Origin of the sequence: Zooshikella harenae, assembly GCF_018837975.1 — a bacterium.
GTDB classification, from domain to species: Bacteria; Pseudomonadota; Gammaproteobacteria; order Pseudomonadales; family Zooshikellaceae; genus Zooshikella; species Zooshikella harenae.
The window spans coordinates 57,672-114,750 of record NZ_JAGSOY010000004.1 but is presented as its reverse complement, the minus strand read 5'-3'; the positions used below and the strand labels follow the sequence as shown (position 1 = coordinate 114,750).

Here is a 57,079-nt window from a genome sequence, read left to right as displayed (position 1 = left end):
GTCTTGCCACTTTTATTCCTTGTTCTTCTAGAAGCTTGGCTATTTTACTATCAGATAAAGGTTTTCGCGCATTCTCTACTGCGATCAATTTTTTTATGATGGCTCGGATTGCTGTTGATGAGCATTCTCCACCCGATGAGGTACTGACATGACTGGAGAAAAAATACTTCAGTTCAAATATACCACGAGGGGTGTGCATATATTTTTGAGTTGTTACTCTTGATATTGTTGACTCATGCATGCCAACTGCCTCTGCAATATCATGAAGTACCAAAGGCTTCATGGCTTCTTCACCATATTCTAAAAAGCCTTTTTGGTGCTCCACAATACAGCTAGCAACTCGCATTAATGTTTCATTACGGCTTTGCAAACTTTTTATAAACCAGCGTGCTTCCTGGAGATGATTTTTAATATAGGTATTATCGGAACTGCTGTCTGCACGCTTGACTAAGGATGCATAGCTTGCATTGATGCGAAGACGGGGGGTGGCATCGGAATTAAGTTCTACACTCCAGCGATCATTTCTTTTTTGAACAATGACATCTGGAACGATATATTCAGAGTTCTCATCTTGAATAACAGAGCCAGGCCGTGGATTTAAGCTTTGTATCAACAGAATGGCTTGTTTCAACTGCTCTTCTTTCAACTTTGCTTTTCGCATAAGTTGATTGTAGTCGTGATTGCCTAATAAATGGAGATACTTTTGGGTGATTAGCTTCGCTTCTTCCAAGAAAGGCGTATTTGCACTGAGTTGTGTCAATTGAGTGAAAAGGCACTCTTTTAAATCCCGAGCGGCAACACCAACAGGGTCAAATTGTTTTAGTAAGCGGTGAACGGCAACGACTTCATCAAGCTCAATTTCGAGTTCAGGGTCAAAGCTTTCCTGAATATCTTCCAGAGTACAGGTTAAATAGCCGCTTTCATCAACAGCATCAATAATTGCAATTGCAATCAGGCGGTCATTATCGCTGAGTGGGGTAAGGTTAAGCTGCCAGTGCAAGTGTGTCTGTATTGTTTCTGCAGTGCTGTTTCTAGCTGTATAGTCAAATTCTTCATCTGAGTTAGAAGATGAACTTCCAGTAGTTGGAAGTATTGGCTCATACACATCATCCCAGGCGGTATCAACCGATAGTTCTGAAGGGATTTGCTCTGCCCACTGGTCTTCATAAACTGATTCACTACTATCACTGTCTTGCTCTTGAGATGGGGAGTTGGTGGCTTCAATGCTACTACCATCGCCATTGGAGCTAGGGGATGTTTCTTCTGTGATGTCAACTTGTTGTTCGTCAGTAGACTCAGCTGTCTCGCCACTTACGCTTGTGTCTGAGGCATCTTCAATAAGTTCAAGTAATGGGTTTGAGTCTAAGGCTTGCTGAATTTCTTGTTGCAAGTCAAGAGTAGACAACTGAAGTAGTTTAATGGCCTGCTGCAGCTGAGGCGTCATTGTCAGCTGTTGACCCATTTTTAAAACTAGGGATGGCTTCATAGTTAGTTGGTTTACCTACACTGCAACAAAGCAAATGCTGAAATTTATCTATTAATTTTCCACTAACAGTACCTGTCGTTGTGGTGAACTAATGCTGCCACACTAATTGTTCAGTAAATAGTGAATGAGAATAATGAGTGGCCGCATCTCATACACTAACACATTATATGCGCGACCAGGCTACTTGTCTTAGATTTTGAATTGGTGTCCAAGATAAACATCCTTGACTTTTTGGTTGGCCATTACATCACTCGCTGAACCTTGAGCGATTATTTGTCCTTCACTTACTATGTAGGCTAACTCACAAATATCAAGTGTTTCTCGCACATTGTGATCTGTAATTAGTACCCCAATGCCTCTTTCTTTTAAATGAGATACTATCATTTTTATATCATTTACAGAGATGGGGTCAACCCCAGCAAAAGGTTCATCTAATAGGATGAAAGAGGGTTCTGTTGCCAGTGCACGAGCAATTTCAACACGTCTACGTTCCCCTCCAGATAAGCTCATACCCATACTATCTTTGAGGTGGGTTACATTAAATTCTTCAAGCAACTGGTTAAGTTTTTCTTCTCGCTGTTGTCGATTTAAATCCTTACGGGTTTCTAAAATTCCCATAATATTTTCGCTGACAGATAGTTTTCGAAAAATAGACGCTTCCTGTGGTAAGTAACCAATTCCTGCACGTGCTCTACCATGCATTGGTAGGTGCGTAATATCCTGTTCATCTATTTGTACTTGGCCATGATCAGATCTTACCAAGCCAACGATCATATAAAACGTAGTTGTTTTCCCTGCACCATTGGGACCAAGCAAACCAACGATTTGACCACTTTCGATATGAAGTGAGACTTCTTTGACAACTTGACGGCCTTTATAGCTTTTTGCCAGATTTTGGGCTTGTAGGACAGGCATAGAGTTACTTCGTCTTAGTGGGTTGCAGGATCATCTCAACACGTTGCTTGCCGCCAGCTTTTGATGAGTCGCCTTTAGCATTCACAGTTTGGGTTTTCATGTTATAGTCAATGCGCTTGCCTGTGAACTTGTTGCCTTCCTGAAACAATTTGGCATTAACAATAATTTCAACTCTTTCTTGAGGAATCATATAGTTGATTTTTTTCCCATAGGCGCGAATTAACTCTTTGTTTGGTTCAGGTTTTTCTTCATAGTGTGCAGGGCTACCCAGGGCAATCACTTTGTTGATATTTCCCTGCTTGTCAGTGTAAATCGTGACTTTGTGACCAGTAATTTTTATGGTGCCTTGGGTGATGACAACATTTCCCGTCAGTATGCGTATGCCATCTTTTTCGGCATTAGCACTATCAGATTTTGCGTGGATTGGCTTTTCTCTGTCAGCAGGCAAAGCCCAGGCACTTTGCTGGCCCAGTAGGTTAACAAGTAATAGTCCTATTGTTAAAAGGTTAATCCTGTACTTCATATGTTCCCCTAACATTGGATAGCAACTCCACACGCTCCTCATCTAAATAAGTATTCATGCCGACCGCGTTGACAACTGAGTTGACAGTTTTAATGGTTACTGGACGTTTGGTTTTCGCCTGATTTTGTTCAGCATAAACAGTAAGAAATTCTGTTGTTATAATCATGCCAGGATTTCCCGTAGTTTTCTGTTCTCTAACTACGACATTATCCCAGAGTTCCATCACATCTCCACCAGGAAGTATTCTGCCCTGACGTGATGTTGTATGCCAATCGCTACTTTGTTTCCGTGTAATCAAAATATCAGGCTGATCAATCAACGAAATATCATTGTGAGGAAAGTGGCTTATTTTCTCAGAAACAACAATGTAGTCTCGCTCACCTTGAGCTGTATACTGGGTGATTACGGGTGACTCCATGAAAAAGTCTGGAGAAATAGCAGTATCTTCCTTTTTATCACTTGTTGGTGCAGTTAAGTTAAATGCATCAGGCTGATTCAGAAAAGTAAATAAGCCATACCCCAGTATCAACAGTAATATCAGCGTAGTAATACGTTTAAAGCCCATATTGAACTAAGCTCATTCTATAGAAGTTAAAGACAGTAATGTCACGTTAACAACATAAGTAAGGAGCTAGTTGGGCATCAAGGGTACCTTGGCTTGCCATAATAAACTCGCATACTTCTCTGGCAGCACCTAGTCCACCATTCTGTTGGGTGACGCCAGCAGCATATTGCTTCACCATTGGACTTGCATTAGCAACAGCCAAGCCTAAGCCAACATGGCGGATAGCAGGGAGGTCAGGTAAGTCATCCCCTAAATAAGCTACTTGTTCAGGCGTAAGATCAAGCTGCTCAAGAATATCTTTTAGAACGACAAGCTTATCTTCACGACCCTGATAAACAATCTCTACACCAAGCGCAGTCATACGTTGGCTGACAACCTTGGATTTACGACCAGTGATAATAGCGATTTTGACCCCAGTTTGCTGCAAAAGTTTGAAGCCCAGGCCATCCAGCGTGTTAAATGTCTTAAATTCTTGGCCGTCTTCTGTAAAGTAAAGGCGGCCATCAGTCAGTACACCATCAACATCGCATACCAGTAAACGAACAGCCGCGGCTTTTGTGGTTAAATGCTGTAAACTCATACGACACCTGCACGTAAAAGATCATGCATATTAAGGGCACCTATGGCCTTATGGTTATCATCAACCACAATTAAACCATTGATTTTGTTTTTTTCCATAATATTAAGTGCTTGAGCTGCCAGCATATCCGCTTTAGCAACTTTGCACTTCAATGTCATGACGCTGTCAATGGTGGCTTGTTGAATATCAATACTCTGATCAAGCGCTCTACGTAAATCGCCATCAGTAAAGACGCCTTGAAGCAGGCCTTCAGCGTCTACAATGGCGGTCATACCCAATCCTTGCTGGGTCATTTCCAGTAGGGCATCTCTAAGCCGAGTACCTAAGCGAACTGCGGGTAAGCGATCTTTCTGATGCATAATATCTGCAACTTTTAGCAGTAGTCGTCGGCCTAGGCTACCGCCAGGGTGGGAAAATGCAAAGTCTTCAGCAGTGAAGCCCTTTGCTTCGAGTAAAGCTATAGCTAAAGCATCACCCATTACCAATGCGACTGTCGTGCTTGCTGTCGGCGCTAAATCCAGTGGGCAGGCTTCTCTTTTGATGGCAACATCGAGGTTAACATCAGCCGCTTTTGCAAGCGTTGATTGGGGGTTTCCTGTCATGCTGATCAAAGAAGTACCCAGTCGCTTTAGAAGGGGGAGAAGTGTTACTACCTCAGCAGTGTTACCAGAATTAGAGAGAGCAATAACGACATCGCTGTCGGTAATCATACCCATATCGCCATGACTGGCTTCACCAGGATGTACAAAAAACGCAGGTGTGCCGGTACTGGCTAGTGTTGCGGCAATCTTATTACCAATATGCCCTGACTTGCCCATGCCTACGACAACCACTCGGCCTTTACAGTCAAGAATAAGCTCACATGCTGCAACAAAGTCAGCATTTACAGAGCCTGCTAGTTGTTGTAGCGCTTCAATTTCAATATCAAAGGTGCGTTTGCCTGACGCTATAAGCTGTTCTGCCTGGGTCATAATCTACCTACTATATAGAGTGAGTCAAAGACACATTACTGGGCTGCTTATTTAACATGGAACGTGGACTGAGTAAAAATCATCTGTATTAGCTGGCGCGAATTATGACAGACTAAAGACTGTGAGTTAAGTAAAGAACAATGCCATATCCCACATAACATGCAACTAGGCAGGAGCCATTAATACGGCTAAGTGAGGATTGTCGAATTTTACCCCAGAAAATCATACCAACCAGAAATCCTGTTAGTAACAACATAGCTAGATAATCACGCTGGAAAACAAGGCTGCTGAAATGGTCAGGGTTAATCAACGCGGGCATAGGTAGTACAGCCAGTAAGTTAAAAAGGTTTGAGCCAACCACATTACCAATCGCAATGTCGTGGTGATTTTTTCGAGCACTAGCAATTGAGGCTGCTAGTTCTGGGAGACTGGTTCCGATTGCAACCACCGTTAAGCCAATGATGAGTTCACTGACACCAAGCGATTGCGCGATTTCAGTGGCTCCCCACACCAAGATTCTGGAGCTAATAAGGAGAAGAACCAGCCCACAAATGAATAGCCATGTTGCTTTTTTTTGCGAGAAATCAGGAACTTCCTCTTCTTCCTCTGTAATCAGAGGGTCTGCACCTTTAGAAGAATTTTGCTGCCAACGATAAAATAGGTAAAGCGTTGCCACTAACCCGCACAGTAGAATTATCCCATCCAGTAGGGCCAAGCTAGAGTCAAAGAGACACACACCTGCTAGAAATGTCACTGCAAGTAAAAGGGGGACTTCTTTACGCAGTAAAGATGACTTTATGGGAAGGGGGGCTACTAGTGCAGTGATGCCTAAAACTAAACCAATGTTGGCAATGTTAGAGCCTAGTGCATTACCAGCGGCTAAACCTGAATGCCCATCCGAAGCAGCCATGATCGCCACCAGAATTTCTGGTGCGGAGGTGCCAAAAGCAACAATAGTTAAACCTATCATCATGGTTGACATGCCAAAATTTCGTGCAGTGGCGGCTGCGCCATCGACAAACATATCTGCACTCCATATGAGCACAGCAAAACCTACCAAAATGGCGATAAAAGCTAATAGCAGAGACATAAATTCAACTCGTTTATATTCTCGTATTGTTAGGGCGCTATTAAAGGAAGTCTGTAATTGAAATGCAAGTAAAGAAAAAGAATAAATAGTTTGTACTCAGTTATTGTGTTGTGAGATTTGTCATTAATTCGCAGTAATTATGTTTTCACAATTATTCGATGATGAAAATCATTACTCTAATGGGATATGTTATGCAGATCCGCGTTTTAGTAAGCAGGTGATAATAATTTGCGACTTGCTCCCCTCAGCCCCCCCTTCGTTAACTGATAAGCTTGATTGGGTTCTGTACGACAGGTGTTTGCTATTTTTATACCCTTTATGAATATTTTTGTGCTGTCTGACACTTATCATGTGTTGGCTATTTTTGAGAAAAAGTTTGTTGTTAATAAAGTTATATAGCCACGTTTTTAGTATATGTAGCGCTTAGATTTATTCATTGATGAACTTGTAAAACACTTATAAAAAAGTTTTTAACTATTAGCTTTGGTCTGTTGTGTTAGGGCAGCAGACCTTTGGAGCACCTAGCGTACGGCCACTACAAGTCGAAGTAATCCGTTGTTATGAACTAGGTCTATCGCGAGGGTTTAGCCGTGAAGCTTTTACCATTAAGTCGTGTCTTTGTCAGTAGTGCATTGTTAGCTGCAGTCAGTATGTCTGGTTGGGCTGATGATGGCTTTTGGATCACTATCGATAAAGAGACACGGGACAAAATCCGTACAGAAATGCCTTATCTTTTGGAGGATGTTGATCTGTCATCACTGACAGCCGATGAAGCATTTTCTACAAGTAATTCAACTGTCGCCAAGGTTTCAAAGAAGAAAATAGATGCATTAAGTCAGTTTATTCACCTGCGGATGAAACGCTGCGGGGGATTTATAGTGCATGATGACTTTGAGCAAGCACTAGCCTTGGTGAAGCAAAATGAAAACACGCCACTTAATGACTTTGTAGAACCTAATTACACGATTGATCAAGGGGAAGTCGTCACTGCGCTAATTCCTTCTGTTCAGGAAGCATCTTTAAAAGAAACCATTAATAGTTTAAGCCGTTTTAATAATCGTTACTATCAAAGTGATACTGGCGTAGAGGCTGCCAACTGGATTAAAAGTCAGTGGGAGCAGTTAGCAAATGGACATAAAAATGTTTCAGTTAAATTGGTGAAACATAGCCAGTGGCAACAACCTTCTGTGGTATTAACCTGGAAAGGAAGTGAATTACCGGATGAGGTTGTTGTTGTTGGGGGGCACCTGGACTCAATCAATCAGAGCAGTAGTGACAAAATACGGGCAAAAGCGCCAGGTGCAGATGATAATGCATCAGGTATAGCCTCACTTACTGAAGCAATGCGAGTACTCTTTGCAAGTGATTTTAATCCCAAACGCACTATAAAGTTTATGGGGTATGCGGCAGAAGAAGTTGGCTTACGAGGTTCAGGTGATATTGCAGCACAACACAAGCAGAGTAATACCAATGTTATTGGTGTGATGCAGTTGGATATGACACTCTTTAATGGTTCTCGTGCAGATGTTGTATTTATGCAAGACAACACATCGAATGAACTTACTCAGTTTACGGCAAAACTTGCTGAAACCTACTTTCCAGAAATTACTGTAGGTTACGGTAGTTGTGGTTATGCATGTTCAGATCATGCTTCCTGGTATCGTAATGGCTATCCTGCAGTAATGCCTTTTGAAGCACAGATGCGTGAATCAAACAATAATATTCATTCTACCAATGATACATTGGAAAGTGCGGGTGGTAATGGTTTGCATGCCATTAAATTCGCTAAGTTAGCAACGGCTTTTGCTGTAGAGTTAGCGAAAAGTGCGGGGGGTAGTCCAGATAACCCTGATCCAAATACTCCAGATGATGGTTCATATAAACTTCTGAAAAATGGCAAAGGTTTCTGTTTAGGTGTGAATAAGCAGGGTGGCAATAGGATCACCGCAAGCCAGTGTAATAATGCGGCTAACCAAAAATGGATGATGGATAGTGCAGGTCGTATACATCCAAAAGCTGATAAAAAGCAATGCTTGGCAATGCGCTCTTGGTTTACAGGCGCTAATATGGCCCAACTGAGTGAGTGTAAGACTACAGATGATACACAACGTTGGGAGCTGGTTGGCGGAAGGCTGCAAAATGCAGAGCACACTAAGTTTTACTTAACACATTTTGGTGAGAAGTATGGCGACTGGGTGGGAGTTTGGTATGACTTATCAAATGACTATCAGCAATGGCAGTGGAGCAACTAAAGCGTTATAAGAAATCCTACTCCTTCCTTAGCTCTCTACAGGGTTAAGGGAGGAAGGGATTTAAATCTGTTTTAACGAGATTTCAGGTCGTATAGTCTCCTATTTAGTGTTAAAACATTACGCAATGTAATATTTTTTTACGCAGAGTTGTTTTAAATATAGAAAAAATAACCATTCTGTTTGTATTGGTATTATACCTTCGCAACACCGAGTATTGTTTATGAAAATATGTTGATAGTGTTTAATTTTTGTTAAAAGTTATGTTGTTACTGGCTTGTAGTGTGGTAAAAAAGATATCCACTAATGTGACCTAAATATCAATACCGTTATCTTAAAAAATACGATGGTGCAAATTAGATTGATGCGCTAGATATTTAATAGGTTTGTGAGTACATTCATTTGTGATTTGGTGTATAAAAAGCTGCTTTTTGTTTCCCTCATAAATAGTGCTAAAATGCGCGCCCTAGTAACAAAATACTAATACTGTCAGCCGGCACTAAGTACTTTTACCTAATTGTGGATGCATTGTCTTTGCTGAAAAAAGGGATAGATGATAACCCTTCATTGACAGCTGAATAATGAATCATTGTATAAAATGTGCACTATTTTCAAATAAGACTTACGTATTCAAATAAAATGAGTGCGGTATTTATTTGACCCAGTCTGGCCCATAGTCAATGTTGTTCTGCGTTTAACAAAGGTTGATAAATTATGGCGTTTGCCTCTGATAATATTGTCGAAATTAACGGTTTAACGTTTAGACGTTCAGGTCGTGCTATTTATGACAATGTCACAATTCATATTCCCAGAGGAAAAGTGACAGCTATTATGGGGCCAAGTGGAACAGGGAAAACCACGTTATTACGCTTGATCGGGGCCCAGCTTAAGCCTGATGCTGGCGATATTATTGTGGATGGACATAGTATCCCTTCTTTAAGTCGTAGTGATTTATTTAAGGTCAGACGAAAAATGGGCATGTTGTTTCAAAGTGGTGCTCTTTTTACTGATCTAAGTGTTTATGAAAACGTTGCTTTTCCATTACGTGTACATACTCAGCTTCCAGAAGCAATGATTCGTGATGTTGTACTCATGAAGCTGCATGCAGTTGGCCTTCGAGGGGCAAGAGACTTAATGCCCAGCGAGCTTTCAGGTGGAATGTCTCGTCGGGTCGCATTGGCAAGAGCGATTGCTTTGGACCCAATGATGATTATGTATGATGAGCCTTTTGTTGGACAGGACCCTATTGCAATGGGGGTTTTGGTCCAGTTGATTCGCTTATTAAATGATGCCTTGAACTTAACCAGTATAGTGGTTTCCCATGATGTCCATGAGGCTGCCAGTATCGCTGATTATATTTACGTAGTAGGTGATGCCAGTGTGTTAGGGCATGGAGCACCTGATGAGCTAATGAATTCTACTGATGACAGAATAAAACAGTTTATGAAAGGGCTTCCTGATGGGCCTGTACCTTATCATTATCCGGCACAAGATTATCGCCAAGATTTGTTGATGGGAGAGGTGCTATGAAGCGGCAACGATTGGATTTAATGACCAGCTTCATTACCTTTCTTCGCCGTCTTGGGCAGTCCGGTATTATGCGGGTTGAGTCAATAGGTCGATCAGGTGTCTTTTTATTACTTGCCATCTTTGGTCGCTCAGGTTTTGGTTCACGCTATCAATTGTTGTTACAACAACTGTATTCAATAGGTGTTCTGTCACTGGTCATCATTTCAGTTTCAGGCCTTTTTATTGGTATGGTGCTGGGCCTTCAAGGATATAATATTCTTGTTACCTATGGTTCTGAAGAAGCTGTAGGTCAGATGGTGGCATTAACCTTATTGCGAGAGTTAGGCCCCGTTGTTACGGCGTTACTTTATGCGGGGCGTGCAGGGTCTGCACTTACAGCAGAAATTGGCTTGATGAAAGTAACGGAACAACTATCCAGCATGGAAATGATTGGTGTTGACCCATTAAAAAGAATTGTTGCGCCACGATTTTGGGCTGGTTTTATTTCAATGCCATTGCTTGCTGCAATTTTTAGTGTCATTGGCATTTATGGCGGGGCCATGGTCAGTGTTGACTGGCTTGGTATTTATGAAGGGTCTTTTTGGTCAAACATGCAACAGTCTGTTAATTTTGCAGATGATGTCTGTAATGGTGTGATTAAAAGCCTGGTCTTTGGTTTTGTCGTAACCTGGATCGCCGTTTTCCAAGGCTACGATACTATGCCCACATCAGAAGGCATTAGTCGAGCGACAACGAGAACCGTTGTTTATTCGTCATTAGCTGTACTGGGTTTAGACTTTATTTTAACGGCAGTGATGTTCGGAGAACTGTAATGGTGCGCATGAGAACCGTTGAGATCAGCGTGGGAGTTTTTATGCTGGCAGGCATATTTGCGCTGATCCTGTTGGCTTTGCGAGTAAGTGGATTGTCTATTCAGACAGCCCAGACTACTTATCACGTCCATGCTTTCTTTGATCACATTGGTGGTCTCAAAGTGCGTTCCAAGGTGGCTATTAGTGGTGTTAATGTAGGAAAAGTGGTTTCTATTTCCTATGATAAAACGGAAATGCGTGCCAAGGTTGTTATGGAAATTGACAGCCAAGTTAATAATATTCCAACAGATAGCACGGCAGCCATTTTGACCTCAGGCCTTTTGGGAGAGCAGTATATTGGTATTACATTAGGTGGTGAGGAAAAGACTTTGCAGGAAGGGGGAGAAATATGGAATACCCAACCAGCGCAAATTCTTGAAGATCTGATTGGGAAGTTTCTTCAACAATCAGTCAAAGAAGTTGAATAAAGATAAACAGGATTAGCTAGACGAAGGTATATCCATGAATTTGCGAAACTATTTAACAAAAGCAATTACTGTAGTATTTGCGCAATGCTTCCTCATTTCAAGTGCTTTAGCTGTAGCCGATAGCCCTGATCGGTTGGTTAAAGAGACCACTGAGAGAATGATTGCAGTTATTAAAAAAGAAAAACCAAATTACAAAAGTAACCCTCAACGTTTTTTTGGTGAGCTGGATAAAGTGCTTTCGCCAGTTGTTGCATTTGATAAAATTGCTCGTAGTGTTATGAGTGTTCGTCACATTAAAAAAACGACTCCTGCACAGTTACAACAGTTTGAAAAAGTATTTAAAACCAGCATGATTGAGTTTTATGGAAAAGCGTTGCTTAAATATGATAATCAGCGTATTGATGTAAAACCTATTCCTGCTGCTCATCTCAATAAGCCTCGTGTACCTGTGCATATGACCATCTATGCTGCAGATGGCACAACTTACCCCTTAACCTACACAATGTTTAAAAATGGGGCGGGTGAGTGGAAGTTACGTAATGTCGTAGTTAATGGCATCAATATTGGAAAAGTCTTCCAGTCTCAGTTTGACCAAGCGATGCGTGAAAACCAGCGTAATATTCAAAAAGTGATTGATGACTGGTCTTCTATCATGAAATCTGCAGAAGAAAAGACCCGAGCTAAAGGTGCTTAAGCTGTGACAGATGCGACAGTAGAAGTGACTCAACCAGGCTCTCTCAGAATTTCAGGCTGCCTTGAGGCAGCCAATGCTGTGGTAATTGAGCAGCAAGGGCGGGACTTAATGAGTAGTGACAATTCAGTTTCTGTCTGGCAGATTGATCTAGGTGGAATCACTGCGTGCAGTAGTGTAGGACTCTCAGTTTTACTTTGCTGGTTACGCTTTGCAAAAAAGTGTTCTTTCCAACTTAAGTTTGTAAACATGTCTGCTGATTTGTTTGATTTGGCCAGGGTAAGTGGCCTTGATAGCGTACTTCCCTTAGGAATTGAGTAAAAAGTCAGATTTGCTATGGTAATTAAAACGCAGTTAAGGTTTCGTTACTGCGTATTTTTTTATATGATACTCCCCCTTTTTTCAGCATTTTATGTTGAGGTAGCGATGGGACCAGAGCAAATAAAAGCATTATTAGAAGATAAGCTAACTGAGACTGAAGTTATTGTTGATGGTGAAGGCTGTAATTTTCAGCTAGTACTTGTCAGCGATGAATTCGCAGGCTTATCGCCCGTAAAAAAACAACAGATGGTTTATACGCACCTCAACCACCTTATCGCTGATGGCACTATCCATGCGGTTACGATGAAATTCTTCACGCCTGCTGAGTGGCAACAGTATCTCCAACAAAATGGATAGCAATAGAAAGTGATGATGCCCTTTGTGCTGTCACCTTTGTGCTGTCAGAGTTTATCTGGCTCAGTATTAAGTAAGAGCTTGAGGAATAATTAATGGATAAATTGATTATTACCGGTGGTAGTCGCCTGGATGGTGAAATAAGAATTTCCGGAGCGAAAAATGCTGCCTTACCTATCCTGGCGGCAACACTCTTGGCTGATGAGCCAGTGACAGTGTGTAACCTCCCACACCTCCATGATATTACAACCATGATTGAGCTGTTTGGCCGTATGGGCATTGAGCTTGTGGTTGATGAAAAATTAAATGTTGAAGTTCATGCAAACTCTATTAAAAGCCTTAGTGCTCCCTATGAATTGGTGAAAACCATGCGGGCTTCCATTCTTGTTCTGGGGCCCATGTTAGCGCATTTTGGTAAAGCTGAAGTAGCACTACCTGGTGGTTGTGCTATAGGTAGTCGTCCTGTGGACCTTCATATTCGTGGCCTTGAGGCTATGGGAGCAGATATTAAGGTTGAGGATGGTTATATCAAAGCGAGTGTTAAAGATCGCTTGAAAGGTGCCCATATTTTCATGGATACGGTGACAGTCACGGGTACCGAAAATATCTTAATGGCTGCATGTTTAGCTGATGGGCAAACAGTGATTGAAAATGCTGCTCGAGAGCCTGAAGTGGTCGATTTAGCGCACTGTTTGATTAAAATGGGTGCGAAAATCTCTGGTCATGGAAGTGATACAATTGTTGTAGATGGGGTACCAAAGCTTCATGGCTGTGTGTATTCTGTATTGCCCGATCGAATTGAAACTGGAACCTATCTCGTAGCTGCAGCGGTTACTGGTGGGCGGGTGAAAGTTAAAGATACTGATCCATCTATCCTTGACGCGGTATTGATCAAGCTGAAAGAAGCAGGGGCTGATATTACTGTAGGTGATGATTGGATTGAGTTGGATATGCATGGCAAGCGTCCAAAAGCCATCAGCGTAAAAACAGCACCTTACCCTGCGTTCCCAACAGACATGCAGGCGCAATTCACAACCTTGAATGCGGTTGCTGAAGGAACGGGCAGTATTACTGAAACCGTTTTCGAAAATCGCTTTATGCATGCTTTGGAAATGATGCGGATGGGGGCGAATATCACCATTGAAGGTAATACAGCTATTGTCACTGGTGTTGATCAACTTAAAGCTGCGCCTGTAATGGCAACAGATCTACGTGCTTCAGCTAGCTTGGTGGTAGCCGGTTTGGTTGCTGAAGGTGATACGGTGGTAGATCGTATTTATCATATTGATCGTGGCTATGAGTGTATAGAAGAAAAACTTCAATTATTAGGCGCAAAAATCAGACGTGTACCTTAGCATACGCTACTAAAACAATGAAAAATCAACTTACGATTGCGTTATCGAAAGGGCGGATTCTTGATGAAACCTTGCCCTTACTAAAAGCTGCAGGCATTGAGCCTGCAGAAGACTTGAAGAAAAGCCGCAAGCTAATTATTCCCACCCATCATCCTCATATTAACTTACTGATTGTTCGAACCACTGATGTTCCCACTTATGTTGAATATGGTGCTGCTGATGCAGGTGTTTCTGGCAAAGATGTTTTGCTTGAGCATGGCACTCAAAGTCTTTATGAACCCTTGGATTTAAAAATAGCGCAGTGCCGGCTAATGACTGCGGGTCCCGTGGGTGGTAAACCGCAGTCTAGAAGGCGACGAGTGGCTACTAAATTTGTCAACATTGCAAAGCGTTTCTACGCTACACAAGGGTATCAAGCAGAAATAATTAAGCTGTATGGTTCAATGGAACTAGCACCTTTGGTGGGGTTGGCTGATGAAATTGTGGATGTGGTTGATACTGGAAATACACTTCGTGCAAATGGCTTAGAGCCCAGAGAGCTGATTGCTCATGTAAGTGCGAGGTTGGTCATTAATAAGGCAGCGATGAAAATAAAACATAAATTACTTCAAAACCTGATTCAGGACTTGGAGTCTGCTGTTAATAAGCGGGAAATGTCAGAATAAGTCAAATACAGCCTTGGCTTAGTTAAGACTATAAAGCAGTCTTGGTTGGAGAGCGTAACTTATGTCTCTTGATATTCAGTGGTTAGATGCCACAGCAGAAGATTTTTCAACGCATTTAAATACTTTGACTGCATGGGAAGCTGTTTCTGATCAGCAAGTATTGAGTACTGTGCAATCTATTATTAGTGGTGTGCGTCAACAGGGAGATCAGGCATTAGTTGATTACACCTGTCGTTTTGATCAGCGGAATTTAGCCTCAATTACTGATGTTTGTCTCGGTATTGAAACACTTCATGAAGCCCGCCAACGTTTAAATATCAATGATGAACAAGCACTGGTAGCAGCTGCTGATCGAGTTCGGCAGTACCATGAAAAGCAGGTCCAGAGTTCCTGGCAGTATGAAGAAGAGGGTGTCTTACTTGGACAACAAGTTACGCCTATGGCGCGGGTGGGTATTTACGTTCCTGGAGGCAAAGCAGCTTATCCTTCATCTGTATTAATGAATGCGATTCCAGCCAAAGTAGCTGGTGTTAAAGAAGTTATTATGGTTGTGCCCATGCCCAAAGGTGTGGTGAATGATTGGGTATTGGCAGCTGCAGCGATTGCTGGGGTTGATAAAGTGTTCACGATTGGTGGGGCTCAAGCCATTGCTGCTTTAGCTTATGGCACAGAGTCTGTACCCAAAGTCGATAAAATTGTGGGACCAGGTAATATTTATGTGGCCACGGCTAAACAATTGGTGTTTGGCCAGGTGGGCATTGATATGATTGCTGGTCCTTCTGAAATTCTGGTGATTTGTGATGGTAAAACAGACCCTGACTGGATTGCGATGGATCTGTTTTCGCAGGCAGAGCATGATGAAGATGCTCAGTCTATCCTAATTTCACCAGACAGGGACTTTTTGCATAAAGTAGAAGCAAGTATAAAACGCTTGTTGCCTACAATGGAAAGAAAAGATCTCATTGCCACCTCATTAGCTAATCGTGGTGCTTTTATCTGGACTCCTGATATAGATACGGCGGTAGCTGTAAGTAACCAGATTGCCCCTGAACATTTGGAGTTGTCAGTAGAAAATCCCCAAGCTCTCCTGCCCAAAATACAGCATGCTGGTGCTATCTTTATGGGACGCTATACGGCAGAAGCATTGGGTGACTACTGTGCAGGCCCAAATCATGTGCTGCCTACTTCTGGAACTGCGCGTTTTTCTTCTCCTCTTGGGGTTTATGACTTTCAAAAACGTTCTTCATTAGTGTGTTTTTCTGCAGAAAGTGCCAGTGAGATTGGACAGATAGCATCTACCCTGGCGAGGGGAGAAGGGCTGACCGCACATGCGCGCTCAGCTGAGTACAGAATCACAACTAAAGAATAATGAGAGAATACAGCTAACAATAAGAAGATGACCTATGGCGAGTGATAATCGTAAACAAGCAGTAAGTGCTCATGTTGAGCGCTGGGTTAGAACTGATGTGCAGGCTTTAAAAGCGTATCATGTGCCGACCATTGGGGAGCATGTCATTAAGCTTGATGCCATGGAAAATCCTTACCACTGGCCATCAACAATGCATCAAGCATGGCTTGATTCGCTCCAACAAATTCATGTCAACCGTTATCCTGATGCTGATTGTTCTCAGCTAAAGCAAGCGTTTCGTGAGGCATTCCAAATAGCAGAAGACTATGAGATTTTATTTGGTAACGGCTCTGATGAGTTGATCCAGTTATTAGCAATAACATTAGCAGGTCCAAAGCGAACGATACTGGCGCCAGAACCAAGCTTCGTTATGTACAAGATGATTGCTCAGTACCTGCAGATGGATTATGTGGGCATACCGTTAGGCACGGACTTTTCTCTGGATGTTGGTGCAATGCTGAAGGCTATTGAGACGCATAACCCCGCCTTAATCTTTTTGGCACAGCCCAATAACCCAACAGGTAATGTATTTGGAGAAGAAAAGGTTCGGCGTATTATTGAAGCTACTTCAGGCTTGGTTGTCATTGATGAGGCTTATACAGCTTTTTCTTCAAGTGATGCCTACTCCTTGCTGGCAGATTACAGCAATGTGGTTATCATGCGAACGCTTTCCAAGGTGGGGTTAGCAGGGTTACGCTTAGGTTATTTAATAGGTCATCCAGGCTGGTTAGCAGAAGTGAATAAACTTCGCCTGCCTTACAATATTAATGTGTTAACCCAAGCCAGTACGGTATTTGCGCTACAACATGTGGATGAGTTACTTAAACAAACGGCTCAGATTTGTGCTGATCGGGAAGCACTTAAAGAGCGACTGTCTGCTTTTGACAATCTGCATGTCTGGCCAAGTGAGGCCAACTTTTTACTGTGCCGCACACTGGAACATGATGCTGCTGAGATCCAGCGGTTGTTATTGGCGAGAGGTGTTCTAATAAAGTGTCTTCATGGTACTCATCCTTTACTCAACAACTGTTTGCGTATTACGGTTGGTACACCCAAAGAAAATGAAGTTTTGCTGAGAGAGTTAGCAGCATTGCTTGCCAGTTAAGTTGCCTTTTAGTCATAGATTGTTCGTACTAGAGACAGGTGCACTAATCCAGGCTGTAAGTATTCTGGATTAGTGCTTGAAATGAAGCTTTAGTTGGAAGAGTGATTAATGCCTTGAGCGAGAAGGTTCTTGCAACCCGGAAAGTGATGGTCTTAAGCCAATAATACATTTGATATCTTGCTCAACTCCATTACGAATTATTTTTATTACAACCTCTTCACCTGGGCGCATTTGAGCCACTTGATACATGACTTTGCGTCCTTCCCGTGCATGCATACTGTTTATTTCCAAAATTAAATCACCAGGTTTTAAGCCGGCTTGAAAGGCTGGGCCATTACGATATACCCCCGTAATTAAAATCCCTTCTATATGTGGAAGACCAAAAGCATCTGCAAGCTCACGGGTAAACTGCTGAGTTTCCAGCCCTAACCAGCCACGAATAACCTTGCCGTGCTTGACGATTGATAACATTACATCACGGGCAATCTCTGAAGGGATCGCAAAACCAATGCCTTGGGACCCCCCTGATTTTGAAAAAATAGCTGTGTTTATACCAAGTAGGTCCCCATGAACATTAATGAGGGCTCCACCAGAGTTACCTGGGTTAATAGCTGCATCTGTTTGGATAAAGTTTTCGTAAGTATTTAAGTACAGTTTGCTACGACCTGTGGCACTGATAATACCCATGGTCACAGTTTGGCCTACACCAAAAGGGTTACCTATTGCTAATACCACATCACCAATCTCGGCATTGCGAGTGGGGGCCAGGGTGATGGAAGGTAGATTATCCAGATCTATTTTAAGAATGGCTAAGTCAGTTTCTGGATCTGTACCAACAACGCGAGCAGCTGTTTCACGACCATCTTGCAGTAATATTAGAATTTCTGAGGCACCTGCAATAACATGGTTGTTGGTAACGACATAGCCTTCTGGACTCATAATGACACCCGAACCCAAGCTGGACTGCATACGTTTCCGTTTAGGCATTTGGTTATAACCAAAGAAATCCTGAAAAAAAGGATCATCGAAGATAGGGTGTTGGCGCTCTCGAATTATTTTTGTTGTGTATATATTAACCACCGCAGGTGCTGCTTTTTTTACAGCATGACTATAAGAGCTTGGTCCGGTTTTACTGGGAGAAACGGTTACATTTTCTTGATTAACTACGACAGGTTCAGTTGGGCTGATAGGGCTATTTGTACTGTTGTATACTGCCTGCGTGACTTGTGGTGTATTTTGTTCAGCAGTATTGTTTTTTCCAACTAAGCTGGGGAATTGCTGCATTAGAATGATGGCAACTAAGACACCAGAAATTGTTGGCCATGTAAGGAAATGCACTAGTTTTTTCATAGTCATGTTTTCGTAATAGTTTGCCTGTGGCTTTGAAATCTGGCCAAGTTATTCAGGTGTTTCTTAACCCCTGGGCACACTCATTATACGGATTCATGACTTATTCTGTCATCTCATATTCTGCTAATGTAAGACGTATACACTATGGTTGAACGTAAAGTCCTTATAAATACTTTGAACGAATGGTTGCAACCGCAGCTGTTTAAAGATTATTGCCCTAATGGTTTGCAAGTTGAAGGCAAACCACATATTAAGAAAATTGTGACTGGTGTCACTGCTAGTCAGGCGCTTATCGATCGTGCAATTAAACTGCAGGCGGATGCTCTGCTGGTTCACCATGGTTATTTCTGGCGTGGTGAGGCTGAGCCAGTTGTGGGTATGAAGAAAAAGCGTTTACAGGCGTTACTCGCCCATGAGATCAACTTGCTTGCCTATCACTTGCCTTTAGATGCTCATCCTGAACTGGGCAATAATGCTCAATTAGCTAAGCTGTTAGGTTTGAAGGTTACTCAAGGGATGGATACTGATATCAATACCAGCATTGGTCTGGTAGGTGAAGTTTCTGGTGAGTTAACCGTGGAGCAGTTTGCCCAACAGATTACCAAGGTATTGGGACGCTCACCGCTTGTTATTCAATCAGGTAATCAACCCATCAAAAAAGTAGCTTGGTGTACAGGTGCAGCGCAGGGGTTCATTGAAAAGGCTGTGCAGTTAGGCGTTGATGCTTATCTATCGGGTGAAATTTCTGAGCCTACAGTGCATATAGCACGTGAATTAGGGATTCATTATTTTGCTGCTGGCCATCATGCCTCTGAGCGCTATGGTATTAAAGCACTGGGGGAAGCACTTGCAGATCATTTTGGTATAGAACACATATTTGTTGATATAGATAACCCTGTTTAATCCGACCTTTATTTTTCCGCATTTAGTCACAGCCCCCTGTTTGGAGACATTGGGCTGTGGCAGACCTTTCTCTGAGGTCGCAGTTATCCCCAAAAAACATATTTATATGATAAAAACGTCTAACTGGCTCACTTATTATAATTATTATTAATTTGGTATAGTAGGTTGCTAATAACATAACCCTGCAGAGCAGGGGGATTAATGAATACTTGGCAACGGATCTGATAGTCCAGGTGGTAACCTTGAACTATGCGCAAGGGTGAAACCGCTCAACTTAGTAACTGCGATTATCCGTTTGAAGTTAACTGCGTGAAGAATCGCTATGGTAGCCTGAGATGCAAACAAATAATCTGACCCACTTAAAGCAGCTTGAAGCTGAAAGTATCCATATTATCCGCGAGGTGGTCGCAGAGTTTGAAAATCCAGTCATGCTCTATTCCATAGGCAAGGATTCTTCTGTTATGTTGCATCTTGCCCTAAAAGCATTTTACCCAAGTAAGCCGCCATTTCCGCTACTTCATGTTGATACAGGATGGAAGTTTCGTGAAATGATCAGTTTCCGAGATCAACGAGCGAAAGAAGTGGGCATGGAACTGTTGATCCATAAAAATCCTGATGGTGAAGCGCTAGGTATTAACCCCTTTGTACATGGTAGTGCAAAGCATACGGATATTATGAAAACCCAGGGATTGAAACAGGCCCTGGATAAATATGGTTTTGATGCGGCATTCGGTGGTGCCAGACGAGATGAAGAAAAGTCGCGGGCGAAAGAGCGTGTTTATTCCTTCCGTGATAAAAATCATCGTTGGGACCCTAAAAGCCAACGCCCAGAACTATGGAATATCTATAATGGTAAAGTGAATAAGGGTGAAAGTATTCGTGTATTCCCCTTATCAAATTGGACTGAACTCGATATTTGGCAATACATTCATTTAGAAAATATCCCCATTGTACCCCTTTACTATGCAGCAAAACGTCCTGTTGTCATACGCGATGGCGTAGATTTAATGGTTGATGACGAGCGTTTTCCACTCCATAAAGATGAGCAGCCAGAATTGAAAATGGTCAGGTTTAGAACCCTTGGCTGTTACCCTCTGACAGGTGCTATTGAGTCTTCCGCTACGACATTGCCCGATATTATTCAGGAAATGCTACTGACTAAAACTTCAGAGCGACAAGGTCGTGTGATTGACCATGATGGTGCTGGTTCCATGGAAAAGAAAAAGCAAGAAGGGTATTTCTAAGCCATGAACAGCAATTGCCGTCTTATTTGCCAAAATAGCACTAATGCAGCCACAGGTGTGGTATTAACGTTTGCAGCATTGTAAGTGGGGCCTGGGTATGTCACATCAATCTGAACTGATCGCTACTGATATTAATGCTTATCTGGTACAGCATGAGCAGAAAGAGCTGTTACGCTTTTTAACCTGTGGCAGTGTTGATGATGGAAAAAGTACATTAATTGGTCGACTACTTCATGACTCTAAAATGATTTATGAAGACCACCTGGAGTCGATCAAACATGATAGTAAGAAAAATGGTAATGCGGGTGAAAAATTAGACTTAGCACTGTTGGTTGATGGTTTGCAAGCAGAGCGTGAACAAGGCATTACGATTGATGTTGCCTATCGTTACTTCTCAACAGCAAAACGAAAATTTATTATTGCGGATACCCCTGGCCATGAGCAATACACGCGGAATATGGCGACGGGGGCATCGACCTGTAATTTAGCCATTATCTTAATTGATGCTCGAAATGGCGTAAAAACACAAACGCGTCGTCATAGCTTTTTGACTTCGTTATTGGGTATCAAGCATATCATCGTTGCCATTAACAAAATGGATTTGATGGACTTTTCTGAGGAAGTTTTTACAACTATTAAGCAAGATTACACGACATTTGCGGCAGAGCTTGGCTTTAAAGATATTCACTTCGTGCCGATATCGGCATTGGATGGTGATAATGTTGTTAATCTCAGTGCTAATACTCCTTGGTATCAAGGTCAGCCATTGATGTCTATTTTGGAGACAGTAGAGATCAGTTCGGATCGTAATTTCGATGATTTTCGTTTCCCCGTTCAATATGTTAACCGGCCTAACCTAGATTTTCGTGGCTTTAGTGGCACTATCACCTCAGGTGTTGTACGTACAGGTGATGAGTTGGTGGTATTTCCTTCACAGCAACGCAGCCGAGTAAAACAAATAATCACTTATGATGGAGAGTTAACTGAAGCATTTGCAGGGCAGGCAGTTACGCTTACATTAACGGATGAAATTGATATCAGTCGTGGCGATTTGCTTGTTAAACCTGACACTCTGCCTCTGGTAGCGAGTGATATACAGGCAACCGTTGTGTGGATGGCGGAAGCACCACTACAGGTGGGTAAACAGTATGATATTAAATTTCTTACCAGTAAGGCGATTGCCACGCTAACGCGCATTGAGCATAAAACGGATGTTAACACCCTGGAGCAACAACAAGGGGAGCAATTACAGCTTAATGAGATTGCACTTTGTCAATTTGCATTGAATAAATCAGTGACCTTTGATGCTTACCATAGTAATCCAGGTACAGGTGCTTTTATTTTAATTGACCGAATGACCAATGTTACTGTGGGGGCAGGAATGGTCAAAGGGGTTGGCGAACAACAGGTGAAGCCTGTTACACAACAAGAACGCGCAGCACGGTTTGATCAACAACCTCAGATTATTGAAATTACCGGAAAGGAGCGTCAGGCTGCAGCTAAGCATTTAGAGCGACTTTTATTCAATCAAGGACGTAATGTTGTGGTGCTGGACCAGGAGTCTTTATCCGGTGTAGAAGCAACGTCCATGGCTAGTATTGCTGAGTATCTACAGCAACAGGGAGTCATAGTATTGTTTGTCTGTGCTGAGCAACAAGACAGTTATAGTGTTGCTACTCAACAGATTACAGTTGATGATGCTATTCATTTAGCAAAAACTGTTGAGGAATTAGCAAGCCAGCTGTAACCATAATTTGCTGCTAAGTTCTGCTATAGATCCATTTACAGCAACAAGACTAAAAAAGCCCTGCTTGATTTGCAGGGCTTTTTGTTTAGGTGGCATTAGCTTTCTATCAGATTAGCCATTGCGTTAAGGTAGTAAGATAGACAGGAACAATGAGTACACCCAGCGCTGTGCTGGTTAGCACTGCAACGGAGGCCTTTTGGGGGTGCACATTGAGTTCAACAGCAAGCGCAATTGTATTTGCGGCCAGAGGGACAACGGATATAAGCAGCATCACTTGGATCATAATGTTATCCAGCCACTGATGTAAATGCTGGTCTAATAAAATCACAAGAATGACACAGCAGGGCCAAAGTAAGAATTTACTGAAGGTGGTCAGACCGATTAACTTCCAGTCAACATCTTTACGCGTTACTGATGACAGTGCAAAGCCAATCATCATCATCCCCAGCATGGTATAGCTGCCTTTGAAGATTGGCAGTTGATCAGTAATGACTGTGGGTAGTTCTATTTGGGCCAGATTGATCAGTAAACCCGCTAAAAATGCATAAAAGAAGGGCAATCTGACCAGTTTTTGTATACTTTTACGAACGTCATACTGGCCTCGTGCAGTGATATAAAAGCCAACAGTATACTCAAAGAGAGTGATACCAAGCATGGCAAAGATAACCAATGCTACGCCCGTTTCATCAAGAATCGCCATGGCAACAGGTAGGCCAAAATACCCCGTATTACCTGTACTGCATGATAAGGCAAATAAATGACGAGTATTGTCTTGCCAAAATAAACGCCCAAACTTAAGTGCTATGAGTGCTATTGTTAGGCTGAATAGGAAAAAGAAGATAGGAATGAGTGAGTACATTGGTAAGAGCTTAGCCTGAGCAATACCACTAAACACCACAATAGGGGAGAGCAAATAAAGTAACAATGTGGAAATTGTCTTTAACTCGATAGTGAAGCATCTACCTAAGGTAAAGCCAATCATCACCAAAATGAATAAAAAGCTCACTTTGGTCATTAAGAACCCTGTATCAATCATAATAACTACTACTTCTATACCCTTCGCGTATGATTTTTATGCTTTGTTATCTTCGCTCGATGGCCTCGCCTAAAAACCATTCGCACTGGCTATTAATAATAATGAGAATAGGGCAAGTCTGAAGTGATTTCAGTGGTTAAACTTACCATTGCAAAACAGGGTGATTACAACGAGTTAGCATAAAATAAGCAAACGATTAAACTTAGGGGTATCATGAGTTTTTCTCATACCAGGCTTATTTATGGCACGCAAACTTCCTCCACTTAATGCACTAAGGACATTTGAAGCGGCTGCACGATTGCATAGTTTTACGCTTGCCGCAGAAGAGTTATGCGTGACACAAGGGGCTGTGAGCCGGCAAGTGAAAAAGCTGGAAGCGTATCTGGGGTTTGATTTATTTGTACGGCAAGGTCAAAAGTTAATACTGACGGCTGCAGGTCTTCAGTATCAAGCAGCGATTGCAAGTGCGTTGAACATTTTGAGTGATGCGACTCAAAGTGTTATGAGTGCACATCGACCTAGTGAATTATTGACCATCAGTGTATTACCATCACTCAGTACACGTTGGTTAATTCCACGTTTGAACCAATTCAAACACCATTATCCTCATTATGTACTCAATGTTATCACCCGAGATAACCAGACAGAGCTGTTTCCTCCAGGTGTTGATGTTGTTATTCGTAGTGGAAAGGGAGGTTGGCCTGGGATTCAAGCAGACGAACTATTTATCGAGAAGCTGATTCCCGTCTGTCGTAAAGATATTATTAAAAAGAAGGTTGGCACTGCGGCAGACCTTATGAAGTATACGCTGTTAGAACATACATCACGAGATAAAATCTGGCAGCGCTGGTTTAATGCTCAGCATATAGATAATCCACAGTTTCAGCGAATTGGTATGGAACACTTTTTTATGCTCATCCAAGCGGCTTGTGAAGGTTTGGGAGTTGCTTTAGTGCCAGATTTTTTGGTGAAAGATGATCTCGAAAATGAGCGATTAGTGCAGCTAATTAATATCACATATGAATCGGGTTATCGTTATTTTGTGTTTAGTAATAAACATCAAAATAACCCTAAAGTCTCTGACTTCATACACTGGTTACTAGCCTGGTGTAAATCATCGTAATGGTTTTCCCTTTGCCTGTTTATACACGCAGCCCTTCGTGTAGTGCTTCTTTGTGCTTATAAAAAAAACACTATTTTTAGAGGTACCTTATGGAATTTCTGATATCTTTTTCGTAGCTAAAATGATTTGTTAAGGGGGTAAAAGGAAAAATATGTTGTATGGATCACAAAAAATAGACTAAAAAAGAAACTAGTTCACTTATATGGAATTTATGAGCTAGAATTAGATCTCATAATGAGTAACTGATGAGTACATCTCTTCTTTGTTCAGTTATTGGTTATCACCATAGCTATGCCCAAAATCGAGGGCAATAATTCATTACGATAATAATTAATTTTACATGGAATATACCCTTGATGAGTAATCATTAGGGGCGTGTTTATTTATTTTGATTTTTTCTTGTAAGCTACTTAATTTGTGCAAAAAAATGTTGTGGCTTATACCTACGTAGTTTAGTAAATAAATACTTTGAAATAAGAGAAATAAATTATTTGTTATGAAAAAATATTGAGCACTAAAATGTTGGTAAGGGGGTGCTTCTTAAAAAAGTGATTTTTTAGTGAGGGTCCAGGTATCTGGATTTGGGAGTTAGCTTGACTCGTTTAAAAGAAGTATTGAAAAGGAACTCACGAATGAATATTAGGTTTTTATATTTTGGTAGTATGCTTGTGCGGAAAGGTATTGTAAAAGTTATAACAATTATGTTGATGAGTAGCATATTAGGCTACATTTATTCGTTAAGTAGCGACCGAACTCTTTTTCACGTGATTACTTTAAGTATCTTAGTGAGCTTACTGGTATCCTTCACGGAACTTAATCATGTAATGACAAAAATTGCTGAGGTTTTTGTACAGCTAAATCAGCTTGTTTTTGCTTTGGTATTAAGTGTTTTTGCAACTTTGATTATAGGTGCTATTGAATATTATAGTTTAGTAAATACGCAGATATTTATTCCTCAGTGTAGTCAGCCTTTTTTAGCGCCTGGTATATGGCATGATATTATATATAGTTTCTTATTGGCGCTTGGTTTGAATTTTATATTACGTATTAACACCCATTTAGGAACAGCAACATTCTGGGGGCTTTTCTTAGGAAAATATCGAACGCCAACAAATGAACAACGCGTATTTATGTTTATTGATTTAGTTGGCTCAACGAGCTTAACAAGGGAATTAGGTGACAATGTAGCACAGCAGTTTTTTTCACATTTTTTTGCCGATATTGCTGGTATTGTTTCAAATTATGGCGGCTTTATGCAGCGGGTAATAGGCGATGAGGTATTAGTGACGTGGCAAATGAAAAATAATACGGATAATCAGCGCTGTATTCAATGTGTAGAGTCGCTATGCACGATGATGGAAGCAAAAAAAAATGAGTATCTAAAGCGTTATAGTAGAGTGCCAGACTTTCGTATCAGTATTCATTCTGGAGATGTGTTAGTAGCAGAAGTGGGCACGATTAAACGAGAATTGGTGTTTTTTGGTGATACGATTAATACTGCAGCTAAAATGATGTCTGTCAGTAAAGAAAAGAATGTAAAAATTATCGCTTCGAATCGTTTTATGGATAGCATAAAACTACCAGCTATTTTTTCAAATAGAACGGTTGTCCCGTCAAATCAGTCACTGTCCGTTAAATGTATAGCTTTAGAGCTTAAGTAGTTTTTCCTGCATATGCCAAGCAATAAAGCTGCGTACTTTTAAAGTGCCTCAAAAGAAAAGGGAATAGCTTTTTTAAGTGTTATTTCGAATTGCTTGAAAGTGGTGGTTAATGGATTTTCTGTAAAATAATTTTAGGTATATCTGTCTGGTGATGATCTCTTTATTTGCAAAATTTTCTGAGGGTTGAGTTAACAGTAAGTGTATGTTGTTTAAAAAGGTTTTAGCATTTAAGTTTCTAACTGTAACATTACTTTACTGTTTGTGATCGAATGTCTACGCATTTTAACTAAGTTTTAAATATTTGAAGTTCGTCAAATCTTTTCAATTTATTAATCATTTCAAGGCTACTTTCACATTGCAATGTGAAGGGATTGTTGTTTAATTAGGCCACACGCTTTCGTCTTTCACGTATTGTATTGCGAAAAATCCTTACCCAGGTTTTAGAAAGAATGTAAAGCAAAAAATGAAAGCAAAAACAAAAGGGATGGTTGGTGTAGCCTTTGTGGTGGTTGGAACCAAAGGGTGTTAAAGAGTGTATACATAGGTTAAGGGGCCTATTAAAGGAGCAAGCGAGTACTGCTGTTAAGAACCAGTAGTAAAGGAAGACCCCCAGTAAAATTCTAATAAGATAAAGGAAAAGTGATGAAAAAAATAAGTATATGTGCAGTATTAACAGCTGTTTCTGTATCTTTTCCCATGATGGCAAGTGCTGCGAGTACAGTTAAGTCAGTACAGAAACGTGGCTATGTCCAATGTGGAGTAACGACAGGTTTACCAGGGTTTTCTAATCCAAATGACAAGGGCAAGTGGCAAGGGATTGATGTGGATGTTTGTCGAGCCGTAGCTGCTGCGACATTGGGCGATGCGAACAAAGTAAAATATACTCCCTTAACCGCTAAAGAACGTTTTACTGCACTTCAGTCCGGCGAAATTGATGTATTGTCTCGAGTAACCACCTGGACAATAACTCGGGATGCTTCGCTTGGTCTCAACTTTACTGGCGTTACCTATTATGACGGTCAAGGATTTATGGTCAGTAAAGAGTTAGGTGTTAAAAGTGCAAAAGAGTTAGATGGTGCTTCTGTGTGTATTCAGTCAGGTACTACAACCGAATTGAATTTAGCGGATTATTTTAGACAGAATGAAATGGAATTTGAACCCGTCGTCTTTGATACTGCAGACCAAACAGCGAAAGGCTTTGAAGCGGGTCGATGTGATGTTTTAACAAGTGACCAATCTCAACTTTATGCATTACGGATAAAATTATCCAAGCCTGATAAAGCAATGGTATTACCTGAGGTCATTTCCAAAGAACCTTTAGGTCCTGTGGTACGACAAGGTGATGATCAGTGGTTTAATTTGGTGAAGTGGACACTTTTTGCCATGGTTAATGCTGAAGAGTTGGGCCTAACATCCTCTAACATTGAAAAAGAGAAGAAATCAAAGAACCCTGAAGTTCAGCGCTTTATAAGTGGTGAAGGTTCTAAATCACTTGGCATATCGAGTGATTGGGCTTATCAAATTGTTAAGCAGGTTGGTAATTACGGAGAAATTTTCGAGCGTAATGTAGGTTCAAGTTCACCTCTTAAAATCGATCGTGGCTTGAATAAGCTTTGGACAAAAGGTGGAATTCAGTACGCACCACCTATGCGCTAAAGATTCACTAGTAAAAAAGTATCAGTAGCTGCTTTATACCAATTAATAAAAGTTATTCGTTAAAGGGTATAAAGCCGTTTCTGAAAGAATTGTAAGCACAGGTAAAGTGTGAATCAATAACAATAACCTGACCACTTACAGAAACAGTGGAGATCATTGCTTATGCCGGAAAAAAAGAAGGATCTGGCTAAGGGACACACGGCTTTTTGGAATGACCCTGAAAAGCGATCCATGCTTTATCAAATAATTATGTTGGTATTCTTGATAATATGTGGTGCTTATATTGTCTCGAATACACTTCATAATCTCGATTCTAGAGGTATCAAAACTGGATTTGACTTTTTATGGTCTGAAGCCGGATTTGGTATAAATCAGAGTCTTATTGAGTATGACGAAAGTCATTCATATGGTCGTACATTTTTTGTTGGCTTGTTAAATACCATATTGGTTGCATCGATAGGTATCATCATTGCTACGGTACTTGGTTTTATTATTGGTATTGCGAGGTTATCTAACAACTGGTTAATTGCAAAAATATCTGCTGTTTATATTGAAACGTTTCGGAATATTCCATTATTACTGCAAATTTTCTTTTGGTATTTTGCGGTGCTTAGACCTTTACCAAGACCCAAGCAAAGCATCGAATTCTTTGACGTTTTCTTTCTTAATAATCGTGGACTTGCCCTGCCTGATCCTAATTTTGTAGAAGGTTTTGGCTGGGTGCTGGTCGCGTTTGTATTATCTTTGCTTGTGGTTTTTGGGGTAAGGCGTTGGGCAAAGGTTCGGCAGGATGCGACAGGTAAAAGCTTTCCTATTGTCAGCATATCACTGGCTATCATGCTTGGTTTACCTGCACTGACCTACTTTATTGTTGGTAGCCCAATAAATTGGGAGGTGCCAACACTACGTGGATTTAATTATCGTGGTGGTATTACGGTTATTCCTGAATTTCTAGCACTTTTATTGGCTTTGAGTGTTTATACTGCGGCATTTATTGCAGAAATAGTCAGATCAGGTATTTTATCTATAAATAAAGGTCAGACTGAGGCATCGCTTGCATTAGGGCTATCACGCCCCAAAATGCTTAAACTGGTCATTATTCCTCAGGCAATGCGCGTCATTATTCCACCATTAACCAGTCAGTACCTTAATTTAGTTAAAAACTCTTCTTTAGCCACTGCTATTGGTTATCCAGATTTAGTATCTGTGTTTGCGGGTACGACGCTGAATCAAACAGGTCAGGCCATTGAAGTGATCGCCATGACAATGGCGGTGTACTTGACCTTGAGTTTGCTTATTTCACTGTTCATGAATTGGTATAACAAACGAATTGCATTGGTGGAGAGGTAATAGCATGATTCACAGTGATACAAAATTGCCTGATTTACCCCCACCACGACGTTCTGATGGGGCTTTTGGATGGATTCGTGCCAATCTGTTCTCATCGGTGACGAATACGCTATTAACACTGTTTGCAGTGTATTTAATCTACATTGGTGTTGTGCCAGTGATTAAGTGGGCATTGATTGATGCTAGTTGGGTGGGAGAAACTCGTGATGATTGTGCGGTAGGTGGGGCATGTTGGGTATTTATTAAAACACGCTTGAATCAATTTGTTTATGGCTTTTATCCTGAGGAATTTTACTGGCGAGTCAATTGTGTTTTTCTTCTTTTTGCCTCATTAATTGCATTACTTATTACAGAAAAAACACCCAATAAAAAGTCGATTGTTATATTTACGCTGACGGCTTTTCCAGTTATTACTTTTTATTTGGTCTATGGCGGCGCATTTGGCTTGGAGGTTGTTGAAACCCATAAATGGGGTGGCTTGATGCTAACGCTGATTCTTGCTGTTGTGGGAATCGTTGCCGCATTGCCTTTTGGTATTTTGTTAGCACTTGGGCGACGTTCAACCATGCCTGTCATTAAAACGTTTTGTACGTTATTTATTGAAATTTGGCGTGGAGTACCATTGATTACGGTACTGTTTATGGCTTCAGTGATGTTACCGCTTTTTATCCCTGAGGAGATTGTTTTTGACAAATTATTACGTGCATTGATAGGTATTGTGATGTTTCAGTCTGCTTATATGGCAGAAGTTGTTAGAGGTGGATTACAGGCCATTCCCAAGGGACAATATGAAGCTGCGAGTGCGTTAGGTTTGTCCTATTGGAAAATGATGGGACTCATTATTTTACCGCAAGCGCTCAAGTTGATGATACCGGGCATCGTTAATACGTTTATTGCTTTATTTAAAGACACCAGTCTTGTGTTGATTATTGGCTTATTAGATTTGCTGGCTATCGTTCAAGCTGGATTGGCTGATGCAAAATGGGCTGGTTACTCAGTTGAAGGGTATGTGTTTGTTGGTTTGGTATTTTGGGTCTTCTGCTTTGGTATGTCTCGTTATAGTCAAGCATTAGAAAAGAAATTAGATACTGGGCATAAATCATAATAATTATACCCATTACGAAGGGTTTTTAGGGGCGGCCGTCAAGTGATGAAGCTCCAGGAGCTTATAATAATAAGTGACTGGAGTGAAGAACGCCGACAACAAACCCTAAAAATGATTCGTGAAGGGGATAGGGAGTTGTATCATGAGTAATGAGCTTCAGCAAAACCTAATGGCAATCTCTGATGAGATTATGGTGGAAATGCGCAGTGTTAATAAATGGTATGGTGACTTCCATGTATTAAAGGATATTAATATTATGGTTCGCCGAGGAGAAAGAATCGTATTATGTGGTCCATCAGGCTCAGGAAAATCAACCACGATAAGGTGTATCAACCGATTAGAAGAACACCAAACCGGCGATATTATTGTGGCTGGAACACCTTTAACAAATGACCTTAAAAATATAGAGGTGATTCGACGAGAAGTGGGTATGGTGTTTCAGCATTTTAATTTATTTCCTCACTTGACTGTTTTAGAGAATTGCTGCCTGGCACCTGTTTGGGTACGAAAAATGCCTAAAAAAGAGGCTGAAGAAATTGCAATGAATTATCTGCAACGAGTAAAGATTCCTGACCAGGCACTTAAATATCCTGGTCAGTTATCAGGAGGACAGCAGCAGCGAGTGGCAATTGCAAGAAGTTTATGTATGAATCCTGAAGTTATGTTGTTTGATGAGCCAACATCAGCCTTGGACCCAGAAATGATTAAGGAAGTACTGGATACCATGATTGAGCTGGCTGAAGACGGCATGACCATGTTATGTGTTACGCATGAAATGGGTTTTGCGAAAACAGTTGCTAATCGTGTGGTCTTTATGGATGGCGGACAAATCATTGAGGAAAATAATCCGAATGAATTTTTCAATAATCCTCAGTCAGAAAGAACCCAGCTGTTTTTGAGCCAAATCTTACAGCACTAGTTCAAACTTGCTTAGCTGCAGAAGACAGTATCATGTCTCTGAAGCTTAAGTCTGAAAGAGAAAAAAAGATGCAAACTTAATCAAGCTTTGTTATCTTCAGGTATATGAACAGATCACCAGAAATATCTCTATTCAAAATGATGCCTATGACTACACAACGAATGTTGTGGGGAATGGGCTGCCCTTATTTCTGATTCTTTTTTCTGGCATTCCCCATTCCTTATCAAACTGTGTTGACTGGAGTGGGGTCAAATAGCTGTTTTCTATTAAGTCTTTATTTCAGTCAAGTTTCACCTTACTTTATAGAGACTTAATCATGACCAATATAGTTACAACCCCTATTTTTTATGTTAATGGCGCCCCTCACCTTGGGCATGCGTATAGTGGATATCTTGCTGGTGTATATAAACGTTTTCATGCGCTTGTCTATGATGAATCTTGCCTTTTGATCTCAGGAACTGATGAGCATGGTCAAAAGATTTTGGAATCCGTTGTTCGTAGTAAAACCGACATAAATCAGTTTATTAAAGACAAAGTGCAGGCTTTTAAAACTTTATGGCCAGAGCTGGGCGTTCAAACAGATATTTTTGTACGAACGACAGAAGAGCAACACCATGATTTAATTCAATCTGTTTGGAATAAACTAGTGGAAAAGGGGGATATATATCTAGGTTATTACCAAGGGTTATATTGTCTTGGCTGTGAGCAATATTACACGAACTATGAGCTGCAAGATAACTGCTGCCCGATTCATAAAACCCCAGTTGAAATCAAAAGTGAAGAAACTTACCTGTTTCGGTTGGATACTTACCGAAAACAGCTTATAGCATTTTATCAGCACTCACCAGATTTTATTACCCCAAGTCATTATAGTCAGGCCATTCTTGATTATTTAAAGCAAGGTCCTCTAGAGGACTTGTCGGTTTCGCGTGTGAATGTTTCGTGGGGTATTAAGGTCCCTGATCATCAAGAGCACACCATATATGTTTGGATTGATGCTCTTTTTAGCTATTTAACGGCACTTAAAAAAGCAGGCTATGATCCGAGTGTTTTAACAAAAACAACCCATATTATTGGTAAGGATATTTTAAAATTTCATGCTATCTACTGGCCTGCGTTATTGCTTGCTGCTAATTTACCATTACCTAAAAAATTGCTGGTCCATGGTTGGTGGACCATTAATGGGCAAAAAATATCTAAATCTAACCCTGAAACATTAATTAGCCCTAATGATTTAAGTGATAAATTGACTAGTGATGGTTTACGTTATGCTTTATTTCGGCAAAAAAAGATTGCCAGGGATGGAAATATTATTATTAATGAGTTAATTGAGGTTATTAATGCTGATTTGGTTAATAATTTTGCTAATTTAGTTAAGCGTAATCACACTATTATTTTGAAGTGTTTTTTAGGTAGTATTGATTCAAAATTTATTGATCAGTCTACACTGTCGAATCTGAGTAAGTTAACTATTAAACACTGTGAGCAGGCAGTTAAAGAAATATTTTATTTTTATAAAACATTCAATTTTTATCAAGCCACGTTGTCATGGAAAGAGGCACTAGACCATTGTAATGGCTATTTTCACCAACGAACGCCATGGAAAATTAATAAAGGGAAAAGTAACATATCAGTACAGGAAACCTGTTTAGTCATTTCAAATCTAGTCAGGTTATTGGCTATTGTTGCCTATCCATTAATCCCTTCCCTTACGAGCCAAGTATTACAAGAGTTAGGTGAGGATATTACAACACTTCAATGGCAGTCAGCCTGCGATTTGAGATCTATTACCATTAAAGAGGCACATAGTCACTTTAAACGTTTAGCAAAAGAGCAGTAATAACAAGGGAACCCTACCTATCTTATAAAGGTAGTCTGTATAAGAGGCTCAGATTGGTATATGAGTTGATATTAGCCGACCTGGTCTAAAACACGTTTTTTGAAATGAGCGCCTGCTTGTTTAGCAATATTTTCACAGGCTGTAATATCAACCCCTGATAGTCCTTCAATGGCTGTGACTGTGACATGTTTGATGTAGTTAGGAGCGAGTTTAATAAAGTCGAGTAGTTCCTGATAGGCATTAGGTAATTGAGGTTTACAATGTGTGTTATATACGTCTTCATTTTGTGCATTTAATGAAATGGATAGGCGGTCAACACAGGTTGCAAGTTCAGGGAGGATATTGCGCTTGTGGAGTCGGTTACCCAGGCCATCCGTGTTAACTCGGACATTCCCGCCATGATCTTTGACATAGTGGGCTATACGGAGCAATGTTTTTAGGTTGAGTGTTGGTTCCCCAAAACCACAAAAAACAACTTCGTTATACTGGGCAGGGTTTTCTAGTAGAGGAATAATAGCTTCAGCGGTAGGACGTTTTGATAGTTTTAATTGATAATCATGTACTTGAGTGGAGCCATTATATTTGGGGCAAAACTGGCAACGAAGTGTGCAGCGGTCAGTCAGGTTAATATATCGACTGTTGCTTATATCGTAAACCAATGTGTCCGCTGTCATAAGCCTGTTATCCTGAGTACATGAAAAAGAACTATGCGCAGTGTATGAACATTAGTCATTATCTACCTTGATGTTCGTCAAGCGCACTGCATAGTATGATAATTAGGCATAAAAATTATTCTATGAGGATATATACACTCATTTAGCATCGGGAAAGAGAAAAGTATCTTTATTCTTAAAGTTAGGCTTGCGACTTTCTCATAACATCATAAACTAAGAATGAGTTATCACTTGGAAAAGATGATAATATCAATAATTCTTGCGTTTATTATATGGATATAATGATCATTAAATGATCATATTAGTGCTGTAAACCGTAACAGTAACCTATAGGGATGTAGACATAAGGATTATGGCAACAATTACAGTTGTTTCTTCATGCCTGGCGAAGCAAAGTCAATATTGGGTACACACTATTGTAGAGCGACTGGCAGCTGAACATTTCACTATAGAGCAACAGCGGCCTTCTTTATCTGCAATTTCACCACCTCATCGAAAAGTGATTTTGGTGTGTGAAACATCAATTTCTGATGTTGCACCAATAGGCTACCAGATGCTTTTTGATGAAATAAGTCAGGTTAGCCCTATTTTAGCGGGGTTACACTATGGTGTCATTGTTTTTACACCTCTCACCGTCATGAAACATGTTGGTCATTGTTCGACCACACTTATTGATGAACATTTACTTGAACTCTATGCAAAACGTATTTTGGAGCCGTTAAAACTAAAACTTGATCAGACTGAAAGGGTTGACCGCAAATTATCAGCATGGCTCAGTCGTTGGTTAGCAAATACGCAGGTTCCTCAACATATACAATGTTACTCTTAGCCGATTGGGAGGATGATCGTATTGTTGTTATGAAAGGTAGCCTTTATTATCTCAGTCTGGTTTTATATCAGGTGATTTATAAAAACTATATTGGTAAATATCTCTGTTTTTTAGTTCTATTTTCTTGCTTAATATTATGCTCATCAGCAGCGCTTGCTGACTACGACTTCCCTATAAAAAACCCGTTTTTTGCTACCATTGCGACATCTCCGCCAGAGTTTAGACCACAGCTTATAGATGAAAGTGACATTTTAGAAAAAACATTTAAGTTGAAAATTTTTCCTAAGCGTAAGGTTCCTAAAAACCTTTGGGATGTTGCAGAGTTACCTATTCATATTGCTTGGCAGGAAAATAAAGCGCCAATCGTTGTTGTTATTGCGGGTACAGGAGGAAGTTATAATGAACAGAAGATGGATTATTTGAAGAAACTTTTCTATGGTGCAGGTTTACATGTATTACAAATATCCTCTCCTACAAATTATGACTTTATTACGTCAGCATCAACCACGTTTGTGCCAGGTATTAGCCCGTATGATGCGGTTGATTTATATTATGTTGTTCAGAAAGCCTTTGATTATATCCAGCAAAACTTAAAAATTAACGTTTCTGAGGTATTCCTGACAGGTTATAGTTTGGGGGCATTAGACGCTGCATTTTTAGGCGATCTTGATGCTCGAGAAAAACGAATTAACTTTTCAAAGATATTATTACTCAACCCTCCAGTTAATCTTTACACTTCAATTACTCATTTAGATAAAATGATTCATGCTAAGATACCAGGTATTGAATCAGCTGAACAATTTTATAATCATATTTTTAATAAATTAGCTAAATTTTTTGCAGAGTATGGTCGAATTAATGTAGACGATGCCTTTCTTTTTGACTTACAAGGTTCAGGTCAGGCCATGACAAGAGAGGAAATGGCTGCACTGATTGGTATTGTGTTTCGATTTGCGGTTGCTGATATGAACTTTACCTCAAATCAACTTGGAAAAACCGGCATTTATTTGCCTGTGAAGCAGCGGGTGACGGTGAGTACATCATTAACACGCTACCTGCGTCGGGTACTTGTCTGTGACTTTGAGTGTTATGTTAAACAGCGGGTTTACCCATACTGGAAACAGGAAAACCCAGGCAAAACGCTGACTGATTTTATGAATAATGTGAGTTTAAATCGTATTCAGAGCTTTTTAAAGAACGCTAATTATATAGGGATTATGACCAATGCCGACGACTTTATTTTGGGAGAGGGGGATCTGCAGTTTATTAAGGATACTTTTAAAGATGAGCGTTACACCATATACCCTTATGGTGGGCATTGTGGAAACTTAAACTTTAAACAGAATGCTCGAGATATACTGGCATTTTTTGATTTGGCGTTAAGTCGTCAGGAAAAAAGCTCATTATGAAATATTTTCTTTTCATCGCCTTAAATTTAATGGCGTTTTCGAGCTATGCTGATAAGCAATTACCAGAACCTGCGAAAGATGGCTTTAAATACCCTTTAAAAACGATTGATTATACACAGGAAGTTGACCGTTTAACACCGAACCCTGACAGTTTAGATTTTCTCATTGTGTATGATCCTTTAGAAGGAATAAATCGAAGAGTCTATAAATTTAATTATCTTTTCGATGAATATGTTTTTTTGCCCGTTGTTTCTGGATATGAAACCGTTACTCCCGAGTTTGTGAGAGCGGGTGTATCAAATTTTTTCTCTAATATTGGTGAAGTCCCCACCATCGTGAACTCAGTGTTACAGTTGCAAATAAAAAATACCGCGAAGAGTGTTGGGCGCTTATTAATAAATACAACCTTAGGTATTTTTGGTTTATTTGATCCTGCATCAGCAATGGGATTGACTGCATTTAAAGAAGATTTTGGACAAACGTTGGCCTACTGGGGGGTTGGGGATGGGCCTTATCTGGTATTACCTTTTCTAGGACCCAGTAACTTGAGAGATTCAACAGGTATAGTAGTGGATATTGTTACCGAAAAAGAAGTTAATTTCTTAAATGTTGCGGATGTTAGAAATGATCATAATGAACTTTTTGCTTTGCAAGCCATTAATCAACGTTATATAACACCTTTTCGGTATGGTGATTTAGGCTCGCCGTTTGAATATGATTTAGTACGCTATTTATATACTGAAGCAAGGAAGTTAAAAGTTGAAATAAAAGAAAATGTCGATCAGGAAAGTCTGAGTGAGTAGTTGAAAATCAATTGTTTATTTTAAACTTACAGCAAAGAGTTAGAGATGCTCAGTTAGGCTAGTACTTAGAGCGATCACTTATCAATTAGCTTTGTAAAAGTCGTTTGTCTAAAGCTCCTTTATACAATACTTGGATAACTCCGGTAAAACACGCCGTGAATCCATCCCTGTAGGCTTGTTTGCCGCTTCCTTGCGGCAAACATTTCAACATGAGCTACCCAAGTGTTGAGCGATATATTGTGGTAAATAATATTTATCGACTTGACTCATTTATTTTTTTACTATGATTTTTTGTACCTTATTTTTATAATTTTTTTCAAGATATAAAAGAACCTCTTTTCGTTCATTATTTTTTGCATAATCTAGAATTGAATCACCTAGTTCATCTTTGGCTGTAATATCAGCGCCCTGTTCAATCAAGTACTTTACTGTTTCCAAAGAAGCATGTTGTGCAGCATGATGTAACGGGGTGCGAAGGGTGTGCTTTATATCATATTCGCATCTCAAACTGGATAATTCACTGGCTGATTTATACTTATGGTTGATATTGGCTCCTTTCGATAGTAAAGCTTGTATGGCTTTAACATTGTCAAATTGAATAGCGTAATACAATGGTGTTTTTCCAAAAGGGTTTGCTAAGTCCACCTTTGCACCAGCGTTAATTAGATAGACCAATATTTCTGGATGATCTAAGGTCAAAGTTAATAAGCTTTCATGACCACTATTTAGAAACTGACTACCACCATTATCAATAATATACTGGATAAAATTTTTGGGTTTACCCAGGACCAGAGAGGCTCTAAATATTTGCTCTATATGCTCATCACTATCTAGCTGCTTAAATAGAGACTTGAGTTCAGGTAAGGTGGTTTTTTCAGTTATTTTTAGTTTTATTAAAGAATTTTTTGAGGAAAATGAATAATCACCATTGTTTTCGGAGTAGGTGCCAGCTGCCCAGTCTACAAATAGCATTATGGCATTTTCAGCACTTTCTTTAGCTAAGGGAGCTGAATAGCTGAAGTTTTCCATATAATGTTGGGTCAGTCTATGAATAGACTTGTTCATTTCTTCTAATAAAAGCATATATAGACGATAATTATAGGGGCTTTCAAGTGACCAATGATATAGATAATCAAAAGTAGCGTTTTTTTTGAAAGAAAAGATTTTAGGAGATGCTTTTGCTTTAGCATTTATGATGGGAGGCCAAAAGCCTGCCGTTTGCAGGCTAAATTTAAAGTACCGATAGTGAGCATAGTAAATAGTACCAGTACAACCTTGTATATACTTTTCACTTCTAATATTAGTCGCAATACGGTTTAAGTTTTCTAACAAGCTAATATTTGCCAAACTTTCTCGACAGTCTTCTATTTCAGTAAAACCTCTGTATCCAGACCCTAAATCAATATCCGCATCATCCCCAAAAACAATCTCTGGAACCGATCTCATTTCGTGGCAGGTGACAGTTTTATCTTCAAATATGTTCAAACTTGTTGCCTTGAAGTGGGCATCCACTTTATTTCCTGAAAGTAAAGTATCTGGGCCTAATCTTCCTTGCCATTTACCTTTAATCTGGATTATCTGGTTATCAAGAATACTTGCATACCCGACAAATTTCTCATTTATACCACTCTCTTTCGTGGTGAATAATTTAAGGTCCTTGTCTTTGAGTGTTCCTACTAAGCCAATAGGCTTTCCTATTCTTTTATAGAAGTAGTGTCCGGTTACTTTTCCTGCATCATTTATAGATAAGTTAAAGGTAACGGGTACATCGTTTACATTCCCATCACTATTGAAAACATAAGCCGAATTGGCAGAACAGCTAGCAAAAATGACTAGAAAAGCTAAAAATTTCATTCAGTTACTGTCTTATTGTCTGGTTAATACTTTCAGTTAAAAAACTATGCTTGTTACCATCCCTGGTAATCGTATGTAAAAAAAGTGATTAGTTATTACTCATTTTTCGAGTAAATATCCAATTATCATTCGTTGATAACTGTTCGTTAAGTTGATAGCCTGACTCGTTAAACTGTTTAATTTCAGCAGGATGCACGATTTTATTTTGAATAATATAGCGTGCCATCATACCTCTCGCTTTTTTTGCATACATACTGATTATTTTATAGTTCCCATTTTTGTAATCCTTGAAGCTAGGGGTAATGATATCGGCATTGAGTGATTTCTTATCAACGGCTGAGAAATATTCGTTTGAAGCCAAGTTGACCAGAACATTATCCCCCTGTTTATCGAGTTGCTGGCGAATAGTTGTAGTTATTGTATCTTGCCAGAAGTCGTACAGTGATTTTCCTTTTGCATTGGCCAGTTTGGTTCCCATTTCCAGGCGATAAGGCTGGATAAGTGTCAATGGTTGAAGTAAACCATAAAGACCAGACAAAATGCCAAGATGGGTATTAGCAAACTGTAGGTCTTCCTGCGTAAATGAATCGATATCAAGTCCGGTATAGACATCGCCTTTGAATGCATAAATTGCTGGACGACTATTCTCTTCATTATGTTTTTCTTGCCAACTGGCATAACGTGCAACATTTAAGCTTGCCAACTTATCGCTTAATTTCATGAGTTGGCTAATTTCTGAAGTGGAATACTGGCGAAGTATTTCTATTAGCTGGGTAGGTTGTTGTGTAAATTGAGGATGTAGCACTGAGAGGTTATTAGGAATTGGGCTACTAAAATCAAGGGTTTTTGCTGGAGAAATAAGCATTAGCATCGTTGTATTCTCTTCAATACTGGAGGTCTATACTGCTTTTGCAGAGTATTTATTAGTCTCTTAGGGAGTTTGACTCTTAATTAAAGTCACTATACCGAGTGAATATCAGGGAAGTAAAGATCAGAAGTGAATCGATGGTTTGCTGATTGCTATCGTTTAGTATGGGAGCTGAGAAAAACGGCATTATTGAATAACCCCATTACCCCGCATCATGAGTATAATTATCATATCCCTTTTGTAAGGGATATTTCATATGCTATTGCGGAGATTGATGGTTGCAGCTGAAAAATCTAAGAGCAAAGTTAAGGCTATATTCCGGATTGGTTCTATTTGCATTTGTGTTAATGCATTTGATTAATCACAGTATGGGGTTGATTGACATTCATTGGCAAAATACCGCTCGTCAATGGCTACTGGCTCCATGGAATACTGTAGTTGGCCAAATGGTCATGTTTTTGGCTGTTTTTACTCACATGGTTAATGCAATTTGGGTTTTAGCCAGGAGAAATTTTCAGGGTATAGCAGGTTGGGAATGGCGTCAGATTGTTTCTGGTTTGCTGATACCCGTTATGCTGGTACAACATGTGTTGGCCACAAATGCTTTAGTGGATCGCTTTGCCGTAGACCATGACTATCTTTCTATCCAATTGATTTATTGGTCATTAGCTCCAGAGAAAGGCATATGGCAGGCAGCTACCTTATTGTTGGTTTGGTATCATGGCTGTTTGGGTATCCATTATTGGTTGCGCGTTAATCGTTGGTATCAAAATCTGCAGGGTTACTGGCTGGGGGGCGCGGTGTTAATACCAGTTTTAGCACTTGCGGGGTTTATAGCCAGTGGTCGGCAGTTGTTGAGAATGCTCGATGAGGCGCTCATTGCAAAGATAGAAACGCAAGCTAATTTCACAGAGGATTACTTTTTTGCGGTTGAAGATTATACTCGTTATGCCTGGCTGGTCTATGTGGTTATTTTAGCCTTACCATTAATGGTACGCTGGCTGAATTATTTGTGGTTACAGCAGCAAACAGTTGGACAGCTTTGTTTAGCCAGTGGTCAAAACATTCGTCTTATTCGCAATACCTCACTGTTAGATACCTTTCGTCAGCATGATATTCCTCATGCGGCTATTTGTGGTGGACGAGGAAGATGTACAACCTGTCGGGTATTAATTACTTCAGGTGAAGTATCTTTAGCCCCACCTAATGCCGTTGAAAAGCAAGCATTAGATAAAATAAATGCACCTGCTCACACCCGCTTAGCATGTCAGTTATATCCAACAGGTACAATTTCAGTGCAGCCGCTTTTATCTCCAGATGTGAGAGCTTCAGCAAGTAAGCGGCCTGGTGGGCTGGATGGGCATGAACGTGAGGTTGCGATACTCTTTTTAGATCTTCGGGACTCGACCCGTTTAGGGGAGCAACGTTTACCCTATGATGTGTTATTTATTTTGAACCAGTTTTTTGCGGAAATGACGGCTGCGCTACATGATACGGAAGGACACTATGCTCAATTTGCGGGCGATGGTTTGATGGCATTATATGGTTTAGAAGAAAACAACCAGGTGCGTGTTTGTTGGCAAGCATTAAAAGGGGTCGCGTTAATGCAGGCTAAACTGGTCCATCTTAATGGGTTATTGTCTTCTGAATTATTAGCGCCATTGTCGTGTGGTATAGGCTTACATTTTGGGCGAGCCATTGTGGGTACAATGGGGCCACCAGCGGCACAAATTATTAGTGCAATTGGTGATGATGTAAATACTGCTGCAAGATTGGAGCAGCAAAGCAAGGTGACGGGATACCCTATTATTATTTCGAGTGCGTTTTTATCAATATTAGCTATAGATACTAACGAATGGCCAGGCTATACCATACAGTTGAAAGGGAAAAAACAAGAAGTCACTTTTTATGGGTTTTATGAGATTCCAGAAGCCTGGTTGCTTGATTACGGTTATTAAATTGTTAAAAATAATTCATAAAATAATCATGAATATTCGATGTTAATTTGTTGCAGCCAGTTAACTAGCTGCTAAGCTCATATTTGAGTTGATTTACGGTGTTTTAAGTTTTTTTCAAGTGTTGGTAAGCTAGACTTAAGATTGTTTCCCAATAATCTATACCCTTCGTGAATCTGAAACCTCTTCACTTATGGGTATATTTACGCTTAAGTGAGTAGGTTTACTAAGTAAAGTTAAAAGATAGAAAAACTTATTCCATAGGGAGATTGGAAAGTTATGTCTACAGAAATTAAAAGTTACCATGTTTTATTTTATGGTGGTCCAGAAGGCTATCAAACTAACCGTGCTCAAATAGCGTTGTATGGTTCAGATGGTAAAACAAAAGGATATGTCCGGTTTAATGATCCTGGTATGCAGTATGAAAATGATTATGAAAGTGGTGGCATTATTCGGATGCATTTACCATCAGCTATGTTTGAAAATGTAATTGATGTATTACGCAATGAGAAGCCCGTTTATCTATACTTCGCCCAAAGCAGAGGTTTCTTGTCAACGTCGAAAGAACCTATTGGTGAAGGTGAGTAGTCACGTAACTATTCCCTTATTTAGGGGATTCTTTGAGTTTATCTTCCCTGATGTACATTACCCTTGCCTTTAGCAGGTCAGTAACTGACCTGCTTTTTTGCGTTTAGGGTAAAGATTTATTATGATACCTCCTCGTTATTGAAGCCTGCAGGGTATGCAGGCAACTTGTAGCATTAATCATTTGAAAGCAGAAATTAGGACGTTAAACAATGGCTACTTCACTTAAACCTAAGCGCCGAGCATTGGGTAAACAATTGGTTATGCAGCGACAGTTTCGCAGCCAGACCGAGAAACCCAAAAAAGGAAAAGGCTCATACAACCGCAAGGCCATAAAAAAAGCCTCCAAGTATTCATGCTCGGAGGCTTTTTTTATGGCTGAGATTGATTTGCGTACAACAATGAAAGCTGCTTGATTCTTTGAATAGCCACTTCGGTTAAAACCTTCCTCTTTTCTTGACTCCCGCTAAAATTGCTACATTATGTCACTGATGAATGCTCTGTATTGGGATGCAATGCTTGATGATCCTTCTAAAAGATTTATTAGCGAATATAAGACAATGTGATAGCTGTAAGGAACATTTACCTCTGGGACCAAACCCTGTACTGCGAGCAAGTGAAACAGCAAAGATTCTGATTGTGGGCCAAGCGCCTGGAACCCGCGTTCATGCTACTGGTATTCCATGGAATGATCCAAGTGGTGATCGATTACGTATATGGTTAGATTTGGACCGTGAGCAATTTTATGATGAAAGCAAAATTGCCATTGTTCCTATAGGATTATGTTATCCAGGTAAAGGTAAAAGTGGTGACCTTCCGCCTCGTCCAGAATGTGCGCCTAAGTGGCACCCATTGCTCCGTCCATTAATGCCCAATATTCAGTTTACCCTGCTTGTAGGGCAATATGCTCAGCAATACTACTTGCAAGATCAGCATAAAACACTTACAGCACGCGTGAGTCATTGGCATGAATGTTTACCTGACTATTTGCCATTACCTCACCCATCTCCTCGAAATACGTTATGGCTAAGAAAAAACCCATGGTTTGAGGGTGAAGTTGTACCTTTTCTGCAAGCACATATACGCAAAATATTATTATAAAGTGACTGGCTCTATTACCTGTATGGATTTAACTTGCACGAAGGTAATGCTGTCTATTATCTACTAGCTGGTAACGTTCCATAAAGCACTGAATATCTGGCTTAGGGATGATGTCTGCATGTCGAATAAAACGTTGTAAGTCATGATTACAGCGTTTTTTTACATTGAATACACGCTTGGTTTTTTCTAAATCAATTAAGCAAACTTGGAAGTAATCAGGGTTTTCTGCATTAGTGACAAAAATATGTTTTGGATAAAGGCAGTTATGGACTAAATGATGATTGTGAAAGGTACGTAGGCATGTTGCCAGGGAGCTAAGTAATTTTTCGCGTGTTGGAAGTGTTGCTTTTGGATAGCGTTGATACCAGCTTTCTAAGCTACAGTAGCCATCAAGCGCTTTGGTGATTAAAACGGCTTGTTTTTTGCCACAGTGATTGCGCTCTGCGTAGAGTAGTGGTTGAGGAGCCCCGATACCAATATGATAAAGTCGTTTTAAATTATTAAACTCACGAGAAAAAGTAGGAATTCCTGTGATGGGATGGTGAAAGCTAAATGTATTATGGTTTTCCTGACGCTTTATGAATATGTTGATGTGATTACCTGAAGAAGTAAGCAACTGATGCTCACTGACACCACTCCAGCCATTTCGGCGGTGATTTGGAGGCTCAAACCACGGTAGCTCAGTTTCCCAGATTTGTTCAAAGCTACTAAGTTGATTTTGAGTCAGAAGATCAGCAACGGCTTGTGAGGCAACAATAAAGTGATTCATACGGCTTCGCTACCACTTTGTATTTATTATTGTCACCGTATGGTAATGACATTGCCCTTGAAGGGAAATGTCATAGCCTTTAAGTAGTTCTCACTTTTAAAAAATATTAAAAACTAAAATTAGCTGCAGCTAAATATAGTCTTATGATTGCGGTAACTGTTGCATTAACTTATTTTGAATATGAGTAAACTGGGACAAGTCTTTGAAATACTCATTGAAAAACAGGTTTAAATGTTGTTTGGAAAAGCCTGAGGCATGGCGTAAAAAGCAATCTAAGTCCTTATAACGGCCTTGCGCAGAAAGAGGGGTATAACGCACTTTCTCTAAATCAATTAGGCGTATATCAAATTTATTTTTTTCGTCGGGTTTAATAAAAATATGATTAGGATATAAACAGTAATGTGCGAGTTTATGTTGGTGAAGCTGTTTAACAATGGCGGCAAGTTGTTGAAACGCCAATGATATTTGATTTTCATCCGGTTTACTTTCATACCACTGACCAAAGCTTTGAAAGTTTTCAAGTGCTTTGGTAATTAAAATAGCTTGATGGTTTCCTTTTACTTTTCGCTCTTGGTAATACACTACTTCCAGGGTAGGTATATTGAGAGTCTGTAATTTCAGAATACTAATCAATTCACGACGATACGTTGGTTCCCCTGCAAAAGGATGGCGCAAACTACGTGTGTTGTGATTTTCTTGTCGCTTTATAAAGTAGCGGTGTATGTGTCCGCTATTATCCATTAATGGGTATTCGATAACACCACTCCAGCCATTACGACGATGGTTGGGGGGTTCAAACCAAGGTGTTGTTAAGTCCCAGAAATCGCTAAAGTGGATAAGTTGCTGTTGCTTTGCAAGTGTGGCAAAAGAGGGACATAGATACTGCATATCAGTCCTTAATTTTGCTGGCGTGAAGTGGAAAGCGTGTGAAGCTGCCAGCGCCAGTTGATGAGAGGTAAATACTTGAAACCTGGAATAAGTAGCCAGTAACACACGATACCTGAAGTATCAGCCAGTAGATCCAACAATGAGGCTGAGCGGTAAGGGATAAAGTACTGCACCACTTCGATAAATACGCCATAACTCAATAAAAACAGCCATTTCTGGTGGTGAAAGGAGCTTGTAGGCCATGCTGCATCAACTAAATAGCCCAAAACTAAAAAGGCAAATCCATGCTTAAGTTTGTCGCTGGTGTGTACGAGAGGATCAATAACAGCAGGACTGAAAGCAAGTATTGAAATTGCAATCAGGCAAATGCCTAACGCTAGACGGGCCAGTAACACATAATTATTTTGTAAGAATTTAGTCATAATTTGCAAAACGTATTAATAGTCATATTTTTGGCCGAAGTTTAGATGGCTTGTGCTGAGATTGCTGTGATCGGTACCGCGCTATTTGCTGCCAAGGGTCTTGTAATATCATTGAATCACCAGGTTGTAACTCCCCTATGTGCCAAGGTCCCATTTGCGCACGTATTAATCTCAATGTTGGAAAGCCAACTGCAGCAGTCATACGTCGGACTTGGCGGTTACGCCCTTCAACTAAAGTAATGGCTAACCATTGAGTAGGAATTGATTTACGCTCTCTGATTGGGGGGGCCCGCAGCCAAAGTGAGGGGGGGGGGAGAATCAGTTCAATAGTTGCAGGGAGCGTTAAGCCATCATTAAGCGTGACACCATTGCGTAACTGCTGTAAGGCATCATTATTGGGAATGCCTTCTACCTGTACCCAGTAGGTTTTGGGTAGTTTGTGCTTTGGATGAGCAATTGTGTGCTGTAAACGACCATTGTTGGTTAAAAGCAGTAGGCCTTCACTGTCACGATCTAAACGCCCTGCTGCATAAATATTTGGAATCGTTAAATAGTCAGAGAGCGTTTGTCTTTGTTGGTCATCAGTAAACTGTGACAGCACTTGGTAAGGCTTATTAAATAGCACGACAATGTCATTCGTATTGGGTTGAGCGACTTGTGAGCGTTGGGTTTTCTGCTTTATCTTTGAATGTTTAAAGGGCATTGTGGTGTTTTAACCTTTAAACATAGTAGACAGGTGAATACATAGAATTATAAGGAGTGAATTAACAGTCAGTTTAAGGTGAATCATATTAGCTACGGGATAACCTTATTGGCTGCAGACATTATTTGGTGAGCATTGAGTATAACATGCTAGTTCTGGCTTGAGTATGTGGTGATAACGCTATGAATATGAAGTGTTGGGTAAGGTGGTTGATAGCGCTTAGCCTGATAATTGTGGGAGCAGGTTTTATATTAGCGGGGTGCAGTTCAACTTATCAGGGACCTGTATCTGATCATTTTGATGGGACGTACTTTTATAATATTGTGCCCACAAAGCGCAAAACATTATGGGATATTATCCGTTGGCGTTGGCATAGTGTGGATAATGATCACTGGCAGATTTTCAGCGTAAAGCCTACGAAGGTTAAGCCTGCTCGGATCAACTCAGGCATTAAAGCGACATTTATTAACCACGCTACCGTACTTATACAACAGGATAAGTTAAATATTTTGACTGACCCCATTTGGTCTGAGCGTTGTAGTCCTGTTAGCTTTATTGGCCCTAAACGTTATCACCCACCTGCTTTGGCGATTGAAGATTTACCTCCAATTGATGTCGTTATCATCAGTCATAACCATTATGACCATTTAGATTTGCCAACATTAGTAAAACTGGACAAGCAATTTAATCCGAGGTTTGTCGTTGGTTTAGGTAATGGCAAGTTGTTACGTGATGCCGGGATTAACAAAGTGTATGAGGTTGATTGGTGGCAAACGTTACACATTTCTTCTTCTTTTAACATAACAGGTGTACCTGCCCAGCATTGGTCAACAAGAACACGCTTTGATATGAACAGATCGTTATGGCTAGGCTTTGTACTGAAAGGAAAGCAGGGTACAACGTATTTTTCGGGTGACACTGGGATAGGGCCTCATTTTGAGCTGATTAAGCAGCGATTTAAGCACGTGAATTTGGCGCTTCTCCCCATAGGTGCTTATTTACCTCGATGGTTTATGGCTGATAATCATCTCTCACCTAAGGATGCGTTATCGGTTCATCAACAGTTAGCGGCTGACTATAGTATGGCTATTCACTTTCGTACTTTTGATTTGGGCGACGATGGTCAGTATCAAGCTGCAGATGAATTAACCTCACTATTGGATCAGCAAGCCGACGAGCTGCATGGGCAATTTATTGTTCCCAAAGTAGGTGAGCAGTTGCAGCTATAAACTGAAATAGTGATTAAAGGTTTCTTTGTGAGCTGATCATATCTTAGTCAGTATTTGTACGGATTGTAGTCAATAGGTCTATTGACCAAAATGAAACGAGATAAGCTGCACCAAGCCTTATCTTATCATGTTCGTTCTTGTCTCGCCTGGCTGTTAAGCAACCAGGCTTTTTTTATGGGCATTTTTTTTTGTCATTTTCGGAGATAAGAACGTAGTGTATACCTTACCTGTAGTTTTTAACGAGACTTCATCAATTCCTTTCAATCAGTACCCGCCAAAGCTATCAACAACAACTGCTTTGATAATGTAGGCAATAACACCAAGGCAGAGCGCTCCAAATAACACAAAAGAACCGAACTTTCCTGCTTTTGTTTTTTTGGCCAGATCAAAGACAATAAAAAACATAAAAATAATGAGTGCAGCGATAAGGCCTTGCATGAAAAGCGCTTCGTATTCTTCCCAGCTCATGGCGATACTCCAGAGAAAACGGCAAAAAAACAGCGCCATAGTGTATCGCAAAACAATGTTATTGATAATCGTTTGTTTTAAGCCGCTCTTATCGCTTTCTTGATGTGACTGTTTTTGTCACTTGTTGACCTTGTCAATGACAAAAAAAGTAACTAAATCAGCAGCTATGGTGACATGAGTCTCATTTTATTTTTGTTTTTGTGATGCGTTTAACGTTAATTTGGGGCGTTATTTTGGCACATTAACTGCTCATTGTGCAGTGTTGTATTTTATGCCTCGTGTTGAGGTATATCGTTCCCTTAGTCAGCGTATGTTGCTTAAATGCTCTTGGGGAAGCAAATAAAAAGAGTGGTTTTGCAGTGTGTTGAGAAAGATATGCCAGGTTTACAATCTCAAAAACTATTCCTGCGTGTGTACATACGTGGTTAGTCATAGAGGTTGCTTAAATACCTTATTGATAGGTGATGGTGTATGACGCTTACGGGAACATTTTACAAGCCTGAGGGAAAAGTTATGTCGTTTAACACAACAAACGAAGCATTTCAGTCTGCTATGTCATTAGTGCTTGGTAGTGTCTCAGATCAAAATCAGATTAATGCTTTACCCTTGCTTAAATTACTTTTTTGCGTGTATTTACCTGAAACGGCAAAGTTAATCACCAACTATCAATTAAAATATAGCAATGAGAGTAATTCAGAAAATTGTGATTTAATCTATCAAAAGAGGGTTATTGTTCAGCCAGATAAATCAGCTTTGCATCATACGTTTTATAATATTCCCCAAGAGGCTATACGATATACCGGTATTGAAGTTCATTGCGGTCAAAAAAATGAGGAATTTCCTCATGGACTTGCATTTCGTCAGCCTACATCTTCTAGTGCGATGCTTTCAGTGAAGGAAGGTATTAGTGAGCTATTACGCCTAGCGTTGCATACTAAACCCGTGCTACCAGTGATTGTTGCTGGTAAAAGTATGGCTGGTGGAAAGGCGATCCGTATTTATCGGCTGGAGTTATCTGCAATCCAGCATTTAAGCAAAATGGTCAATAGTGGTATTCAGCAGGTTATTACTGACAAGCTACAACGTGTTTTTCAAAAGAAAGTAGCTTAGATTTTAAATACTAAACTCGTTGTGAGTCTTCTTTACAACGAGTTTGTATAAATCCTTGTGTGGAGAACCAGTACTATTTCTCTTCTGAAATACTGATGCCTAAGTGACTAGTTTCATCATTACGAGCCAGGGTTTTTATCTCTTTTATTAAAGAGGGCGTCAGTTTAACCTTAGCAAGGGTATCAAGTAACTCATCATAAAAATCAAGCTGCTGTAGATACAGTGGATGCTGTTCTATGTATTGTTGTAATTCTGTGCCTTTAAGCTCAGGGACCTCACTGTATTTTAGAAATTGTCCAATTGTTTTTAATGCTAGCTGTGCAATACCATCGACTTCTTCTGAGCTGGGAGATAAGGCACAGTTCATCGCCATACTTAAACTCAGCATGGCATCAGTGGCTGGGTGTACCCCATACATATCAAATGCTTCCCGGTCTGGAATGTGCTGTTCTATTTGTGGTAGCCACTTTTCCAAGGCTGCTTGATTTTGTTGGCCTGAGGCAAAGTCCCAGAGTAAGTTTAAAGCTTGTCTAAAAAGCTGTATATCACCAAATTGAGTTAATTCCAAAAACAGCTGATAGTTTGGTGCGCTTCGAGTAAGAATTGCCGCTGCAAAACATATTTGCTGGGGGGGATTTAATGTGTCTAGCGTGGAAAAAAATGAAGGGGTTTTCATAGCTTTTAATTAACGAATAACGCTCTCACAATTATAGTTATGACTGTTTTATAGCTTGTTCTTTCAGCTTATGCGCGAGACATAAACTTTCCAGTATTGGTATTGACTTTTACTTTTTCACCCGAGGTTATGTATTCGGGAACCTGTATCTCTAATCCTGTTGTTAGTGTAGCTGGCTTGGTTCGACCTGTAGCTGTTGCGCCTTTGATGCCTGGGCTGGTATCAGTGATTGTTAGCGTCACTGCTGTGGGTAGTTCAAGCGCAATTGCCTGATTATTGACCAGTAATACAGTGATATCCTGATTTTCTTCGGGCAAGTAATATACCTGATCTCCAATAGTATCTGTTGTCAGGCTATATTGCTCATAGTTTTCAGTATCCATGAAGGTTAGCAGGCTATCTTCACGAAACAGTATAGTGCACTGGCGGCGCTGGAAATCGGCATCTTCAAGCCAGTCGTCACCAGTGTATGTTTTTTCCAGTTTTTGTTGTGATGGAATCAGTGTGAACCGGACTTTGTACAATGTTTGAGCGCCTCGAGATGAAGGTGATTTCACCTCAATATCTCGAACCAAGCCTAGTGAATTGCCTATGTTTACCACAAGACCTTTAGCTAAATCACTTGCTTTTGGCATATGGGAAAGTCTCCATTTACTGTAAAAACGTCTGCCGAGATGACTCAAGGTCATCGGGGGTGTCTAAATGTATATGCTTAATTCTGTGACCAATAAGTTGCACAGTGCCTTTATATCGGTGCTCACCTGTTTGTGTAAACTCAAAGCGATAGTATCTGAGTAAAGTGATTGAGCCTTGTTGATTGCGTGTGAGTCGTGTTTTGATATTGGCGACAGTGTCATCCAACAGTTGTAGTTGTAAATCTTCACATGCACGTTTTCCTGCTGCTCGGGCAATATCTTTGCATCTTATGCCATCAAGCCATAACCAGGTAATTGCAATGCATGTACATATAATGAGTCCTTCAACCATAGTCTTTTTTGTACTGAGTGGATAGAAACGATGAGTATAACGTAACTTGGGCAGAGGCATGTTATGTTGAAACACAGAAATTGTATATTGGCAGGTTGCAGGAAGGAGTAATGAAAAGTTGTCTAGCAAGTGATGGCTAAACAGGGAGATGCGTTTGACAGCGTTGGTTAAAACAAGTGAGACTGATAATAAAAACGCCAGAGGACATGCGGAATGATTAAATTATATCGCTTTGGACCCGGCCTGGGATTACCGGAGTTAAGCCCTTTCTGTATGAAAGTAGAAACATTCATGCGCATGTTCGATATACAGCATAAGTCTCAATTTATTCGTAATCCTCAAGCTGGGCCAAATGGAAAACTTCCCTTTATAAAGGCCGAGGATCTATTAATAGCTGACTCTTACTTGATTATTGATTACTTGGTTGATCGGTTTTCACTGGATATAAAGCATGGGTTGTCTGTTAAAGCGTTAGCTCATGGCTACATGATGTGCCGTATGCTGGAGGAGCATTATTACTGGATATTGATGTATAGTCGTTGGGTTGATAAAACAAACTGGCCAGTGATAAAAAGTTTATTAATGGAAAATATGCCTCCAGGGGTTGGGAGTTTTATCTCGCTTATGACTCGAGGACATGTTAAACGACAGTTGCTTGCTCAAGGCTTAGGTCGTCATAAGCCTGATGTTATTTATCAGCTGGGCTGTCGAGACTTAACAACCGTTGCTGATTTATTGACTGGATCGTCATTTGTGTTGGGGGAGGAACCAACAGTATATGATGCTGTTGCTCATGCTTTTCTGGTTGGGACTCTGTGCACTAAATTTCCCTCTCCACTGCAGCAACATGCTCAGTCATTACCTGTTCTTATTGAATACTGTGAGCGAATAAATCAACGCTACTACCCTGATGGGGATTAGCGTTTAGGACGAAAGCTATTGATTGTTGAACAACGTTTTACGGGAAACTAGCGGTATTACAGATAGCGGTATAGCAAATAGATTCAATGATACGCTGGCCGAAATAGCCTCCACTATGCGAATCGAATTACTTGCATTTAGTGTCGTATACTGATTATGCTAGTGTTTTTAGAGATGATTTTAAGAATAACTGCTAAAAACGTATGTTTTTATGTGGTTTTATAAATCACTTTCATCCTTTTTCTGTTTTATTAGCTACACTGGATAGTAGTGAATTTGGCATATTTTAATGCCAGTAAATAAAAACAATACACAACACTTGAAAACGGGATTCATCAGTTGTGAAACGAAGAGTCTTTCTTGAAGGGGTGTTAGCAGGCTCAACCGTAACCGTATCATGTGCGTTTATGTGGGGACAGTTAGCGAAGCAGGCAAAGCATCAAGCGGTATTGCCTGGTGAGCAACCGATTGTTCTAACTGACCTGGAAGATATCCCGCAAACAATTATTGAGACCATAGCCACTCAACCAACAACGACCAAAGACGCTTTGGTGGTTCCTGAGGGGAAAAGTCACGAGTATTTTGCTATTGATACGCTGACTACTGGTGAGTTTGCACAGCCAGAGCAGTTATCTTATGTGCAGCCTCAACAACTGAACTTTCTGGAAACCCCAAAAGCTTCATCCGCAAATGTTGCTCAAAGTTACCAAGCTAAAATTGATAATTTTGATACTTATCACGAAGGCGATGTTGTACTTTCTGAGCAAAGATATGAGCTTCTAAAGTCAACATTAGCCAGCCTTACAGAGGCACAACGTATTGTTGGGCATGGTAATTTTAATATTATTAATTTGGATACTATGCTGAAAACCTATGCACGGTATTCAAAGCGAGGAGCATTTCCAAAGGAACAGCTTGATTTTATCGATGAAATTTTTTCTGCAGAAGCAAAAAAATATGGTTTTTTTGGTGAAAAAATAATTACTCAACTTTCTGCAGAAGTTCCTGAAAAAGAAATCAGTAAAATCCCTGGAACAGGGCATTTTCTGTTTCATGGAGAAGCGCATAAGCTCTATGACAAAGTGCGTTCTGAAGTGGGTGACTCACTGGTTCTTACCTCTGGCATTCGTGGCGTCATGAAACAGCTGCATTTATTTATGGCGAAGGCTGTTCATGCCAAAGGGAATTTGTCTCAAGCTTCACGATCGTTAGCACCACCTGGGCATTCCTATCATGCTATTGGTGACTTTGATGTTGGCTGTCAAGGCTTGGGTAAACGTAATTTCACTAAGGATTTTGCTGAAACTGATGTATTTAAAAAATTGCAGGACCTTGGCTATGTTAATATTCGCTATACGCTGGATAACCATTATGGTGTCCGTTATGAGCCTTGGCATATAAAAGTGGTTTAATTCTTTTTCACCTATCTGCTGGATAAATTAAGGTAGGTCATCCTCAGTAAAAGGTAGTGTAGGGCGAGGGTATTGCGGCGCTAATTGAGATAGTGCCTGGTGGAGGATACTAATGATCAGCCAGTCTCTAAACCAGGGGTGATTAGCAGGAACAATATACCAAGGGCTTGCGAGGCAATGGGTGTGCATAATAATGTGCTGACAGCCCTGGATTGATAGGTTCCAGTTTTTTTGAATAACCTGGTCATGCTGATCTAACATCCAATGTTTTTCTGGGTCTCCTAAACGTTGGATCAAGCGTCGTCGATGTTCTTGTTTACTGATATGTAAATAAAACTTGATAACCAAGGTATGGTTGTCACTAAGCAGTTGTTCAAAGTTATTGATATGTTGAGACTGTTTAAGTAATTGTAAATTGTCTGGTGGCTGTGTTGTTATTTCGAGTTCATGAATAATATCGTCATAATAACTGCGGCTAAATACAGCAATATGACCTAAAGCAGGTACTCGCTGATGAAACCGATATAAAAAATCATGAGCTCTACTTAACACTGTACTTTGAAAGTCATGAACCGCAAGACCTTGGGGGTTGAGTCCATAAAAAACATGTTTAATGGAGTGAGCCTTCCCTGCAGAATCTAGCCCTTGAAACAAAAGTAACAGAGAGGCTTTTTTTTCAGCAAGCATACATTGCTGTAAAGCACTTAACTCATGGTGCAACTGCTCAGTTTCTTTCTTGAGAAGGGTTTTGTCGGCATTGAATGTGTAATTTGGATCATATGCCTTTAAGTCAAGATCACCTTGAACGGGGGGATTGAAGTAGGCAATATCCAACATAAAGGCTCTCACTTACACCATATTCTACTCACACAAATCACTTTGAAGTGGGCTTTCCTTCGTGTCTACCCTTACCGGGCCAGCCAAGCTTTTGGTTATGTGGCTTTTCCTCCTAGCGAATCATTTAATGACTCGCTGAGGAAAATCTACTGTCATTGCACTCAAACCACATGTTCCTGGCCAATAATGGTTGGACTCTTTGATAAATTTAGTTTAACAACTCAAGCCCGCAAGCACGTATCTGCAATAATTGGATGTAAGTGAGTATTTACTGTTAGGTGAGGGTGCTAATTTCTTGATGCAAGGTATTGCTCATAATCAGGAATACTTCGCTCGTATTTCTCTTCCATAAGTGGTGAGCTGATTAAAAAGTCTGCAGAAGTCAGATTACAGGCTATGGGGATATTCCAAACTGCAGCAATACGTAACAGAGCTTTAACATCTGGATCATGAGGCATTGGCTCAAAGGGGTCCCAGAAAAAAATCAAAACGTCAATTTCACCGGTAGTGATTTTAGCGCCAATTTGCTGATCTCCACCCAGAGGACCACTAATCAGTTTATGAACAGGTAAATTGAGTTCTGATTCAATAAGTGCACCTGTTGTACCAGTGGCAAATAATTTATGCTGACTCAGTTGTTGTAAGTTTTTGCTTATCCAATTAATAAGCTCTTGTTTTTTATTATCATGAGCAACTAAAGCTATCTTTTTATTTTGATCCATTTCGGCGTTTTTATACTGCATAACACACCTACCTAAACCATGAGTGGAGTAAAGTAGACCAGTTTTGAGTTTATACACCTTGCTACGGGTATATCCTTCTTTGTGAGGATGATATTTGCTACTTACATCAGTAGCTGTAAGGCTCCTCCACAATGACTTCACTGGTCTAAGGTCAAGATCATCTCACTAGTTAAGTCTAACTGCTATGACTTAACTCCTAATTATGTATTAACAATCAATAATACGAGCACTTAATTGTCGATTAGCTCTACCTATACAAAATGAGGGTATCCAATAGCTGATACCATATCCAAGTAAAATACCTCGTAAACTTTGTGCCAGCAGGTATGGCCACTCTTCCGTCAGCAAGCCTTTAATAAGTATACCGCTGCTTACCCAATATATGAGGCCAATTCCTAACCCCAGAAGAATATAAGGAAAGCTGATGATGAATGTTGTATTTGGCCTTGTAGACATTAACGTGTGATAGCCCAAAATAAGTCCAGCAAGCAGACAGCAGTCTCTCATTAACCCTTTCAATGACCATGGGCTATGAGTAATGTCTATAAAGGTTTGATGATAAAGAGAAAGTGTGCCTGATAAAAAAGGAGGAGGGTTTATCAATCGGTAGTTCATGGCGATGACAAGTAAAAAAGTGATTGGCACAAGAAGTACTAAAAAGCGGTGGTTTGAGGTGCTATTCTGGCACAGGCTTTTTAGCTGCGGGAAAAGTCCAAGGCATATCAGGCCAAGAAGAATACCTGCCAGGGTTTGGGAAGGAAAGTGGACGCCCAGTGTGATACGAGAAATCGCTGTTAACAGCACGAGAACAACAGCCACTAGCCAAAATAGCCAATGCCGTATCCATAGCGCTAATCCGAACCAAAACACAGTTGCACTAAGAGCGTGTCCTGAAGGCATACCAAAAGCGGTATCAGGCAAGTTGAGGAGAAGTTCTGGGTTGAGCCAATAGGGCCGTGGTGCCGCAATGAGTAATTTAAGTAAGCTGTTAAGTGCACTACTAAAGAGTAATAGTAATAATAAAGGCAGTGCCTGCTGGTGATGATTTCGCCAAATTAAAAGTACAAGGATTAAGACATAGGCCTCACCATAGCCGAGTATGGAAAGCCAGCTTAACCCACTGACCATCGCTGAAGGCAGCGATTGAAAAAAATCGATAATAGATAGGTCCAGGGATAAGGTCATTGCAACTCCACTAGCATTGATAATGTGAAATAACAGGCTTCACATTAGCAGGGTTAGTTTTTCCATTTGATATTACAACCGATACTCGGTTTTTGTTCAGAACTAATGGAGGTATTGCTCAGTAATGCATCCATTGCTGCTCGGAGATCTTGTCCTGTGATAGGTGTTGAATTGCCAGGACGAGCGCCATCAAATTGGCCTCGATACACACAGCTTAGATTATGGTCAAACAAAAAAAAGTCTGGTGTACACTCTGCGTGGTAAGCTCGTGCGACCTGTTGACTTTCGTCGTGTAAATAAGGGAACGGAAATTGTTTTTTGTTGGCCAGTTGTTGCATCTTTTCAGGGCTATCATCTGGATGAGTTATTGCATCATTTGAGCAAATAGCCACAATGCCAATTTCTTTATCAAGATAGTCATGCCCTAAAGTGATGAGTCCCTCTAAAATATGTTTGACATAAGGGCAATGGTTACAAATAAACATAACCAACAGTCCTGCATCTTTTTTGACTTGATTTAAAGATAGGTATTGTTGATTAATGGTATTAAATAGATTGAAGTTAGGGGCTTTTGTGCCTAGTGGCAACATTGAAGAGGGAGTAAGAGCCATAGAAAGTCCTTTCTTTTTCGAGAAAATAAATCCTACCGCAACTGAATTATACTGCAAGCGTATAGGTATTATGCTACATTGACAGCGGTTAAAACATTATATCCTTCACTGAGGGTATGAATACATCATATACAAAGATGCTGATTTAGAATATGCCATTGTATCGAATTAGTTTTATGGCTGCGGGCCTAAAAACATACGAAGTTCTTGAGTTACCTTATCAAATAAAACGTGATAATGCCGATAATCTGTGTATTATCAACAACCGACATATTATTGGTGATGAAACATTATTAGAGCGTTTAGTTCAGGAACGTTTACAAATAACGCATCAGGTATGCATTCTTGAAGCGACGATGCTTTGTGATGAAACAGATAATTAAGCTGCCGACTTAACTGATAGCGATAAGAGTGGACCTGTAAACAGGTCCAGGCGATTATTTTTTCTGTGTTGTTTTATTGAAAAATGCACTAAAGGCTGCATGTGCTTCAGGGCTTTTTAGCCGTTCAACAAATAACGTTCCTTCTTGTTGCATAACATCTTGTACAGTCGATTTTATATGCTGTTTCATTAATTTTTTGGTAAGTAGAACGGCTTGTGTAGGCTGTTTGCCAAGTTGATGGGCTGTTTGTTTTGCAATATTCAATGTTTGTGCTGGATCATCAATTATTTGATTGACCAAGCCTGCTTCTTTGGCTTTGTGGCAGTCAAAAGGCTGGCCTAGCATTAATATTTCTGCCGCTATCCTATGACCTGCCAGCTTGGGTAATAAAAAGCTTGCAGCCGCTTCTGGACACAAACCTAAATTAACAAAAGGTAATTGAAAAATAGCATTTTGCCCTACATAAACGAAGTCGCAGTGGAGCAAAAGTGTCGTACCGATACCCACTGCATTACCATTGACTGCGGCAATTAATGGTTTTTGTAGATTGACGAGTGCTTGTAAAAATTGAAAAACGGGGCTGTCACTCCCTTGGGGGGGATTTAGCATAAAATCTTTAATGTCATTGCCACTGGT

Annotated in this window: 58 protein-coding genes (2 of these 58 only partly in view); 33 read left to right on the top strand and 25 right to left on the bottom strand. The window is 40.3% G+C overall.

From position 1 onward, the window contains the following. The 7 genes from KCG35_RS03300 to KCG35_RS03270 all read right to left on the bottom strand — a co-directional run. On the bottom strand, positions 1 to 1,486 hold the 5' portion of the coding sequence (locus tag KCG35_RS03300) for an RNA polymerase factor sigma-54 (RefSeq protein ID WP_215818233.1). The gene continues 68 nt to the left of window position 1, outside the view; the window shows 1,486 of its 1,554 coding nt (coding positions 1-1,486); the start codon lies at positions 1,484 to 1,486; its stop codon lies beyond the left edge, outside the window. Between the two features lie 189 nt (positions 1,487 to 1,675). After that, positions 1,676 to 2,401, bottom strand: coding sequence for an LPS export ABC transporter ATP-binding protein (gene lptB, locus KCG35_RS03295; RefSeq protein WP_215818232.1), 726 nt, complete (start codon positions 2,399 to 2,401; stop codon positions 1,676 to 1,678). A gap of 4 nt (positions 2,402 to 2,405) precedes the next feature. Then, positions 2,406 to 2,924: a lipopolysaccharide transport periplasmic protein LptA gene (gene lptA / locus KCG35_RS03290; RefSeq protein WP_215818231.1), complete on the bottom strand. Its 519-nt coding sequence runs from the start codon at positions 2,922 to 2,924 to the stop codon at positions 2,406 to 2,408. Next, positions 2,908 to 3,489, bottom strand: a complete 582-nt coding sequence (gene lptC, locus KCG35_RS03285) for an LPS export ABC transporter periplasmic protein LptC (protein ID WP_215818230.1) — start codon at positions 3,487 to 3,489, stop codon at positions 2,908 to 2,910. Before lptC ends, lptA begins: the two co-directional genes overlap by 17 nt. Before the next feature lie 46 nt (positions 3,490 to 3,535). After that, positions 3,536 to 4,069: a 3-deoxy-manno-octulosonate-8-phosphatase KdsC gene (kdsC, locus tag KCG35_RS03280; RefSeq protein WP_215818229.1), complete on the bottom strand. Its 534-nt coding sequence runs from the start codon at positions 4,067 to 4,069 to the stop codon at positions 3,536 to 3,538. Next, positions 4,066 to 5,040 carry a KpsF/GutQ family sugar-phosphate isomerase gene (locus KCG35_RS03275; protein WP_215818228.1) on the bottom strand — a complete coding sequence of 325 codons (975 nt, stop codon included), beginning with the start codon at positions 5,038 to 5,040 and terminating at the stop codon, positions 4,066 to 4,068. Before KCG35_RS03275 ends, kdsC begins: the two co-directional genes overlap by 4 nt. Positions 5,041 to 5,152: 112 nt before the next feature. Then, on the bottom strand, positions 5,153 to 6,130 hold the full coding sequence (locus KCG35_RS03270; protein WP_309227275.1) for a calcium/sodium antiporter: 978 nt from the start codon (positions 6,128 to 6,130) through the stop codon (positions 5,153 to 5,155). A 590-nt stretch (positions 6,131 to 6,720) separates the two neighbouring features. On the opposite strand from KCG35_RS03270, the gene KCG35_RS03265 reads away from it, so the two are divergent. From KCG35_RS03265 to hisC, 11 genes are all read left to right on the top strand, one after another. Beyond that, positions 6,721 to 8,382 (top strand): M20/M25/M40 family metallo-hydrolase, encoded by a 1,662-nt coding sequence (locus tag KCG35_RS03265; RefSeq protein WP_215818227.1) that lies wholly within the window; start codon positions 6,721 to 6,723, stop codon positions 8,380 to 8,382. A 711-nt stretch (positions 8,383 to 9,093) separates the two neighbouring features. Next, on the top strand, positions 9,094 to 9,909 hold the full coding sequence (locus tag KCG35_RS03260) for an ATP-binding cassette domain-containing protein (RefSeq protein WP_215818226.1): 816 nt from the start codon (positions 9,094 to 9,096) through the stop codon (positions 9,907 to 9,909). After that, positions 9,906 to 10,721: a lipid asymmetry maintenance ABC transporter permease subunit MlaE gene (mlaE, locus tag KCG35_RS03255; protein WP_230408974.1), complete on the top strand. Its 816-nt coding sequence runs from the start codon at positions 9,906 to 9,908 to the stop codon at positions 10,719 to 10,721. Before KCG35_RS03260 ends, mlaE begins: the two co-directional genes overlap by 4 nt. A gap of 8 nt (positions 10,722 to 10,729) precedes the next feature. Further along, complete coding sequence (gene mlaD, locus KCG35_RS03250) at positions 10,730 to 11,188, top strand: outer membrane lipid asymmetry maintenance protein MlaD (RefSeq protein ID WP_230408973.1); 459 nt, start codon at positions 10,730 to 10,732, stop codon at positions 11,186 to 11,188. 34 nt (positions 11,189 to 11,222) lie between these two features. After that, complete coding sequence (locus tag KCG35_RS03245) at positions 11,223 to 11,882, top strand: MlaC/ttg2D family ABC transporter substrate-binding protein (protein WP_215818225.1); 660 nt, start codon at positions 11,223 to 11,225, stop codon at positions 11,880 to 11,882. Positions 11,883 to 11,885: 3 nt separating this feature from the next. Continuing rightward, on the top strand, positions 11,886 to 12,200 hold the full coding sequence (locus KCG35_RS03240) for an STAS domain-containing protein (RefSeq protein ID WP_215818224.1): 315 nt from the start codon (positions 11,886 to 11,888) through the stop codon (positions 12,198 to 12,200). Positions 12,201 to 12,215: 15 nt separating this feature from the next. Further along, positions 12,216 to 12,557: a BolA family protein gene (locus KCG35_RS03235; RefSeq protein ID WP_444972202.1), complete on the top strand. Its 342-nt coding sequence runs from the start codon at positions 12,216 to 12,218 to the stop codon at positions 12,555 to 12,557. Positions 12,558 to 12,649: 92 nt separating this feature from the next. Further along, positions 12,650 to 13,909: a UDP-N-acetylglucosamine 1-carboxyvinyltransferase gene (murA, locus tag KCG35_RS03230; protein WP_215818223.1), complete on the top strand. Its 1,260-nt coding sequence runs from the start codon at positions 12,650 to 12,652 to the stop codon at positions 13,907 to 13,909. Between the two features lie 17 nt (positions 13,910 to 13,926). Continuing rightward, positions 13,927 to 14,574 carry an ATP phosphoribosyltransferase gene (hisG, locus tag KCG35_RS03225; RefSeq protein ID WP_215818222.1) on the top strand — a complete coding sequence of 216 codons (648 nt, stop codon included), beginning with the start codon at positions 13,927 to 13,929 and terminating at the stop codon, positions 14,572 to 14,574. A gap of 61 nt (positions 14,575 to 14,635) precedes the next feature. Beyond that, positions 14,636 to 15,943: a histidinol dehydrogenase gene (hisD, locus tag KCG35_RS03220; protein WP_215818221.1), complete on the top strand. Its 1,308-nt coding sequence runs from the start codon at positions 14,636 to 14,638 to the stop codon at positions 15,941 to 15,943. Between the two features lie 34 nt (positions 15,944 to 15,977). Further along, positions 15,978 to 17,087 (top strand): histidinol-phosphate transaminase, encoded by a 1,110-nt coding sequence (gene hisC, locus KCG35_RS03215; RefSeq protein WP_215818220.1) that lies wholly within the window; start codon positions 15,978 to 15,980, stop codon positions 17,085 to 17,087. Positions 17,088 to 17,192: 105 nt separating this feature from the next. Here hisC and KCG35_RS03210 read toward each other — a convergent pair whose 3' ends face one another. After that, on the bottom strand, positions 17,193 to 18,437 hold the full coding sequence (locus KCG35_RS03210; protein WP_215818219.1) for a trypsin-like peptidase domain-containing protein: 1,245 nt from the start codon (positions 18,435 to 18,437) through the stop codon (positions 17,193 to 17,195). A gap of 144 nt (positions 18,438 to 18,581) precedes the next feature. Here KCG35_RS03210 and KCG35_RS03205 point away from each other — a divergent pair, with 144 nt between their 5' ends. The 3 genes from KCG35_RS03205 to cysN all read left to right on the top strand — a co-directional run bounded on the left by KCG35_RS03205 (position 18,582) and on the right by cysN (position 22,331). Then, positions 18,582 to 19,340, top strand: a complete 759-nt coding sequence (locus KCG35_RS03205) for a Nif3-like dinuclear metal center hexameric protein (protein ID WP_215818218.1) — start codon at positions 18,582 to 18,584, stop codon at positions 19,338 to 19,340. A gap of 335 nt (positions 19,341 to 19,675) precedes the next feature. Further along, positions 19,676 to 20,584, top strand: coding sequence for a sulfate adenylyltransferase subunit CysD (gene cysD / locus KCG35_RS03200; protein WP_215818217.1), 909 nt, complete (start codon positions 19,676 to 19,678; stop codon positions 20,582 to 20,584). Between the two features lie 97 nt (positions 20,585 to 20,681). After that, a complete protein-coding gene (gene cysN / locus KCG35_RS03195) occupies positions 20,682 to 22,331 on the top strand; it encodes a sulfate adenylyltransferase subunit CysN (protein WP_215818216.1) in 1,650 nt (549 codons plus the stop codon). Positions 22,332 to 22,437: 106 nt separating this feature from the next. On the opposite strand, the gene KCG35_RS03190 is transcribed toward cysN, so the two are convergent. Beyond that, on the bottom strand, positions 22,438 to 23,367 hold the full coding sequence (locus tag KCG35_RS03190) for an AEC family transporter (RefSeq protein WP_215818215.1): 930 nt from the start codon (positions 23,365 to 23,367) through the stop codon (positions 22,438 to 22,440). A 241-nt stretch (positions 23,368 to 23,608) separates the two neighbouring features. On the opposite strand from KCG35_RS03190, the gene gcvA reads away from it, so the two are divergent. The 7 genes from gcvA to metG all read left to right on the top strand — a co-directional run bounded on the left by gcvA (position 23,609) and on the right by metG (position 33,021). Then, a complete protein-coding gene (gcvA, locus tag KCG35_RS03185; protein ID WP_215818214.1) occupies positions 23,609 to 24,490 on the top strand; it encodes a transcriptional regulator GcvA in 882 nt (293 codons plus the stop codon). A gap of 593 nt (positions 24,491 to 25,083) precedes the next feature. Next, positions 25,084 to 26,151, top strand: a complete 1,068-nt coding sequence (locus KCG35_RS03180; RefSeq protein WP_215818213.1) for an adenylate/guanylate cyclase domain-containing protein — start codon at positions 25,084 to 25,086, stop codon at positions 26,149 to 26,151. Positions 26,152 to 26,793: 642 nt separating this feature from the next. Continuing rightward, positions 26,794 to 27,807, top strand: coding sequence for an amino acid ABC transporter substrate-binding protein (locus KCG35_RS03175; protein WP_215818212.1), 1,014 nt, complete (start codon positions 26,794 to 26,796; stop codon positions 27,805 to 27,807). A gap of 162 nt (positions 27,808 to 27,969) precedes the next feature. Continuing rightward, a complete protein-coding gene (locus KCG35_RS03170; protein WP_215818211.1) occupies positions 27,970 to 29,157 on the top strand; it encodes an amino acid ABC transporter permease in 1,188 nt (395 codons plus the stop codon). A 4-nt stretch (positions 29,158 to 29,161) separates the two neighbouring features. Then, on the top strand, positions 29,162 to 30,262 hold the full coding sequence (locus KCG35_RS03165; protein WP_215818210.1) for an amino acid ABC transporter permease: 1,101 nt from the start codon (positions 29,162 to 29,164) through the stop codon (positions 30,260 to 30,262). A gap of 190 nt (positions 30,263 to 30,452) precedes the next feature. Next, on the top strand, positions 30,453 to 31,181 hold the full coding sequence (locus KCG35_RS03160) for an amino acid ABC transporter ATP-binding protein (RefSeq protein WP_215818283.1): 729 nt from the start codon (positions 30,453 to 30,455) through the stop codon (positions 31,179 to 31,181). 316 nt (positions 31,182 to 31,497) lie between these two features. Further along, entirely contained in the window at positions 31,498 to 33,021 is a 1,524-nt protein-coding gene (gene metG, locus KCG35_RS03155) for a methionine--tRNA ligase (RefSeq protein ID WP_215818209.1), read from the top strand. Between the two features lie 71 nt (positions 33,022 to 33,092). Here metG and KCG35_RS03150 read toward each other — a convergent pair whose 3' ends face one another. Beyond that, positions 33,093 to 33,695 (bottom strand): TatD family nuclease-associated radical SAM protein, encoded by a 603-nt coding sequence (locus tag KCG35_RS03150; protein WP_215818208.1) that lies wholly within the window; start codon positions 33,693 to 33,695, stop codon positions 33,093 to 33,095. A gap of 352 nt (positions 33,696 to 34,047) precedes the next feature. On the opposite strand from KCG35_RS03150, the gene KCG35_RS03145 reads away from it, so the two are divergent. Genes KCG35_RS03145 through KCG35_RS03135 form a run of 3 tightly spaced genes read left to right on the top strand, consistent with a single transcriptional unit; the run spans position 34,048 to position 36,736 of the window. Then, complete coding sequence (locus tag KCG35_RS03145; RefSeq protein ID WP_215818207.1) at positions 34,048 to 34,524, top strand: hypothetical protein; 477 nt, start codon at positions 34,048 to 34,050, stop codon at positions 34,522 to 34,524. Then, a complete protein-coding gene (locus tag KCG35_RS03140) occupies positions 34,512 to 35,933 on the top strand; it encodes a hypothetical protein (RefSeq protein WP_215818206.1) in 1,422 nt (473 codons plus the stop codon). The genes KCG35_RS03145 and KCG35_RS03140 overlap by 13 nt, the downstream gene beginning before the upstream one ends. Further along, a complete protein-coding gene (locus KCG35_RS03135) occupies positions 35,930 to 36,736 on the top strand; it encodes an MlaA family lipoprotein (protein WP_215818205.1) in 807 nt (268 codons plus the stop codon). Before KCG35_RS03140 ends, KCG35_RS03135 begins: the two co-directional genes overlap by 4 nt. A gap of 270 nt (positions 36,737 to 37,006) precedes the next feature. On the opposite strand, the gene KCG35_RS03130 is transcribed toward KCG35_RS03135, so the two are convergent. Both KCG35_RS03130 and yaaA read right to left on the bottom strand, forming a co-directional pair. Further along, positions 37,007 to 38,590: an ankyrin repeat domain-containing protein gene (locus tag KCG35_RS03130; RefSeq protein WP_215818204.1), complete on the bottom strand. Its 1,584-nt coding sequence runs from the start codon at positions 38,588 to 38,590 to the stop codon at positions 37,007 to 37,009. Positions 38,591 to 38,678: 88 nt separating this feature from the next. Further along, positions 38,679 to 39,461, bottom strand: a complete 783-nt coding sequence (gene yaaA / locus KCG35_RS03125) for a peroxide stress protein YaaA (RefSeq protein WP_215818203.1) — start codon at positions 39,459 to 39,461, stop codon at positions 38,679 to 38,681. Between the two features lie 344 nt (positions 39,462 to 39,805). Here yaaA and KCG35_RS03120 point away from each other — a divergent pair, with 344 nt between their 5' ends. The 4 genes from KCG35_RS03120 (at position 39,806) to KCG35_RS03105 (ending at position 43,099) form a co-directional block, all read left to right on the top strand. Next, complete coding sequence (locus KCG35_RS03120) at positions 39,806 to 41,416, top strand: adenylate/guanylate cyclase domain-containing protein (RefSeq protein ID WP_215818202.1); 1,611 nt, start codon at positions 39,806 to 39,808, stop codon at positions 41,414 to 41,416. 276 nt (positions 41,417 to 41,692) lie between these two features. Beyond that, positions 41,693 to 42,001, top strand: coding sequence for a hypothetical protein (locus KCG35_RS03115; protein ID WP_215818201.1), 309 nt, complete (start codon positions 41,693 to 41,695; stop codon positions 41,999 to 42,001). A gap of 209 nt (positions 42,002 to 42,210) precedes the next feature. Beyond that, a complete protein-coding gene (gene arfA, locus KCG35_RS03110) occupies positions 42,211 to 42,414 on the top strand; it encodes an alternative ribosome rescue factor ArfA (RefSeq protein WP_215818200.1) in 204 nt (67 codons plus the stop codon). Between the two features lie 106 nt (positions 42,415 to 42,520). Then, positions 42,521 to 43,099: a uracil-DNA glycosylase family protein gene (locus tag KCG35_RS03105; RefSeq protein ID WP_215818199.1), complete on the top strand. Its 579-nt coding sequence runs from the start codon at positions 42,521 to 42,523 to the stop codon at positions 43,097 to 43,099. Positions 43,100 to 43,127: 28 nt separating this feature from the next. On the opposite strand, the gene KCG35_RS03100 is transcribed toward KCG35_RS03105, so the two are convergent. From KCG35_RS03100 to KCG35_RS03085, 4 genes are all read right to left on the bottom strand, one after another. After that, positions 43,128 to 43,868 carry a lipopolysaccharide kinase InaA family protein gene (locus KCG35_RS03100; RefSeq protein ID WP_215818198.1) on the bottom strand — a complete coding sequence of 247 codons (741 nt, stop codon included), beginning with the start codon at positions 43,866 to 43,868 and terminating at the stop codon, positions 43,128 to 43,130. Positions 43,869 to 44,009: 141 nt separating this feature from the next. After that, a complete protein-coding gene (locus KCG35_RS03095) occupies positions 44,010 to 44,756 on the bottom strand; it encodes a lipopolysaccharide kinase InaA family protein (RefSeq protein ID WP_215818197.1) in 747 nt (248 codons plus the stop codon). Between the two features lie 8 nt (positions 44,757 to 44,764). Then, positions 44,765 to 45,178, bottom strand: coding sequence for a VanZ family protein (locus KCG35_RS03090; protein WP_215818196.1), 414 nt, complete (start codon positions 45,176 to 45,178; stop codon positions 44,765 to 44,767). A 22-nt stretch (positions 45,179 to 45,200) separates the two neighbouring features. Beyond that, positions 45,201 to 45,881 (bottom strand): pseudouridine synthase, encoded by a 681-nt coding sequence (locus KCG35_RS03085; RefSeq protein ID WP_230408972.1) that lies wholly within the window; start codon positions 45,879 to 45,881, stop codon positions 45,201 to 45,203. 182 nt (positions 45,882 to 46,063) lie between these two features. On the opposite strand from KCG35_RS03085, the gene KCG35_RS03080 reads away from it, so the two are divergent. Then, the gene (locus KCG35_RS03080) at positions 46,064 to 47,110 is read left to right on the top strand and encodes an MBL fold metallo-hydrolase (protein WP_215818195.1); all 1,047 of its coding nucleotides are present in this window, start codon (positions 46,064 to 46,066) and stop codon (positions 47,108 to 47,110) included. A 264-nt stretch (positions 47,111 to 47,374) separates the two neighbouring features. Here KCG35_RS03080 and KCG35_RS03075 read toward each other — a convergent pair whose 3' ends face one another. Continuing rightward, positions 47,375 to 47,578 (bottom strand): DUF2788 domain-containing protein, encoded by a 204-nt coding sequence (locus KCG35_RS03075; protein ID WP_215818194.1) that lies wholly within the window; start codon positions 47,576 to 47,578, stop codon positions 47,375 to 47,377. 513 nt (positions 47,579 to 48,091) lie between these two features. Here KCG35_RS03075 and KCG35_RS03070 point away from each other — a divergent pair. Further along, a complete protein-coding gene (locus tag KCG35_RS03070; RefSeq protein WP_215818193.1) occupies positions 48,092 to 48,688 on the top strand; it encodes a hypothetical protein in 597 nt (198 codons plus the stop codon). 73 nt (positions 48,689 to 48,761) lie between these two features. Here KCG35_RS03070 and KCG35_RS03065 read toward each other — a convergent pair whose 3' ends face one another. From KCG35_RS03065 to KCG35_RS03055, 3 genes are all read right to left on the bottom strand, one after another. After that, complete coding sequence (locus KCG35_RS03065; protein WP_215818192.1) at positions 48,762 to 49,364, bottom strand: DUF416 family protein; 603 nt, start codon at positions 49,362 to 49,364, stop codon at positions 48,762 to 48,764. Positions 49,365 to 49,432: 68 nt separating this feature from the next. Continuing rightward, on the bottom strand, positions 49,433 to 49,999 hold the full coding sequence (efpL, locus tag KCG35_RS03060; RefSeq protein WP_215818191.1) for an elongation factor P-like protein EfpL: 567 nt from the start codon (positions 49,997 to 49,999) through the stop codon (positions 49,433 to 49,435). A 16-nt stretch (positions 50,000 to 50,015) separates the two neighbouring features. After that, positions 50,016 to 50,411 (bottom strand): DUF3301 domain-containing protein, encoded by a 396-nt coding sequence (locus tag KCG35_RS03055; RefSeq protein WP_215818190.1) that lies wholly within the window; start codon positions 50,409 to 50,411, stop codon positions 50,016 to 50,018. A 153-nt stretch (positions 50,412 to 50,564) separates the two neighbouring features. Between KCG35_RS03055 and KCG35_RS03050 the strand changes: the two genes are divergently transcribed. Together KCG35_RS03050 and KCG35_RS26895 are read left to right on the top strand one after the other, a co-directional pair. After that, the gene (locus tag KCG35_RS03050) at positions 50,565 to 51,272 is read left to right on the top strand and encodes a glutathione S-transferase family protein (protein WP_215818189.1); all 708 of its coding nucleotides are present in this window, start codon (positions 50,565 to 50,567) and stop codon (positions 51,270 to 51,272) included. Between the two features lie 341 nt (positions 51,273 to 51,613). Then, positions 51,614 to 52,684, top strand: coding sequence for a M15 family metallopeptidase (locus KCG35_RS26895; protein WP_215818188.1), 1,071 nt, complete (start codon positions 51,614 to 51,616; stop codon positions 52,682 to 52,684). Positions 52,685 to 52,711: 27 nt separating this feature from the next. Here KCG35_RS26895 and KCG35_RS03040 read toward each other — a convergent pair whose 3' ends face one another. The 4 genes from KCG35_RS03040 to KCG35_RS03025 form a co-directional block, all read right to left on the bottom strand. Next, the gene (locus tag KCG35_RS03040) at positions 52,712 to 53,521 is read right to left on the bottom strand and encodes a polyphosphate kinase 2 family protein (RefSeq protein WP_215818187.1); all 810 of its coding nucleotides are present in this window, start codon (positions 53,519 to 53,521) and stop codon (positions 52,712 to 52,714) included. 287 nt (positions 53,522 to 53,808) lie between these two features. After that, entirely contained in the window at positions 53,809 to 54,264 is a 456-nt protein-coding gene (locus KCG35_RS03035) for a methylglyoxal synthase (protein ID WP_215818186.1), read from the bottom strand. A 207-nt stretch (positions 54,265 to 54,471) separates the two neighbouring features. Next, a complete protein-coding gene (locus tag KCG35_RS03030; RefSeq protein ID WP_215818185.1) occupies positions 54,472 to 55,449 on the bottom strand; it encodes a phosphatase PAP2 family protein in 978 nt (325 codons plus the stop codon). Between the two features lie 53 nt (positions 55,450 to 55,502). After that, the gene (locus tag KCG35_RS03025; protein ID WP_215818184.1) at positions 55,503 to 56,060 is read right to left on the bottom strand and encodes a thioredoxin family protein; all 558 of its coding nucleotides are present in this window, start codon (positions 56,058 to 56,060) and stop codon (positions 55,503 to 55,505) included. Positions 56,061 to 56,212: 152 nt separating this feature from the next. Between KCG35_RS03025 and KCG35_RS03020 the strand changes: the two genes are divergently transcribed. Next, a complete protein-coding gene (locus tag KCG35_RS03020) occupies positions 56,213 to 56,443 on the top strand; it encodes a hypothetical protein (RefSeq protein WP_215818183.1) in 231 nt (76 codons plus the stop codon). A gap of 54 nt (positions 56,444 to 56,497) precedes the next feature. On the opposite strand, the gene KCG35_RS03015 is transcribed toward KCG35_RS03020, so the two are convergent. Beyond that, a protein-coding gene (locus tag KCG35_RS03015) for an enoyl-CoA hydratase (protein ID WP_215818182.1) crosses the window boundary here: on the bottom strand, positions 56,498 to 57,079 show its 3' portion. Its footprint extends 177 nt past the window's final position; 582 of the gene's 759 nt are visible here — the last part of the coding sequence; the start codon falls outside the window, past its right edge; it ends in the stop codon at positions 56,498 to 56,500.

Excerpts from the sequence above, each read along its gene's own strand:
- lptB (WP_215818232.1), bottom strand. The coding sequence starts at position 2,401 with ATGCCTGTCCTACAAGCCCAAAATCTGGCAAAAAGCTATAAAGGCCGT.
- lptA (WP_215818231.1), bottom strand. The coding sequence starts at position 2,924 with ATGAAGTACAGGATTAACCTTTTAACAATAGGACTATTACTTGTTAAC.
- lptC (WP_215818230.1), bottom strand. The coding sequence starts at position 3,489 with ATGGGCTTTAAACGTATTACTACGCTGATATTACTGTTGATACTGGGG.
- kdsC (WP_215818229.1), bottom strand. The coding sequence starts at position 4,069 with ATGAGTTTACAGCATTTAACCACAAAAGCCGCGGCTGTTCGTTTACTG.
- KCG35_RS03275 (WP_215818228.1), bottom strand. The coding sequence starts at position 5,040 with ATGACCCAGGCAGAACAGCTTATAGCGTCAGGCAAACGCACCTTTGAT.
- KCG35_RS03270 (WP_309227275.1), bottom strand. The coding sequence starts at position 6,130 with ATGTCTCTGCTATTAGCTTTTATCGCCATTTTGGTAGGTTTTGCTGTG.
- KCG35_RS03260 (WP_215818226.1), top strand. The coding sequence starts at position 9,094 with ATGGCGTTTGCCTCTGATAATATTGTCGAAATTAACGGTTTAACGTTT.
- mlaE (WP_230408974.1), top strand. The coding sequence starts at position 9,906 with ATGAAGCGGCAACGATTGGATTTAATGACCAGCTTCATTACCTTTCTT.
- mlaD (WP_230408973.1), top strand. The coding sequence starts at position 10,730 with ATGAGAACCGTTGAGATCAGCGTGGGAGTTTTTATGCTGGCAGGCATA.
- KCG35_RS03245 (WP_215818225.1), top strand. The coding sequence starts at position 11,223 with ATGAATTTGCGAAACTATTTAACAAAAGCAATTACTGTAGTATTTGCG.
- KCG35_RS03235 (WP_444972202.1), top strand. The coding sequence starts at position 12,216 with ATGGTAATTAAAACGCAGTTAAGGTTTCGTTACTGCGTATTTTTTTAT.
- murA (WP_215818223.1), top strand. The coding sequence starts at position 12,650 with ATGGATAAATTGATTATTACCGGTGGTAGTCGCCTGGATGGTGAAATA.
- hisG (WP_215818222.1), top strand. The coding sequence starts at position 13,927 with ATGAAAAATCAACTTACGATTGCGTTATCGAAAGGGCGGATTCTTGAT.
- hisD (WP_215818221.1), top strand. The coding sequence starts at position 14,636 with ATGTCTCTTGATATTCAGTGGTTAGATGCCACAGCAGAAGATTTTTCA.
- hisC (WP_215818220.1), top strand. The coding sequence starts at position 15,978 with ATGGCGAGTGATAATCGTAAACAAGCAGTAAGTGCTCATGTTGAGCGC.
- KCG35_RS03210 (WP_215818219.1), bottom strand. The coding sequence starts at position 18,437 with ATGAAAAAACTAGTGCATTTCCTTACATGGCCAACAATTTCTGGTGTC.
- KCG35_RS03205 (WP_215818218.1), top strand. The coding sequence starts at position 18,582 with ATGGTTGAACGTAAAGTCCTTATAAATACTTTGAACGAATGGTTGCAA.
- cysD (WP_215818217.1), top strand. The coding sequence starts at position 19,676 with ATGCAAACAAATAATCTGACCCACTTAAAGCAGCTTGAAGCTGAAAGT.
- cysN (WP_215818216.1), top strand. The coding sequence starts at position 20,682 with ATGTCACATCAATCTGAACTGATCGCTACTGATATTAATGCTTATCTG.
- KCG35_RS03190 (WP_215818215.1), bottom strand. The coding sequence starts at position 23,367 with ATGATTGATACAGGGTTCTTAATGACCAAAGTGAGCTTTTTATTCATT.
- gcvA (WP_215818214.1), top strand. The coding sequence starts at position 23,609 with ATGGCACGCAAACTTCCTCCACTTAATGCACTAAGGACATTTGAAGCG.
- KCG35_RS03175 (WP_215818212.1), top strand. The coding sequence starts at position 26,794 with ATGAAAAAAATAAGTATATGTGCAGTATTAACAGCTGTTTCTGTATCT.
- KCG35_RS03170 (WP_215818211.1), top strand. The coding sequence starts at position 27,970 with ATGCCGGAAAAAAAGAAGGATCTGGCTAAGGGACACACGGCTTTTTGG.
- KCG35_RS03165 (WP_215818210.1), top strand. The coding sequence starts at position 29,162 with ATGATTCACAGTGATACAAAATTGCCTGATTTACCCCCACCACGACGT.
- KCG35_RS03160 (WP_215818283.1), top strand. The coding sequence starts at position 30,453 with ATGGTGGAAATGCGCAGTGTTAATAAATGGTATGGTGACTTCCATGTA.
- metG (WP_215818209.1), top strand. The coding sequence starts at position 31,498 with ATGACCAATATAGTTACAACCCCTATTTTTTATGTTAATGGCGCCCCT.
- KCG35_RS03150 (WP_215818208.1), bottom strand. The coding sequence starts at position 33,695 with ATGACAGCGGACACATTGGTTTACGATATAAGCAACAGTCGATATATT.
- KCG35_RS03145 (WP_215818207.1), top strand. The coding sequence starts at position 34,048 with ATGGCAACAATTACAGTTGTTTCTTCATGCCTGGCGAAGCAAAGTCAA.
- KCG35_RS03140 (WP_215818206.1), top strand. The coding sequence starts at position 34,512 with ATGTTACTCTTAGCCGATTGGGAGGATGATCGTATTGTTGTTATGAAA.
- KCG35_RS03135 (WP_215818205.1), top strand. The coding sequence starts at position 35,930 with ATGAAATATTTTCTTTTCATCGCCTTAAATTTAATGGCGTTTTCGAGC.
- KCG35_RS03130 (WP_215818204.1), bottom strand. The coding sequence starts at position 38,590 with ATGAAATTTTTAGCTTTTCTAGTCATTTTTGCTAGCTGTTCTGCCAAT.
- yaaA (WP_215818203.1), bottom strand. The coding sequence starts at position 39,461 with ATGCTAATGCTTATTTCTCCAGCAAAAACCCTTGATTTTAGTAGCCCA.
- KCG35_RS03120 (WP_215818202.1), top strand. The coding sequence starts at position 39,806 with ATGCATTTGATTAATCACAGTATGGGGTTGATTGACATTCATTGGCAA.
- KCG35_RS03115 (WP_215818201.1), top strand. The coding sequence starts at position 41,693 with ATGTCTACAGAAATTAAAAGTTACCATGTTTTATTTTATGGTGGTCCA.
- arfA (WP_215818200.1), top strand. The coding sequence starts at position 42,211 with ATGGCTACTTCACTTAAACCTAAGCGCCGAGCATTGGGTAAACAATTG.
- KCG35_RS03105 (WP_215818199.1), top strand. The coding sequence starts at position 42,521 with ATGATCCTTCTAAAAGATTTATTAGCGAATATAAGACAATGTGATAGC.
- KCG35_RS03100 (WP_215818198.1), bottom strand. The coding sequence starts at position 43,868 with ATGAATCACTTTATTGTTGCCTCACAAGCCGTTGCTGATCTTCTGACT.
- KCG35_RS03095 (WP_215818197.1), bottom strand. The coding sequence starts at position 44,756 with ATGCAGTATCTATGTCCCTCTTTTGCCACACTTGCAAAGCAACAGCAA.
- KCG35_RS03090 (WP_215818196.1), bottom strand. The coding sequence starts at position 45,178 with ATGACTAAATTCTTACAAAATAATTATGTGTTACTGGCCCGTCTAGCG.
- KCG35_RS03085 (WP_230408972.1), bottom strand. The coding sequence starts at position 45,881 with ATGCCCTTTAAACATTCAAAGATAAAGCAGAAAACCCAACGCTCACAA.
- KCG35_RS03080 (WP_215818195.1), top strand. The coding sequence starts at position 46,064 with ATGAATATGAAGTGTTGGGTAAGGTGGTTGATAGCGCTTAGCCTGATA.
- KCG35_RS03075 (WP_215818194.1), bottom strand. The coding sequence starts at position 47,578 with ATGAGCTGGGAAGAATACGAAGCGCTTTTCATGCAAGGCCTTATCGCT.
- KCG35_RS03070 (WP_215818193.1), top strand. The coding sequence starts at position 48,092 with ATGTCGTTTAACACAACAAACGAAGCATTTCAGTCTGCTATGTCATTA.
- KCG35_RS03065 (WP_215818192.1), bottom strand. The coding sequence starts at position 49,364 with ATGAAAACCCCTTCATTTTTTTCCACGCTAGACACATTAAATCCCCCC.
- efpL (WP_215818191.1), bottom strand. The coding sequence starts at position 49,999 with ATGCCAAAAGCAAGTGATTTAGCTAAAGGTCTTGTGGTAAACATAGGC.
- KCG35_RS03055 (WP_215818190.1), bottom strand. The coding sequence starts at position 50,411 with ATGCCTCTGCCCAAGTTACGTTATACTCATCGTTTCTATCCACTCAGT.
- KCG35_RS03050 (WP_215818189.1), top strand. The coding sequence starts at position 50,565 with ATGATTAAATTATATCGCTTTGGACCCGGCCTGGGATTACCGGAGTTA.
- KCG35_RS03040 (WP_215818187.1), bottom strand. The coding sequence starts at position 53,521 with ATGTTGGATATTGCCTACTTCAATCCCCCCGTTCAAGGTGATCTTGAC.
- KCG35_RS03035 (WP_215818186.1), bottom strand. The coding sequence starts at position 54,264 with ATGCAGTATAAAAACGCCGAAATGGATCAAAATAAAAAGATAGCTTTA.
- KCG35_RS03030 (WP_215818185.1), bottom strand. The coding sequence starts at position 55,449 with ATGACCTTATCCCTGGACCTATCTATTATCGATTTTTTTCAATCGCTG.
- KCG35_RS03025 (WP_215818184.1), bottom strand. The coding sequence starts at position 56,060 with ATGGCTCTTACTCCCTCTTCAATGTTGCCACTAGGCACAAAAGCCCCT.
- KCG35_RS03020 (WP_215818183.1), top strand. The coding sequence starts at position 56,213 with ATGCCATTGTATCGAATTAGTTTTATGGCTGCGGGCCTAAAAACATAC.